This is a genomic window from Pseudomonas sp. MIS38, assembly GCF_019891575.1.
Classification (GTDB): Bacteria; Pseudomonadota; Gammaproteobacteria; order Pseudomonadales; family Pseudomonadaceae; genus Aquipseudomonas; species Aquipseudomonas putida_A.
The window spans coordinates 54,826-111,492 of record NZ_JAFLXF010000007.1; the positions used below are offsets into that span (position 1 = coordinate 54,826).

General features: G+C 60.8%; 52 protein-coding genes (2 of these 52 cut by a window edge). 31 read left to right on the plus strand and 21 right to left on the minus strand.

Annotated elements, in window-relative coordinates; genetic code table 11:
* Positions 1-1,242: the 5' portion of a hypothetical protein gene (locus J1G18_RS10385; protein ID WP_027614384.1), read on the minus strand. 957 nt of this gene lie to the left of the window's left edge; only the first 1,242 of its 2,199 coding nucleotides appear in the window; the start codon lies at positions 1,240-1,242; its stop codon lies off the left edge, out of view.
* Positions 1,243-1,437: 195 nt separating this feature from the next.
* Here J1G18_RS10385 and J1G18_RS10390 point away from each other — a divergent pair, with 195 nt between their 5' ends.
* Positions 1,438-2,334 (plus strand): NAD(P)-dependent oxidoreductase, encoded by an 897-nt coding sequence (locus J1G18_RS10390; RefSeq protein WP_223007612.1) that lies wholly within the window; start codon positions 1,438-1,440, stop codon positions 2,332-2,334.
* On the opposite strand, the gene J1G18_RS10395 is transcribed toward J1G18_RS10390, so the two are convergent.
* The gene (locus J1G18_RS10395; protein ID WP_223007613.1) at positions 2,225-4,507 is read right to left on the minus strand and encodes a putative bifunctional diguanylate cyclase/phosphodiesterase; all 2,283 of its coding nucleotides are present in this window, start codon (positions 4,505-4,507) and stop codon (positions 2,225-2,227) included. The two genes, J1G18_RS10390 and J1G18_RS10395, sit on opposite strands and share 110 nt — an antisense overlap.
* A 148-nt stretch (positions 4,508-4,655) precedes the next feature.
* Positions 4,656-5,024 (minus strand): YkgJ family cysteine cluster protein, encoded by a 369-nt coding sequence (locus tag J1G18_RS10400; protein ID WP_098967577.1) that lies wholly within the window; start codon positions 5,022-5,024, stop codon positions 4,656-4,658.
* Between the two features lie 301 nt (positions 5,025-5,325).
* On the opposite strand from J1G18_RS10400, the gene J1G18_RS10405 reads away from it, so the two are divergent.
* The gene (locus J1G18_RS10405; RefSeq protein WP_027614388.1) at positions 5,326-6,675 is read left to right on the plus strand and encodes a spinster family MFS transporter; all 1,350 of its coding nucleotides are present in this window, start codon (positions 5,326-5,328) and stop codon (positions 6,673-6,675) included.
* Positions 6,676-6,837: 162 nt separating this feature from the next.
* Here J1G18_RS10405 and rapA read toward each other — a convergent pair whose 3' ends face one another.
* Positions 6,838-9,684, minus strand: a complete 2,847-nt coding sequence (rapA, locus tag J1G18_RS10410; RefSeq protein WP_150370417.1) for an RNA polymerase-associated protein RapA — start codon at positions 9,682-9,684, stop codon at positions 6,838-6,840.
* Between the two features lie 252 nt (positions 9,685-9,936).
* On the opposite strand from rapA, the gene J1G18_RS10415 reads away from it, so the two are divergent.
* The 3 genes from J1G18_RS10415 to ccoM all read left to right on the plus strand — a co-directional run bounded on the left by J1G18_RS10415 (position 9,937) and on the right by ccoM (position 10,814).
* A complete protein-coding gene (locus J1G18_RS10415) occupies positions 9,937-10,278 on the plus strand; it encodes a hypothetical protein (RefSeq protein WP_003222394.1) in 342 nt (113 codons plus the stop codon).
* Positions 10,279-10,390: 112 nt separating this feature from the next.
* Complete coding sequence (locus J1G18_RS10420; protein ID WP_096797040.1) at positions 10,391-10,552, plus strand: hypothetical protein; 162 nt, start codon at positions 10,391-10,393, stop codon at positions 10,550-10,552.
* Positions 10,553-10,700: 148 nt separating this feature from the next.
* The gene (gene ccoM / locus J1G18_RS28225) at positions 10,701-10,814 is read left to right on the plus strand and encodes a cytochrome c oxidase subunit CcoM (RefSeq protein WP_003222396.1); all 114 of its coding nucleotides are present in this window, start codon (positions 10,701-10,703) and stop codon (positions 10,812-10,814) included.
* 1,029 nt (positions 10,815-11,843) lie between these two features.
* On the opposite strand, the gene J1G18_RS10425 is transcribed toward ccoM, so the two are convergent.
* Positions 11,844-13,319 carry an inorganic phosphate transporter gene (locus tag J1G18_RS10425; protein ID WP_003222397.1) on the minus strand — a complete coding sequence of 492 codons (1,476 nt, stop codon included), beginning with the start codon at positions 13,317-13,319 and terminating at the stop codon, positions 11,844-11,846.
* 376 nt (positions 13,320-13,695) lie between these two features.
* Positions 13,696-13,896: a hypothetical protein gene (locus J1G18_RS10430; RefSeq protein ID WP_003222398.1), complete on the minus strand. Its 201-nt coding sequence runs from the start codon at positions 13,894-13,896 to the stop codon at positions 13,696-13,698.
* A 653-nt stretch (positions 13,897-14,549) separates the two neighbouring features.
* On the opposite strand from J1G18_RS10430, the gene pcaR reads away from it, so the two are divergent.
* The 11 genes from pcaR to pcaC all read left to right on the plus strand — a co-directional run bounded on the left by pcaR (position 14,550) and on the right by pcaC (position 25,638).
* The gene (pcaR, locus tag J1G18_RS10435) at positions 14,550-15,392 is read left to right on the plus strand and encodes a pca regulon transcriptional regulator PcaR (RefSeq protein WP_098967581.1); all 843 of its coding nucleotides are present in this window, start codon (positions 14,550-14,552) and stop codon (positions 15,390-15,392) included.
* A gap of 294 nt (positions 15,393-15,686) precedes the next feature.
* Entirely contained in the window at positions 15,687-17,033 is a 1,347-nt protein-coding gene (locus J1G18_RS10440; RefSeq protein WP_027614391.1) for an MFS transporter, read from the plus strand.
* Positions 17,034-17,306: 273 nt separating this feature from the next.
* Positions 17,307-18,164: a CoA transferase subunit A gene (locus tag J1G18_RS10445; protein WP_003222404.1), complete on the plus strand. Its 858-nt coding sequence runs from the start codon at positions 17,307-17,309 to the stop codon at positions 18,162-18,164.
* The gene (locus tag J1G18_RS10450; RefSeq protein ID WP_027614392.1) at positions 18,164-18,943 is read left to right on the plus strand and encodes a CoA-transferase subunit beta; all 780 of its coding nucleotides are present in this window, start codon (positions 18,164-18,166) and stop codon (positions 18,941-18,943) included. Before J1G18_RS10445 ends, J1G18_RS10450 begins: the two co-directional genes overlap by 1 nt.
* Positions 18,940-20,145 carry a 3-oxoadipyl-CoA thiolase gene (gene pcaF / locus J1G18_RS10455; protein WP_177408942.1) on the plus strand — a complete coding sequence of 402 codons (1,206 nt, stop codon included), beginning with the start codon at positions 18,940-18,942 and terminating at the stop codon, positions 20,143-20,145. Before J1G18_RS10450 ends, pcaF begins: the two co-directional genes overlap by 4 nt.
* Positions 20,146-20,182: 37 nt before the next feature.
* Positions 20,183-20,887 carry a protocatechuate 3,4-dioxygenase subunit beta gene (gene pcaH, locus J1G18_RS10460; protein ID WP_027614394.1) on the plus strand — a complete coding sequence of 235 codons (705 nt, stop codon included), beginning with the start codon at positions 20,183-20,185 and terminating at the stop codon, positions 20,885-20,887.
* Between the two features lies 1 nt (position 20,888).
* Positions 20,889-21,455, plus strand: a complete 567-nt coding sequence (gene pcaG, locus J1G18_RS10465) for a protocatechuate 3,4-dioxygenase subunit alpha (RefSeq protein WP_003222412.1) — start codon at positions 20,889-20,891, stop codon at positions 21,453-21,455.
* A gap of 269 nt (positions 21,456-21,724) precedes the next feature.
* On the plus strand, positions 21,725-23,020 hold the full coding sequence (locus J1G18_RS10470; protein ID WP_223007614.1) for an MFS family transporter: 1,296 nt from the start codon (positions 21,725-21,727) through the stop codon (positions 23,018-23,020).
* A 46-nt stretch (positions 23,021-23,066) separates the two neighbouring features.
* A complete protein-coding gene (locus tag J1G18_RS10475; protein WP_223007615.1) occupies positions 23,067-24,431 on the plus strand; it encodes a 3-carboxy-cis,cis-muconate cycloisomerase in 1,365 nt (454 codons plus the stop codon).
* A gap of 12 nt (positions 24,432-24,443) precedes the next feature.
* Positions 24,444-25,235: a 3-oxoadipate enol-lactonase gene (pcaD, locus tag J1G18_RS10480; protein WP_223007616.1), complete on the plus strand. Its 792-nt coding sequence runs from the start codon at positions 24,444-24,446 to the stop codon at positions 25,233-25,235.
* A 10-nt stretch (positions 25,236-25,245) separates the two neighbouring features.
* Positions 25,246-25,638, plus strand: coding sequence for a 4-carboxymuconolactone decarboxylase (gene pcaC, locus J1G18_RS10485; protein WP_027614399.1), 393 nt, complete (start codon positions 25,246-25,248; stop codon positions 25,636-25,638).
* A 236-nt stretch (positions 25,639-25,874) separates the two neighbouring features.
* On the opposite strand, the gene J1G18_RS10490 is transcribed toward pcaC, so the two are convergent.
* The 7 genes from J1G18_RS10490 to emhA form a co-directional block, all read right to left on the minus strand.
* Entirely contained in the window at positions 25,875-26,693 is an 819-nt protein-coding gene (locus J1G18_RS10490) for a methyltransferase domain-containing protein (protein ID WP_223007617.1), read from the minus strand.
* A gap of 22 nt (positions 26,694-26,715) precedes the next feature.
* Positions 26,716-27,072 (minus strand): hypothetical protein, encoded by a 357-nt coding sequence (locus J1G18_RS10495; RefSeq protein WP_223007618.1) that lies wholly within the window; start codon positions 27,070-27,072, stop codon positions 26,716-26,718.
* A gap of 26 nt (positions 27,073-27,098) precedes the next feature.
* Positions 27,099-28,289, minus strand: a complete 1,191-nt coding sequence (locus J1G18_RS10500) for an FAD/NAD(P)-binding oxidoreductase (protein ID WP_223007619.1) — start codon at positions 28,287-28,289, stop codon at positions 27,099-27,101.
* A 188-nt stretch (positions 28,290-28,477) separates the two neighbouring features.
* Positions 28,478-29,737 (minus strand): OprD family porin, encoded by a 1,260-nt coding sequence (locus J1G18_RS10505; protein WP_223007620.1) that lies wholly within the window; start codon positions 29,735-29,737, stop codon positions 28,478-28,480.
* 417 nt (positions 29,738-30,154) lie between these two features.
* Complete coding sequence (gene emhC, locus J1G18_RS10510) at positions 30,155-31,615, minus strand: efflux RND transporter outer membrane subunit EmhC (protein ID WP_098967597.1); 1,461 nt, start codon at positions 31,613-31,615, stop codon at positions 30,155-30,157.
* On the minus strand, positions 31,612-34,761 hold the full coding sequence (gene emhB, locus J1G18_RS10515; RefSeq protein WP_098967599.1) for an efflux RND transporter permease subunit EmhB: 3,150 nt from the start codon (positions 34,759-34,761) through the stop codon (positions 31,612-31,614). Before emhB ends, emhC begins: the two co-directional genes overlap by 4 nt.
* A 3-nt stretch (positions 34,762-34,764) precedes the next feature.
* Positions 34,765-35,919, minus strand: coding sequence for an efflux RND transporter periplasmic adaptor subunit EmhA (gene emhA, locus J1G18_RS10520; RefSeq protein WP_115988058.1), 1,155 nt, complete (start codon positions 35,917-35,919; stop codon positions 34,765-34,767).
* Between the two features lie 267 nt (positions 35,920-36,186).
* On the opposite strand from emhA, the gene emhR reads away from it, so the two are divergent.
* Positions 36,187-36,819, plus strand: coding sequence for an efflux system transcriptional repressor EmhR (gene emhR / locus J1G18_RS10525; protein WP_027614407.1), 633 nt, complete (start codon positions 36,187-36,189; stop codon positions 36,817-36,819).
* Positions 36,820-37,184: 365 nt separating this feature from the next.
* On the opposite strand, the gene J1G18_RS10530 is transcribed toward emhR, so the two are convergent.
* The 4 genes from J1G18_RS10530 to J1G18_RS10545 all read right to left on the minus strand — a co-directional run bounded on the left by J1G18_RS10530 (position 37,185) and on the right by J1G18_RS10545 (position 40,366).
* The gene (locus J1G18_RS10530) at positions 37,185-37,634 is read right to left on the minus strand and encodes a hypothetical protein (RefSeq protein ID WP_134785604.1); all 450 of its coding nucleotides are present in this window, start codon (positions 37,632-37,634) and stop codon (positions 37,185-37,187) included.
* A gap of 159 nt (positions 37,635-37,793) precedes the next feature.
* Positions 37,794-38,843, minus strand: coding sequence for an alkene reductase (locus J1G18_RS10535; protein WP_096797051.1), 1,050 nt, complete (start codon positions 38,841-38,843; stop codon positions 37,794-37,796).
* A gap of 30 nt (positions 38,844-38,873) precedes the next feature.
* Entirely contained in the window at positions 38,874-40,040 is a 1,167-nt protein-coding gene (locus J1G18_RS10540; protein ID WP_003222434.1) for an MFS transporter, read from the minus strand.
* 5 nt (positions 40,041-40,045) lie between these two features.
* Positions 40,046-40,366 carry an ArsR/SmtB family transcription factor gene (locus tag J1G18_RS10545; RefSeq protein ID WP_003222436.1) on the minus strand — a complete coding sequence of 107 codons (321 nt, stop codon included), beginning with the start codon at positions 40,364-40,366 and terminating at the stop codon, positions 40,046-40,048.
* 169 nt (positions 40,367-40,535) lie between these two features.
* On the opposite strand from J1G18_RS10545, the gene J1G18_RS10550 reads away from it, so the two are divergent.
* Positions 40,536-41,114, plus strand: a complete 579-nt coding sequence (locus J1G18_RS10550) for an ACP phosphodiesterase (protein WP_223007621.1) — start codon at positions 40,536-40,538, stop codon at positions 41,112-41,114.
* A 110-nt stretch (positions 41,115-41,224) separates the two neighbouring features.
* On the opposite strand, the gene J1G18_RS10555 is transcribed toward J1G18_RS10550, so the two are convergent.
* Both J1G18_RS10555 and olsB read right to left on the minus strand, forming a co-directional pair.
* Positions 41,225-42,019 (minus strand): lysophospholipid acyltransferase family protein, encoded by a 795-nt coding sequence (locus J1G18_RS10555; protein WP_134785606.1) that lies wholly within the window; start codon positions 42,017-42,019, stop codon positions 41,225-41,227.
* Entirely contained in the window at positions 42,019-42,774 is a 756-nt protein-coding gene (olsB, locus tag J1G18_RS10560; protein WP_007963187.1) for an L-ornithine N(alpha)-acyltransferase, read from the minus strand. Before olsB ends, J1G18_RS10555 begins: the two co-directional genes overlap by 1 nt.
* A 153-nt stretch (positions 42,775-42,927) precedes the next feature.
* Here olsB and J1G18_RS10565 point away from each other — a divergent pair, with 153 nt between their 5' ends.
* The 5 genes from J1G18_RS10565 to J1G18_RS10585 all read left to right on the plus strand — a co-directional run bounded on the left by J1G18_RS10565 (position 42,928) and on the right by J1G18_RS10585 (position 47,289).
* Complete coding sequence (locus tag J1G18_RS10565) at positions 42,928-43,806, plus strand: acyl-CoA dehydrogenase family protein (RefSeq protein ID WP_098967604.1); 879 nt, start codon at positions 42,928-42,930, stop codon at positions 43,804-43,806.
* 149 nt (positions 43,807-43,955) lie between these two features.
* Entirely contained in the window at positions 43,956-45,035 is a 1,080-nt protein-coding gene (locus tag J1G18_RS10570; protein WP_223007622.1) for a serine hydrolase domain-containing protein, read from the plus strand.
* Entirely contained in the window at positions 45,032-45,349 is a 318-nt protein-coding gene (locus J1G18_RS10575; protein ID WP_098967607.1) for an amidase, read from the plus strand. Before J1G18_RS10570 ends, J1G18_RS10575 begins: the two co-directional genes overlap by 4 nt.
* Before the next feature lie 190 nt (positions 45,350-45,539).
* Positions 45,540-46,130: a YceI family protein gene (locus J1G18_RS10580; RefSeq protein WP_134785607.1), complete on the plus strand. Its 591-nt coding sequence runs from the start codon at positions 45,540-45,542 to the stop codon at positions 46,128-46,130.
* A gap of 1 nt (position 46,131) precedes the next feature.
* Positions 46,132-47,289, plus strand: coding sequence for a phospholipase D-like domain-containing protein (locus J1G18_RS10585; protein WP_098967611.1), 1,158 nt, complete (start codon positions 46,132-46,134; stop codon positions 47,287-47,289).
* Positions 47,290-47,442: 153 nt separating this feature from the next.
* Here the strand turns inward: J1G18_RS10585 and bglX are convergent, their stop codons facing one another.
* Entirely contained in the window at positions 47,443-49,734 is a 2,292-nt protein-coding gene (gene bglX, locus J1G18_RS10590) for a beta-glucosidase BglX (RefSeq protein ID WP_223007623.1), read from the minus strand.
* A gap of 258 nt (positions 49,735-49,992) precedes the next feature.
* Between bglX and J1G18_RS10595 the strand changes: the two genes are divergently transcribed.
* The 4 genes from J1G18_RS10595 to J1G18_RS10610 all read left to right on the plus strand — a co-directional run bounded on the left by J1G18_RS10595 (position 49,993) and on the right by J1G18_RS10610 (position 53,459).
* A complete protein-coding gene (locus J1G18_RS10595) occupies positions 49,993-50,601 on the plus strand; it encodes a LemA family protein (RefSeq protein ID WP_007963199.1) in 609 nt (202 codons plus the stop codon).
* A gap of 13 nt (positions 50,602-50,614) precedes the next feature.
* A complete protein-coding gene (locus J1G18_RS10600; RefSeq protein WP_223007624.1) occupies positions 50,615-51,304 on the plus strand; it encodes a TPM domain-containing protein in 690 nt (229 codons plus the stop codon).
* Between the two features lie 33 nt (positions 51,305-51,337).
* A complete protein-coding gene (locus J1G18_RS10605; RefSeq protein WP_095138499.1) occupies positions 51,338-51,955 on the plus strand; it encodes a TPM domain-containing protein in 618 nt (205 codons plus the stop codon).
* A 280-nt stretch (positions 51,956-52,235) separates the two neighbouring features.
* Positions 52,236-53,459: a class I SAM-dependent methyltransferase gene (locus J1G18_RS10610; protein WP_139055283.1), complete on the plus strand. Its 1,224-nt coding sequence runs from the start codon at positions 52,236-52,238 to the stop codon at positions 53,457-53,459.
* 59 nt (positions 53,460-53,518) lie between these two features.
* Here the strand turns inward: J1G18_RS10610 and J1G18_RS10615 are convergent, their stop codons facing one another.
* Positions 53,519-54,424 carry a DMT family transporter gene (locus tag J1G18_RS10615; protein ID WP_210557925.1) on the minus strand — a complete coding sequence of 302 codons (906 nt, stop codon included), beginning with the start codon at positions 54,422-54,424 and terminating at the stop codon, positions 53,519-53,521.
* Between the two features lie 326 nt (positions 54,425-54,750).
* On the opposite strand from J1G18_RS10615, the gene J1G18_RS10620 reads away from it, so the two are divergent.
* The 4 genes from J1G18_RS10620 to J1G18_RS10635 all read left to right on the plus strand — a co-directional run.
* The gene (locus J1G18_RS10620) at positions 54,751-55,332 is read left to right on the plus strand and encodes a DJ-1/PfpI family protein (protein ID WP_095138502.1); all 582 of its coding nucleotides are present in this window, start codon (positions 54,751-54,753) and stop codon (positions 55,330-55,332) included.
* Positions 55,333-55,345: 13 nt separating this feature from the next.
* Entirely contained in the window at positions 55,346-55,651 is a 306-nt protein-coding gene (locus J1G18_RS10625; protein WP_098967621.1) for a ribbon-helix-helix domain-containing protein, read from the plus strand.
* 192 nt (positions 55,652-55,843) lie between these two features.
* A complete protein-coding gene (locus tag J1G18_RS10630) occupies positions 55,844-56,188 on the plus strand; it encodes a YegP family protein (protein WP_098967622.1) in 345 nt (114 codons plus the stop codon).
* A gap of 153 nt (positions 56,189-56,341) precedes the next feature.
* A protein-coding gene (locus J1G18_RS10635; protein WP_098967624.1) for a hypothetical protein crosses the window boundary here: on the plus strand, positions 56,342-56,667 show its 5' portion. The gene runs 319 nt beyond the window's last position; 326 of the gene's 645 nt are visible here — the first part of the coding sequence; its start codon is at positions 56,342-56,344; its stop codon lies off the right edge, out of view.

The following is a 56,667-nucleotide window of genomic DNA, read 5'->3' on the forward strand; positions in this document are numbered from 1 at the left end:
CGCCTGCGCCGTCAGTATGTTGAAGATCTGCTGCGAGATGTACTGGTTGGCGTGCTTTTCCATCGCATTGACATCAATGTTCTGGATGTTGCCGTCATCGCTCTCTTCGGCGTAACGCATGATGTCGTTGGAGATCAGCATCATCGCGTTCCATGGGCGGATACGGCCCATGACGCTGGCTTCGCTGCTGTCTTCATTGGCGAAGTTGTAGGAGAAATCCCATTCCTCCGACAGGTATTTGCACAGCAGGCGGCCGGCGTTGATGTGCAGCGCCTCGGACATTTCACTGCGGTGGTCGGAAATGTTCGGCAGCACGCAGATGCCGCTGGTGAAGATCGGCTCGAACACGAACGAATGCCCGCTCTTGCCGTCGTGCTCGTCCATCGGCTTGGTGTCGAACGTCTTGTTCATGTACGAGTGCTGCTGGGCCAGGCCGAATTCCGAGGCCATGCCCGAACCGGTACCGCCGCCGGCACTGAAGATCGAGAAGTACAGGCGCGACTGGTTGGCCTTGATGCCGCAGCTGTCGATCAGGTACGAGTGGATCATTTTCCAGTCAGGGCTGGAGAAGCGCTGGGTGTCCTTGTTGAGGATGATTTTCGCCAGATACTGGCCGAGGATCGGCGCGTTACCGGCGCCACCGGCGTGGACTTCGGACAAGTCCATGATCTTCATTTTGCTGTAATCGCGCAGGAAGCCGCTTTTCTCGCCCTTGCGCGAGAAGCGGATGCGCCCGGCGATGTCCTTGTCGAGGTCGCCGAGCATCACCAGCGGTTCGACGAGGAACACCGGTTTGCTCGACTTGTTGGTGCCGATCCGCAGGTTGTTTTTGATCCACTGCGCCGGGCTGTAGCCCTTGTCGGCCAGACGGCGGTCAGCAGCGCGGTCTTCGTTGTTGAATTCGTTGAGGTAGAACTTGCGCGCGTTGTACACCAGCTCCGCGACGTCGAGTGCGATGTTCGAGCCGCAGCGACCGAGGCCGATCAGGCACACCGACGGAAACTCCTGATCGTTGTGCTGTTCGTTGTCGCCTTCCAGGTGCGGTGGACGCGGGAACACCAGATCACGCAGGCCATCGAGGTTGTCGAGGATGCGGTCGGTGTTGGTTTCGGTGTAGTACAGATATTGCTGAGTGCCCAGCGGGCGCGAGGGAGGCAATGGCTTCGATGATGACGGGCTGTTTGCGGCAGGGCTCAGGGTCAGATCGGATACCGCAGTGGCGGGATTGTTTTTAGAAGTCATTGTGCGCCATATACCTGGACTGGTTGGTCCGCTGACCAGTGTCAGCGAGCCTCACGGAATAAGATCTCGCGTCTTTTATTGCGCGAATTTGGCCCGGGCGTCAGGGGCTTGGCCTGATCGTCGCACGGGGGAATCCTTTCCTGATCGCTCATGAATCGGCCATTATTCAGTGATCTTTAATCAAAAAGAGGCGAAATGATGTCAACGCTCCCTTCGTTGGGTTTTGCCGGAATCGGCCTGATGGGCCTGCCGATGTGCCGCCGTTTGCTGGCTGCCGGCTACCCGTTGACCGTGTGGAATCGCAACCCGGTCAAGTGCGCGCCACTGGTCGAAGCCGGCGCCCGGCAGGTAGCAAGCCCCGCTGAACTGTGCGAACACGCGGACGTGGTGATGCTCTGTCTGGCCGACACGGCGGTGGTGCGCGAGGTGGTGTTTGGCGCCGGGGGTGTCGCTGAAGGTGCGAAAAGCGGCCAGTTGCTCGTGGACTTTTCCAGCCTCGAACCGACCGCTACCCGCGAAATGGCCACCGAGTTGGCCGACAAGACCGGGATGAGCTGGCTCGACTCACCGGTGTCCGGCGGCGTGGTGGGTGCCGAGGCCGGCAGTCTGGCGATCATGGTCGGCGGTGCGGCGGCGGATCTGGAGCGGGTGCGCCCGGTACTGCTCAGCCTCGGTCAGCGCGTCACGCACATGGGTGGCATCGGCGCCGGGCAGGTCACCAAGGCTTGCAACCAGATGATCGTCGCCTGTAATGCGCTGGTGATCGCCGAAGTAGTGGCGCTGGCCGAACAGGCCGGGGTCGATGCGAGCCTGATTGCCGAAGCGCTGGCCGGTGGTTTTGCCGATTCGAAACCGTTGCAGATCCTCGCCCCGCAAATGGCCGAGAGCCGTTTTGAACCGGTGAAATGGCACGTGCGCACGCTGCTCAAGGACCTCGATACCGCAGTGAAATTCTCCCGCGAACAAGGCTCGGCCACGCCGATCAGCGGATTGGCCGCACAATTGATGCGCCTGCATGGGGCGCAGGGCTTTTTGCAGAAGGATCCAGCGACACTGGTACAAATGTACCGCGCGCCAGACTCAACGGATTGACCGCGTGCGAGTGTTTGCGCTGATTGATTTCTTCCAGCACCGGGCGTAACTCGTCCAGCGGCACCGGGCGGCTGAGCAGGTAGCCCTGAATGAAATCGCAGCCTGAGCGCTCAAGAAATTCGTACTGTTCCAGGCTCTCCACGCCTTCGGTCACCACCTGCAAATGCAGGGTGTGGGCCATGACGATGATCGCCTGGACGATCTCCATGTCGGCGGTCGCCGTGGGAATGTCGAGGATGAACGAGCGGTCGATTTTCAGCGTATTGAGCGGCAGGCGCTTGAGGTAGGCCAGCGACGAATAGCCAGTGCCGAAGTCGTCGATCGACAGCGACACCCCGAGGGCGCGGATCTGCCGCAGCAGCACCAGGGTGTTGGCGATGTTGCCCATCAGCGCGTTTTCGGTGACTTCCAGTTCCAGCCGTTCCGGCGCAACGCCAGCGCTGCGCAGTGCGCTTTCGATCTCATCGGCCAGCTCTTCCCGGGCAAGGTTGAGCGGCGAGCAGTTCCAGGCGATTTTCAGGTCGTTGCAGCCATGCCGCGTCAGTTCGCCAAGGTCAGTGCAGGCCCGGCGCAACACCCAGTTATCCAGTTCGGCGATCAGGCCATTGGTTTCGGCAATCGCGATGAAGCGATCCGGGGCCAGCAAGCCATGCACCGGATGCTGCCAGCGGATCAGCGCTTCGAGTTTGGTCACTCGACCGGTTTTCAGTTCGAAGATCGGTTGGTAATACAGCGTCAGCCCGTTTTCTTCGCGCAGGGCCTGGCGCAGTTCTTCTTCCAATTGCAGTTCGAGGCTGGCGCGGGTCTTCATGTTGGCACTGAAAAAATGCAGGCCGTTACGCCCGGCGCCCTTGGATTGATACAGCGCCAGATCCGCGTGCTTGAGCAGTTCTTCGCAGGTGGTGCCGTCGTCCGGGAACAGGCTGATGCCGATGCTGGTGGTCATCACCATACGGCGGCCGGCCAGTTCGATCGGCTCCTTCATTTTCAGCATGATCCGTTGCGCCATGTTGCGCGCTTCCTCACGTTCACGCAGGCTGATCAGGATGCAGAACTCGTCACCGCCGAAGCGGGCGACCACGTCTTCATGGCTGCGCACCGAGCCTTTGATGTGATTGGCGATGACTTTGAGCAGGGCGTCGCCGGCGTCATGGCCGAGGCTGTCGTTGATTCGCTTGAAGTGGTCGATGTCGAGAAACATCACCGCGAGCATGCCGCCTTCGTTGGTTTTCTGGCTGAGTTTCTCGGCGAAAAGCTGGTTGAAACCGCGGCGGTTGATCAGGTTGGTCAGCGCGTCGTAATTGGCCACTTGTTGCAATGACATCCGCGCCTGATCGAGCTGGCCGAGCAGGGCGTTGACCCGGCGCAGATCCTGCTCCTTGTTCTGCAGTTTCTTGTCGGCGAGTGCCGCGCTGATCGCGCTGCCGAGAATCAGCAGGATGATCAATGCGACGGTCAGGCCCAGTTGCAGGTAATTGGTTTCGCCACTCAGGGGCGGCACTGCGCCCTCGGGCACCACCAGATGCAACGCGGCCATGCCGGTGAAGTGCATGCTGATGATGCCGGCACCGAGGATCACTGCGGCGGTGTATTTGAGCAACTGATGAAAACGGCCGCTGCCTTCACGCAGATAACCGGCGACCCACAGCGCGGCGAAGCTGGCGCCGATGGCAATCACGATCGACAGGCAGAACAGCAGCGGCTGGTAATACGCAGTGGCCACCGAGTGCATCGCCGCCATGCCGACGTAATGCATGCCGGCGATGCCCAGGCCAATAACGATCGCGGTTTTCAGGTACTGCATCAGCGAGGGATGAGGCACGCTCAGGGTGTGCATCGCCAGCCATGAGGCGAGCAGGGCGATCACCAGGGAAAACAGAGTGGTGGCCAGTTCGTAATGGATTTCCAGCGGCGCCTGGAATGCCAGCATGGCGATGAAGTGCATGGCCCAAATGCCGCCAGCCAGGCAGGTGGCGCCGATCCAGCGCCAGACCCGTTGCGAACCCGGATCTTCGGCGTGGCCAACCCGCTCGGCCATGTCGAGGGTGGCAAAACTCGCGGCGCAGGCGACCAGATAGGCCACCAGCACCAGCAAGGGATTGTGTGTGCAATCGAGAATGACCTGCCCGCTCTGCGGCAGCTCGGTAACAAACTGCAAACCAAGCCACTCCATAGCATCCCCGTCTGTGAAGTCGTCCCTGCTGCGTCAGCAACGCAGGCGAATGAGAGGAGTATAGAGGCGGTTTTTGCCATGCAAGCGGTAGTGGCACATTGGCGCCAACCATTTCGGCATGAGCCTTATAGCGATTGGCGCTAAACCATTAGGCGCTTTGGTCGTAAGGGATCTGATTCCATTCCGGTTCGAGCGGCGGCAAGCCGAAGCGGGCGCGCGCCTTGTCGCAATCGACATTCTGTTCGCCGTATTCCCAGGAAGCATCGAATTCGCGGCAGGGACTGGAGCGTTGCTCGTAAATCGAGCACTGCACGTTACTGCCCACTTCACCGATCAACGCCGTACACCGCGGCGATTTGCAGTCGGTGCCGTTCATCGCTACCCGACTGGGACTGATCTGCGTCACCAGTTCATCGGGCACTGTACCGCCGGAGGAGGCGCATTCACCCCAGAAAAAAGACACGCGAAAATGGGAACAGCAGGCACCGCAATTCAGACACGGACTGACTTCGGACATGGGGAGGGTATCAAAGGGGTTGATCGGCGAATCCGGACGGATCCGGCGGCTATTCTAGGCTTCGCCATGAACTTGGGAAGGGGGGCGCGAAAGTATTTTTTTGTAGCCGGGTTTTGCCGCGAAACCCCCGGTTTATGGGGGATTGCAGTGTTATCAAGGGCTTACGTTTCGTTACAGTGCCATGGCCCGTTATCAGGCTGACGAATGATCACAGACAGCCCCGGCAGGCCTGTCTAGATTGCAGGTTCCGGGCTCGGATGCGTCGGCAGTGAAGCCCACATAACAATAAAGAGACGGACCCATGCAGAACTCGACCCAAGCGGCGAATGCCTGGCGCATTCTGTTCCTGTTATTCCTTGCCAACCTGTTCAATTTCTTCGACCGCACCATTCCGGCGATCATCATCGAGCCGATCCGCATGGAATGGCACCTCAGCGATTTTCAACTGGGAATCGTCGGCACCGCGTTCACCCTGGTTTATGCGATCGCCGGCCTGCCGTTGGGACGCATGGCCGATACCGGTTCGCGCAGCAAATTGATGGGCTGGGGCCTGGCGACCTGGAGCGCGCTGACGGCGGTCAACGGGCTGGTCGGCAGTTTCTGGAGTTTTCTGCTGGTGCGCATGGGCATCGGCATTGGCGAGGCCAGTTACGCGCCGGCCGCCAACTCGTTGATCGGTGACCTGTTCCCGGCGCACCGTCGGGCGCGGGCCATGGGTATTTTCATGCTCGGCCTGCCGTTGGGCCTGTTGCTGGCATTCTTCACCATCGGCGCGATGGTCAAGGCCTTCGACAGCTGGCGCGCGCCGTTCTTTATCGCGGCGGTGCCGGGGCTGATCCTCGCGGTGTTCATGTTCTTCATCAAGGAACCCAAACGCGGCGCGGCGGAAACCGTGCAGGTGTCCCAAGAGAGAGTCGACAAGCCTATCCGCCGGGTGCTGGCGGTGCCGACATTCCTGTGGCTGGTGATGGCCGGTTTGTGCTTCAACTTCGCCACCTATGCCTGCAACTCGTTTCTGGTGCCGATGCTGCAGCGCTACTTCCTGATGCCGTTGCAGGAGGCGGCGGTGGCGACCGGCGTGATCGTCGGTGTCACCGGGTTGATCGGTCTGACCCTCGGCGGCTGGATCGCTGACAAGATTCATCAACGAGTCGCCAACGGCCGGCTGCTGTTTGCCGGCTTCAGCCTGATCATCTCGACCCTGTGCACCGCGTGGGCGCTGCACGCCGGACGGGTCGAGATCGGCGTGTTCGTCGCGGTGTTCAGCGTCGGCTGGCTGTTTGCCTATAACTTCTACACCTGCGTGTACACGGCGATTCAGGACGTGGTCGAACCGCGCCTGCGGGCCACGGCGATGGCGCTGTTCTTTGCCGGGCTGTACCTGCTCGGCGGCGGTTTGGGGCCAGTGGTGGTGGGGGCCTTGTCCGATCATTTCGCCAAATCGGCGATGCTCTCGGCGGGGGCCGAGCAGATGACTGAGGCGTTCAAGGCTGTGGGGCTGCATGACGCGATGTACCTGATTCCGGTGGCGCTGTTCTTCACCATGGTGTTTCTGTTTCTGGCGGCGCGGTGTTTTGTGCGCGATGCGCAGCGGATGAAGGAGGGGTTGGTTGCGGTGGTTGAGCCTGATGTTTCTGTGGCGACTGCATAACCGCCTTCGCGAGCAAGCCCGCTCCCACATGGGAACGCATTCCAAATTGTGGGAGCGGGCTTGCTCGCGAAGGGTCCATCAGCATCAGCCGATAAATACCAGACAAACAAAAAGGCCCGCATCGCTGCAGGCCTCTTCATTTATAGCGGCAGAGCAGGGGACTTAACCCGCCACCAACACCCGTATCGCTTCCAGACGCAATGCCGCTTTATCCAGCATCGCCAGACCCAGTTCACGCTGCTTGCGCAACGCATCCAGTTCGCTGTCGCGCACGGTCGGGTTGACTGCTTGCAACGCGGTCAGGCGCGCCAGTTCTTCGTCGGTGTCCGCCGCTAGACGACGACGGGCCTCGGCCACGCGCTCGGCGTGACGCGGGGTGATCTTGTCTTCACCGGCGTTGATCCGTGGCGTCAGCTGATCGCGCTGGGCCTGGATGAACTTGTTGGCGCTGGCGCGTGGCACGCTTTCCAGTTGATCGTTCAAGGTTTCGAACGAGACGCGGGCCGACAGATCGTTGCCGTTGGCGTCGAGCAGGCAGCGCAGGGCGGCCGGTGGCAGGTAGCGGCCCAGTTGCAGCGAGCGCGGTGCAACCACTTCGCTGACGTAGAGCAGTTCCAGCAGCACGGTGCCCGGTTTCAGCGCCTTGTTCTTGATCAGTGCGACGGCGGTGTTGCCCATCGAGCCGGACAGCACCAGATCCATGCCGCCCTGCACCATCGGGTGTTCCCAGGTGATGAACTGCATGTCTTCGCGCGACAGCGCCTGGTTGCGGTCGTAGGTGATGGTCACGCCTTCGTCATCGCCCAGCGGGAAGCTGGCGTCGAGCATCTTCTCGCTCGGCTTGAGGATCAGGGCGTTTTCCGAATGGTCTTCGCTGTCGATGCCGAACGCGTCGAACAGGGTTTCCATATAGATCGGCAGGGCGAACTGATCGTCTTGCTCAAGGATGTCCTCGACCAACTGATCGCCTTCGCCCGAACCGCCGGAGTTCAGCTCCAGCAGACGGTCGCGGCCGGTGTGCAGCTCGGCTTCCAGACGCTCGCGCTCGGTGCGCGCTTCGTCGATCAGCGCCTGCCACTCACCGTCGTCGGCTTCTTCAAGCAGCGGCAGCAGGCGCGGGCCGAACTGATGCTGCAAGGCGTTGCCGGTCGGGCAGGTGTTGAGGAACGCGTTCAGCGCTTCGTGGTACCACTGGAACAGGCGCTCTTGCGGGCTGGTTTCCAGGTACGGCACGTGCAGTTCGATGATGTGCTTCTGGCCGATCCGGTCGAGACGACCGATACGCTGCTCAAGCAGGTCCGGGTGCGACGGCAGATCGAACAGCACCAAGTGATGGGCGAACTGGAAGTTGCGACCTTCACTGCCGATTTCCGAGCAGATCAGCACCTGCGCGCCGAACTCTTCGTCGGCGAAGTAGGCGGCTGCGCGGTCACGCTCAAGGATGTTCATGCCTTCATGGAACACCGTGGCCGGGATGCCGGAACGCACGCGCAGGGCGTCTTCCAGGTCCATCGCGGTTTCGGCGTGGGCGCAGATCACCAGCACTTTGGTGCGCTTGAGCATTTTCAGCTGATCGATCAGCCACTCGACGCGCGGGTCGAATTTCCACCAGCGCTCTTCTTCGCTGGCGTCCGGCTGGGCCTGGAAGCTGACTTCCGGGTACAGCTCGGCGTGATCGCCCAGCGGCAGTTCGAGGTATTCGTCCGGGCATGGCAGCGGGTACGGGTGCAGTTTGCGCTCGGGGAAACCCTGCACCGCGGCGCGGGTGTTACGGAACAGCACGCGGCCGGTGCCGTGGCGGTCGAGCAGCTCGCGCACCAGACGGGCGCTGGCTTCGCTATCGCCATCGTTGACCGCGGTCAGCAAGGCTTCGCCTTCGTTGCCGAGGAAACCGTGGATGGTCTTGTGCGCTTCCGGCGACAGGCGCCCTTTGTCGAGCAGTTCCTGAACGGCTTCGGCCACCGGGCGATAGTTCTCGCTCTCGGCGCGGAACGCGGCCAGGTCATGGAAACGGTTCGGGTCGAGCAGGCGCAGACGGGCGAAGTGGCTGTCCTGACCGAGCTGTTCCGGGGTCGCGGTGAGCAGCAGCACGCCGGGAATCACTTCAGCCAATTGTTCGACCAGCGAGTACTCGGGGCTGGCCTTGTCTTCGTGCCACACCAGGTGGTGGGCTTCGTCGACCACCATCAGATCCCAGCCGGCGGCGAACAAGGCGTCCTGCGCCTTCTCGTCTTCGACCAGCCACTCCAGGGCAACCAATGCCAGCTGGGTGTCTTCGAACGGGTTGGTGGCATCGCTTTCGATAAAGCGTTCTTCGTCGAACAGCGCGACCTGCAGGTTGAAGCGGCGGCGCATTTCCACCAGCCACTGGTGCTGGAGGTTTTCCGGGACCAGGATCAGCACGCGATTGGCGCGGCCCGACAGCAGTTGGCGATGGATCACCAGACCGGCTTCGATGGTTTTACCCAGACCCACTTCGTCCGCCAGCAGAACCCGCGGCGCGATACGGTCGGCGACTTCACGGGCAATGTGCAGCTGGTGCGCGATCGGTTGCGCACGCACGCCGCCCAGGCCCCAGAGCGAAGACTGCAACTGGCGGCTGGTGTGTTCCAGGGTGTTGTAGCGCAGGGAGAACCACGACAGCGGGTCGATCTGCCCGGCGAACAGACGATCGCTGGCCAGACGGAACTGAATGAAGTTCGACAGCTGGGTTTCCGGCAGGGTGACGGCTTCGTTCTGCCCGTTGAGACCGTGATAGACCATCAGCCCGTCGACGTCGTCGACTTCGCGCACGGTCATCTTCCAACCTTCGAAGTGAGTAATGGTGTCACCCGGCGAGAACCGCACGCGGGTGAGGGGCGCATTCCGTAGCGCGTACTGGCGGGTTTCGCCAGTGGCCGGGTAAAGCACGGTCAACAAGCGGCCGTCCTGTGCCAGAACGGTGCCTAAACCAAGCTCTGCTTCGCTGTCACTGATCCAGCGTTGCCCCGGTTGATACTGCTGCGCCATGCTGCCTGACTCCCACCTTGAAAAAGCGGGCTATCTTAACGGAATGCAGGCTTCAGGGCCAAAGATTACTGGGCAGAAGCTGCCGCAGGCTTCGATCTTTTGATCTACGGAAACACCTGAGTTCTACGTTGTCCCATGAAAAGATCGCAGCCTTCGGCAGCTCCTACAGTGCCAACCCGGTCACAAGTTTGCGACCAGTGGCTCAAGGCGCCTTTGCCGCAGCCGATAGCCTGCTGACAGGAGACCCTTTATATGCTGCCACCGATGCTCCCCCTGAGCGCTGTGCCGATCACTTCCCAGCAGGATCCGATTCGCCAGCGGCCGGACATTCCTCCGGTGGTGCCGGTGCAGGAAAGCTCCAACGAAAGCACGATCGACCTGCAAAAACGCGACCCGGAAGAGGATCGACTGCTGGCGCGCGAGGAACAGCGCCGTCAGCAGGAACGTGATCGTCGCCGTCGCGAAGCCGACGAAGACCCGGAAGAGCATCTGGCCGTGCCGGGCACCGAGCTGAATGCCGACAACACCGTGCCCGTGGTGCCGCTGATGGAAGATCAGCCGCGTCAGGGCTTGTGGGTCGATATCGAGATCTGAGTCTGCTTATTTACATCAATTGTTGTCGAGCGCTGGCGTCAGGCTGCATGATTGGCGCAGTCCTGCCTCTGATGCGGCAGTTGTGTTTTCTTCAAGTGATGCGCTGAACGTCATGAGCCAAGATGAAAAACTGATCGACCTCGGCACCGAGCGCGCCAAGCGTGTGCATGATCTCAACGAAAAGCGGCTGAACGAAGTGCGCAAGGCCTTCGAGCAAGCCATGCCGTTGGGAAAAGCCCAGAAAAAACCGAAAAAGAAACCGAAAAAGCGTTGATCTTCCCCTGCATCCTTTGATGCAGGTCAGTTATTTTCCCGCCTTTGCCTTCTGTGTTGACCGGACTTGATCCTGGTCAATTTCTGCGCCTGCGCGATTGGTTAACTTAGCTCCATCGCAGCAAAGCAGGGGCCAGGAGGCCACAGTCATGTTTTTCGATAACGTGGTGTTTGCCGGGGTTCTGACCGTGGGGCTCATGGTTCTTTTTTTTGCAGGGTTTGGATTTTTTATCTGGAAGGATGCGAATAAGCGCAAGAAGTAGGTCTTTCCGGGTTTGATGAGCACGCAAGGCATTTTGGGCAACTTCGGTTGCCCTTTTTTTTTGTGTTTTTGGCGGCCGCTGGGCCGACCATGTTCTTGGGGTTTTGGGTGTATATCCGTTGCTGCGGGTGTTGCTTATTACGGTTCCGCCCTTACGGCGGGTCACCTTTTCCAAACGCCGAAAAGGTAACCCAAAAGGCTTTACCCTGACGTTCGGCCCTCGCTTAGGCTCGGGTTCCTTCGCTGCGGGATTCATCCGGGGGGCAGCGCCTACGGTTTGCTTCGCTGCACCTCCTCTCGCTGTGTTTGGCTGCGCCAAACGGTCGCTGCGCTCCCACCCCCGGACAAATCCCTCCACTCAGCCTGCCGACGGGCCCTCAGATCAAAAGCTTTACTCGAGCTAACGCTCATCGTGTTGAGTGGTGGAAAAGCGTGCGCTCGGCTTTTGCTTTTTTGTAGGAGCCAGCCTGCTGGCGATGGCGGCCTACGAGCCGACCGATCTCCAACTGAATACACCCACTCCAACTGTGGGAGCGGGCTTGCTCGCGAAGGCGTCCTGTCAGCCAACCAATCTCCAACTGAAAATACCCAATCTCAAGTAGGAGCTGCCGAAGGCTGCGATCTTTTGATCTGCTTTGGCTTTGGCTTTGGCTTTGGCTTTGGCTTTGGCTCTTGATGTGGCTTTTGATCTTCAGCCCCTTCGGCAGGCCGAGCGAAGGTGTCCATCAGGGGGTTAGGCGCGCAGCGCCATGCGGCGAAGCCGCATACATCGAGAGGAGGTGCAGCGAAGCAAACCGGAGGCGATGCCCCCTGATGGACACCGTAGCGAGGGAACACTGAGCCTAAGCGAAGTGCCGTACGCCGGGGGAAGCCTTTTTGGTTACTTTTTCGGCGTTTGGAAAAAGTGACCCGCCGTAAGGGCGGAACCATAGGAGGCCGTTACCGCAGCAACGGATATGCTCACAAAACCAAACCCAAAAAAAAAGGCGCGATCCTCAAGAATCGCGCCTTTCTCATGTGCTGCGGTCTATCAGCTACCCAACGCTTTGGACGCCAACCAGAACAACCCAGCCGACAACGCCACAGTCGCTGGCAAGGTCAGCACCCACGCCAGCAGGATAGTGCGAACAGTCCCACCCTGCAGGCCGCTCTTGTTGGCGACCATGGTACCGGCCACGCCCGAGGACAGAACGTGAGTGGTGGACACTGGCAGACTGAAAATGTTGGCCATACCGATCAAACTGGCGGTAGTGATCTGCGCCGACATGCCTTGAGAGTAGGTCATGCCCTGCTTGCCGATCTTCTCGCCGATGGTCAGTACCACGCGTTTCCAGCCGACCATGGTACCCAGGCCGAGGGCCAGGGCGACCGCGAGAATCACCCAGAACGGGGCGTATTCGGTGGTGGTGGTCAGGTCTTTGCGCAGTTTGTCCAGGTCAGCCTTCTCACGCGCTTCGAGGCCTGGCAGCTTGCCGACTTTCTTCGCGGTGTCGTCCAGGCACAGCAAGTAGCGACGGACTTCGATGCGGCTTTCCGAGGACAGCGAATGGTAATCCGCTACACCTTTAAGGGTGCCAAGCAGGGCGTTGATGGTCGGTTCGGTCTGCTGCGGGTTGCAGCGGAATTTCTCCGGCAGATCGCCTTCAACACTTTTGCCCAGGGCCAGGAATTCGCCCAGAGAATCGGCATTGCGCTTGTAGAACTGGCTCAGGTGCAGGGTCGCGTCGCGGGTGCGCTCGATCTGGTAGGTGGTGCTGCTCAGGTCGAGGACGAACTGCGCAGGCACGATACCGATCAATACCAGCATGATCAGGCCGATGCCTTTCTGGCCATCGTTGGAACCGTGCACGAAGCTCACGGCCATGGCCGAGATTACCAGGACCAGGCGGTTCCAGAACGGCGGGTGCTTTTTGTCGTCGATCTTGCGGCGCTGTTCCGGGGTCTTGTGCATCTTCGACAGCGGACGCCACCACTTCAGGCCGATCAGGATCAGCGCGGCGATCAGGAAGCCAGCCATTGGCGAAAACACCAGCGAGGCGCCGATGTCGATCGCTTTCTGCCAGTTCACGCCGTCGGCCAACGGGATGTTGTTGATCAGGGCGTTGGCCAGGCCGACACCGAGGATCGAGCCGATCAGGGTGTGGGAACTGGAGGCCGGGATACCGAAGTACCAGGTGCCCAGGTTCCAGGTGATCGCCGCGGCGAGCAACGAGAACACCATCGCCAGGCCATGGCCGGTATTCACATTGATCAGCAGTTCTACCGGCAGCAGGTGAACAATGGCATACGCCACGCCAACGCCGCCCAGCAACACGCCGAGGAAGTTGAACACACCGGAGAAGAACACCGCCAGGTGAGGCGGCATGGCTTTGGTGTAGATAACAGTGGCTACCGCGTTAGCGGTGTCATGAAATCCATTGATGAACTCGAAGGCGAGGACAAACGTCAGGGCGAGCAAGAGGCTCACAAGCACCCAAGCATCCAGTCCGCTGAATAAATCGATCATGAAGGTTTTCTGACCCGGTCATAAGGGGGCGCGATTATGCCAGAAAAGACTGGAAATCGATCCCCTACCTGCTCATCGGTAGCAATCAATGTCGAATTAAATTGTTGCAAGGTGCAATGCCCGAGCATGTTGCAGGGTTTTTCAAGTGTTTGATTAGCTTGAAAAAACCTTCGGGCAGCAGGCATTTCGTCGAGCGCGCGCGAGCCTCAAACGTTTGTGTGAAATATCTCTGAAACGAGTCAGACACGCTCCTTTCCCGTGCAGGCCGGGGGAGGTGGGCCGCTACCCGCGGATAGCGGGCGCGCAAGGCATGGTCGGGTCACCGTGCTTTTAGCCGGTGGCGACGCAGACCCTCGAAAATCTCAGGATCGCCCGTTCAGGGCTCTTCGGTTTTGAGTTCTTCTTCCATCTTTTTCAGTTCTTGCTGGAAAACCTGATCCTGAACGGTGGGGCGTTTACGCCATGCCTTGCGTTCCGGTTCGGGTTGGGCGGCGTAGGTGGTGACTTCCCCGCCGTAAACTTCCTTGTAACGTTGTTCCTGGCGCTCAAGTTCCGCGCGCAGTTCGTCTTTCGTCACAGTGCTACCTGTTTGAGTTGAGATAAATGTCTGGTGAAACGCACGGCAACGAGTCGATTGAACACGTCCACCAAAGGGCCATGCCGGTTCAGGCATTGGCGTTATCGGCAGGGCGATCAAGACTTCCATGTTGCAGGCGGCTACGGCACCAGATTAAAACTGACGCAGCATCAGTTTCCTGTTTCAGCAAGCGCGCTGGCGGTGCATGAATAATGAGCGTCAGGCGCTGGCCGGGCTGACGGCAATAGGCATCGGGTCAGCGGGCGGCACCCTCGGCCAGTGAAAACGTGGCGCCACTGAGGTGCATTATAGCGGTCGATTCGGGAATGACTATCTTTGCCAAGTTAAAAACGGTTCGGGATGTGTGATCGTTTTGTTACTGACAAGTTTTATCGCTAGTTGAAATTCGCCGAAACCTTTTAAGGACTCGCGTTCAGTTTCTGGCGCCATTAAGTCGATCAACTAATGAGGCATGCGAAGTTGGATGAACAGGCAGGTGAATGAATGAAGAAGCCAAGAAGGACAGAGGCTGATGGATTGCGATAATCGGTCGGCGGTTCGATAATCGCCCGATGTTGGCGACTCGACTCTTGTACATCCGTCGGCGAGCCGCTTGTATAGCCATTGATCCGTGCCGGAAACAAGGACAAGAAATGAACGATCAAATGCGCAACTCCTTCAGCTCCGTGGCGCCGCCGATCGTCGCTTCGCCGGCCAAACGCATCCAGGCGCTGACCGGCGATCCGGATTTCATGACCTCGCTGGCCCGTGGCCTGGCGGTGGTGCAGGCGTTTCAGGAGCGCAAGCGGCACCTGACCATCGCCCAGATCAGCCATCGCACAGAAATTCCCCGCGCTGCTGTGCGCCGTTGCCTGCACACTCTGATCAAACTGGGTTACGCCACCACCGATGGCCGCACGTACTCGTTGTTGCCCAAAGTGCTGACCCTCGGCCACGCGTATCTGTCGTCGACGCCGCTGGCGGTGTCGGCCCAGCCGTACCTCGACCGCATGAGCGAGCAACTGCACGAAGCCTGCAACATGGCCACGCTCGAAGGTGACGACATTTTGTACATCGCCCGCTCGGCGACCACGCAACGGCTGATCTCGGTGGACCTGTCGGTGGGCGGGCGTCTGCCGGCCTATTGCACATCGATGGGCCGTATCCTGCTGGCGGCGCTGGACGACACCTCGCTGCGCGAATACCTCGACCATGCCGAACTGGTGGCCAAGACCAGCCGCACGCTGCACACCCCCGAAAGTCTGCTCGAATGCCTGCAGGAAGTACGGCAGCAGGGATGGTGCATCGTCGATCAGGAACTCGAACAAGGCCTGCGTTCGATTGCCGTGCCGGTTTACGACGCGTCGGGCCAGGTGGTGGCGGCGCTTAATGTCAGCACCCACGCCGGCCGCGTCAGCCGTACCGAACTGGAACAACGCTTCCTGCCGGGCCTGCTCAGTGCCAGCCGCGACCTCAGCGCGCAGTTGTTCGCCTGATGAAGCTGTTCGATAAACGCACAGTGTTGCGTTTATCGAATTGACGCTAAAAGCCCCGGATCATTAATGTCGCGGCAGCGTCATCCGGCGCAGATTTGAATGAGCCTGCCGGATTGTCGACTCCCATAATAATGACAAGAGGCAACTCACCATGCGCATGCTCCCCGACTGTCTCAGCTCCATTCCCTGTTGCCGGATTCACCTCAACGCCTGATTTCGATCTTCTATTCTTGTGACCGTGCCGCTCTTCGGCCGGCCGCCGTTCGACTGCGTTTTTTGCGTGGAATAAAAATAATGAACCAGCCTCAGTCCGCTGTAGGTAACTGCCTCGACGTGCAGACCTTCATCAATGCCCAACCGATCTCGCGCTATCAGTGGCGGGTGGTGATCCTGTGTTTCCTGATTGTATTTCTCGATGGTCTCGACACCGCGGCGATGGGTTTTATCGCGCCTGCACTGTCCCAGGACTGGGGCATCGACCGCGCCAGCCTTGGCCCGGTAATGAGCGCCGCGTTGATCGGCATGGTCTTCGGCGCACTGGGTTCCGGCCCGCTGGCTGACCGCTTCGGACGCAAAGTGGTGCTGGTTGGCGCGGTGCTGCTGTTCGGCGCTTTCAGCCTGGCCTCGGCCTACAGCACCAACGTCGAGCAACTGCTGGTGTTGCGCTTCCTCACCGGCCTCGGTCTGGGCGCCGGCATGCCCAACGCCACCACGCTGCTCTCGGAATACACCCCGGAGCGCAAGAAATCCTTGCTGGTGACCAGCATGTTCTGCGGCTTCAACCTCGGCATGGCCGGTGGCGGATTCATTTCGGCGAAGCTGATCCCGGCGTTCGGCTGGCACAGCCTGCTGCTGATCGGCGGGATCCTGCCGCTGATCCTCGCGGTGGTGCTGCTGTTCTGGCTGCCGGAGTCGGCGCGTTTTCTGGTGGTGCGCAATCGCGGCACCGACAAAGTACGCAAGACCTTGTCGCCGATCGATCCGGTCACCGTCGCGCAGGCCTCGAGTTTCAGCGTGCCGGAACAGAAAACCGTCAAGGCGCGCAACGTGTTCGCGGTGATTTTCTCCGGCACCTACAGCGTCGGTACCTTGCTGCTGTGGCTGACCTACTTCATGGGCCTGGTCATCGTTTATCTGCTGACCAGTTGGCTGCCGACCCTGATGCGTGACAGCGGCGCGAGCATGGAGCAGGCGGCGTTCATTGGCGCGTTGTTCCAGTTTGGCGGGGTGTTGAGTGCGGTCGCTGTGGGTTGGGCGATGGACCGCTTCAATCCGCACAAGGTCATCGGCACGTTCTACCTGCTGGCCGGGGTGTTTGCCTACGCGGTGGGGCAGAGCCTGGGCAACATCACGCTGCTCGCGACCTTGGTGTTGGTGGCGGGTATGTGCGTCAACGGCGCGCAATCGGCGATGCCTTCATTGGCGGCACGGTTTTATCCGACCCAGGGGCGCGCGACCGGGGTCTCGTGGATGCTCGGGATTGGCCGCTTTGGCGCGATTCTCGGGGCGTGGATGGGCGCGACGTTGCTGGGGTTGGGCTGGAATTTCGAGCAGGTGCTGACGGCGCTGGTGATTCCGGCGGCGTTGGCGACGACGGCGGTGGTGATCAAAGGCATGGTCAGTCATGCGGATGCGACCTGAGTCGAGTCATTTTGATTTGCGTTGAATGTTCCGACGCCTTCGCGAGCAAGCCCGCTCCCACAGGGAAAACACATTTCAAATGTGGGAGCGGGCTTGCTCGCGAAGCTTTTGCTTGTGATTGATAGGGTGATAACAATCCGTTCGATAAACGAACACTCAGTCGATTATCGGATTGTTTGGCGATTTTCAGCGGCTTAATCTGCAGTGACTCCGGCGCTGAACCTCGCGCCTTTTTCTCACTGGCGATTCACTACAAAAACGGGAGCCTGCTCCATGGCTGAGATCCTTTCGCTGCACGACGCGGTGAAGCAATTCGTCAACGACGGCGACACCGTCGCGCTCGAAGGCTTCACTCACCTGATCCCTACGGCGGCAGGTCATGAAATCATTCGGCAGGGCAAGAAAGATCTGACCCTGGTGCGGATGACGCCTGACCTGATCTACGACCAACTGATCGGCGCCGGTTGTGCACGCAAGCTAATCTTTTCCTGGGGCGGCAATCCGGGTGTGGGTTCGCTGCACCGTCTGCGCGATGCGGTCGAGAAGCAGTGGCCGCATGCCCTGGAAATCGAAGAGCACAGCCACGCCGACCTGGCCAACGCCTACGTCGCCGGCGCTTCCGGCCTACCGTTCGCCGTGCTGCGGGCCTACGCCGGTTCCGACCTGCCGAAGGTCAACCCGCTGATCAAGTCCGTGACCTGCCCGTTCACCGGTGAAGTGCTGGCGGCCGTGCCGTCGGTGCGTCCAGACGTCACCGTGATCCACGCGCAGAAAGCCGACCGTCAGGGCAACGTGCTGCTGTGGGGCATTCTCGGGGTGCAGAAAGAAGCGGCACTGGCGGCCAAGCGCTGCATCGTCACCGTCGAGGAAATCGTCGACAACCTCAACGCCCCGATGAACGCTTGCGTGCTGCCGACCTGGGCCTTGAGCGCGGTTTGCCACGTACCCGGCGGCGCGCATCCGTCCTACGCCCACGGTTACACCGAGCGTGACAATCGCTTCTATCAGGCGTGGGATCCGATCGCCCGCGACCGTGAGACGTTTACCGCGTGGATCAACGAATACATCCATGGCTGCGCTGACTTCAGCGAGTTCCAGGCCAAGTTGGCCGCTGCTTCGGAGGCCAAGTAATGACTTACACCACCAATGAAATGATGACCGTCGCTGCGGCCCGTCGCCTGAAGAACGGCTCGGTGTGCTTCGTCGGCATCGGCCTGCCGTCGAAAGCCGCCAACCTTGCGCGCCTGACTTCGTCGCCGGACGTGGTGCTGATCTACGAATCGGGTCCGATTGGCGCCAAGCCGAGCGTGCTGCCGCTGTCGATCGGTGATGGTGAACTGGCGGAAACCGCCGACACCGTCGTGCCGACCGGTGAGATTTTTCGCTACTGGCTGCAAGGCGGGCGCATCGACGTCGGTTTTCTCGGCGCGGCGCAGGTCGACCGTTTCGGCAACATCAACACCACTGTGGTCGGCGACTATCACGCGCCGAAAGTGCGCCTGCCGGGTGCCGGTGGCGCGCCGGAAATCGCCGGTTCGGCGAAAAGCGTGTTGATCATCCTCAAACAGTCGGCGCGTTCGTTTGTCGACAAGCTCGACTTCATTACCTCGGTCGGTCACGGCGAGGGCGGCGATTCGCGCAAGCGTCTGGGCCTGCCGGGTGCCGGCCCGGTCGGGATCATTACCGACCTGTGCATCATGGAACCGGAGCAGGGCACCCACGAATTCGTGGTCACCGCCCTGCACCCAGGGGTGACCCGCGAGCAAGTGGTCGCCGCCACCGGTTGGGCCATTCGTTTTGCCGACAACGTTGAAACCACGGCGGCACCGACCGAAGTCGAACTCACTGCACTGCGCGATCTCGAAGCGCGCACCGCCGCCGCCCACGGCCAGGCACCGGGAGAAGCATGATGCGTGACGTATATATCTGCGACGCGATTCGTACCCCCATCGGCCGTTTTGGCGGCGGTTTGTCTGCCGTGCGTGCCGATGACCTGGCCGCTGTGCCGATCAAAGCGCTGATGGAACGCAATCCCTCGGTGGACTGGAACGCGATCGACGAAGTGTTCCTCGGCTGCGCCAACCAGGCTGGTGAAGACAACCGCAACGTGGCGCGCATGGCGCTGCTGCTGGCGGGTCTGCCGGACAGCGTGCCGGGCGTGACCCTCAACCGTCTCTGCGCTTCGGGCATGGACGCGATCGGCACTGCTTTCCGTGCGATTGCCAGCGGCGAGATGGAGCTGGCGATTGCCGGCGGCGTCGAGTCGATGTCCCGCGCGCCGTTCGTGATGGGCAAGGCGGACGCAGCGTTCTCGCGCAACATGAAACTGGAAGACACCACCATCGGCTGGCGTTTCATCAACCCGCTGATGAAAGCCCAGTACGGCGTCGACGCGATGCCGCAGACCGCCGACAACGTCGCTGACGACTATAAGGTTTCGCGTGCCGATCAGGACGCTTTCGCCCTGCGCAGTCAGCAACGCACGGCCGCTGCACAAGCGGCGGGCTACTTCGCCGAGGAAATCGTCGAAGTGCGGATCGCCCACAAGAAGGGCGAAACCGTGGTCAGCCAGGACGAGCATCCACGCGCCGACACCACGCTTGAAGCGCTGACCAAACTCAAACCGGTCAACGGCCCGGACAAGACTGTCACCGCCGGCAACGCGTCGGGGGTCAACGACGGCGCCGCCGCGCTGATTCTCGCGTCGGCGGAAGCGGTGAAAAAACACGGCCTGACAGCACGGGCCAAAGTGCTGGGTATGGCCAGCGCCGGTGTTGCACCTAGGGTGATGGGCATCGGCCCGGTGCCGGCGGTGCGCAAACTGATCGAGCGTCTCGGCGTGGCGGTCAGCGATTTCGATGTGATCGAACTCAACGAAGCCTTCGCCAGCCAAGGCCTGGCAGTGCTGCGTGAATTGGGTCTGGCCGACGATGCGCCGCAGGTCAACCCGAACGGTGGTGCGATTGCCTTGGGCCACCCGTTGGGCATGAGCGGGGCGCGACTGGTGCTGACGGCGCTGCATCAGCTGGAAAAGACCGGCGGCAAGAAAGGTCTGGCGACCATGTGCGTCGGCGTCGGGCAGGGTCTGGCCCTGGCCATCGAACGCGTCTGACGCAGCGCGTCGACTGATAAGAACTGAGGAAAGCGAAATGACTGACAAGCCTGGCTACCGTCGTCCGCAGGAAGGCACCCAGCCTGAGTACCTGCACCCGACGTATCAATCCACCAACCTGCGCTCGCCGTCCAAGCCGTTGGTGTTTCTGCCGCATTCGTTGTCGGAGATCACCGGCCCGACCATCGGTGCCGAACGCGTCGCCGAGAAAGACAACGACCTGACCGCCCAGCACGACGGCGAGCCGTTGGGCGAGCGCATCATCATTCACGGCCGTGTGCTCGACGAAAACGGTCTGCCGGTGCCGGGGATTCTGGTGGAGATCTGGCAGGCCAACGCCGCCGGTCGCTACAACCACAAGCGCGACCTGCACGACGCGCCGCTGGACCCGAACTTCACCGGCACCGGCCGCACCGTGACCGACGCCGATGGCTGGTATCAGTTCCAGACCATCAAGCCCGGCGCCTATCCGTGGGGCAACCACCACAACGCGTGGCGCCCGGCGCACATCCATTTCTCGCTGTTCGGGCCGAGCATCCTCACCCGTCTGGTGACGCAGATGTATTTCCCCGGCGACCCGCTGCTGGCCTACGACCCGATCTACAACTGCGTGCCGGACACCTCCGCCAAGGAACGTCTGATCGCCGCTTTCGATCTGGAAAAAACCATTCCGTCCTACGCCCTCGGCTATCGCTGGGACATCGTCTTGCGCGGCCGCGACGCCACGCCGATGGAGAAATAAGATGACGCTGACTGCCACCACGTCCCACACCGTCGGGCCGTACTACCACATCGGCCTGACCTGGCTGAATCGCGAAAACCTCGCGGTCGAACAAACCCTCGGCGAGCGCGTGGCGATCACCGGCCAAGTCGTTGACGGCAACGGCGATGTGGTCAACGACGCGATGCTCGAAGTCTGGCAGGCCAACGCCGCCGGCAAGTACGCGCACCCGGAAGACGAGCAGGACAAACCACTGGACCCGCACTTCGAAGGTTTCGGCCGGGTGCCGGTGGACGCCGAAGGGCGCTTCCGTTTCACCACGATCAAACCGGGCACGGTCGAAGGCCTGAAGGGCTCGACCCAGGCCCCGCATCTGGTGGTGCTGGTGTTTGCCCGTGGTCTGGTCAAGCACTTGCTGACACGCATCTACTTCGAAGGCGATCCGGCGAACGTCAATGATCCGCTGCTGGAATGTGTGCCGGCGGAGCGCCGCGGGACGTTGCTGGCCAAGCCGGATGCGGCGGGTGTGTATCAGTGGAATGTGATTTTGCAGGGCACTGAGGCGGAGACGGTGTTCTTCGATTATTGATCGCACCTCGTTCCATTGGAGTGAGTTTGTGGTGAGGGGATTTATCCCCGATGGGCTGCGAAGCAGCCCCAAGACCGGAGTTCACGGTGAAACTGACACACCGCGTCTGCCAGATTTGCGAGTGCTGCGCACTCGATCGGGGATGAATCCCCTCGCCACAAGCCCTCTTTCAGAGGAGGGGTTGTGTAATGCCTCGTGGATGTATCTGTGGAACGGGACTGTTGCGAAGTGTGTCTAGACTCTCACCTGTCCCTTCAGAGTAAAAAACAATGACCACTACCACCGCTCATTACACCGGCGAGGAGCGCAGCAAGCGCATCTTCGCCATTGTCGGTGCCTCGTCCGGCAACCTCGTCGAATGGTTCGACTTCTACGTCTACGCCTTCTGCGCGATCTATTTCGCCCCGGCGTTTTTCCCCTCCGACAACCCCACGGTGCAACTGGTCAACACGGCCGGGGTGTTCGCTGCCGGGTTTCTGATGCGCCCGATTGGCGGCTGGATTTTCGGGCGGCTGGCGGACAAGAAGGGCCGCAAGACCTCGATGATGATTTCGGTGCTGATGATGTGCTTCGGCTCCCTGCTCATCGCCTGTCTGCCGACTTACGCCAGCATCGGCGTCTGGGCTCCGCTGCTGTTGCTGTTCGCGCGGCTGCTGCAAGGCCTGTCGGTGGGTGGCGAATATGGCACCACCGCCACCTACATGAGTGAAGTCGCGCTCAAGGGCCAGCGCGGCTTTTTCGCCTCGTTCCAGTACGTGACGCTGATTGGCGGGCAACTGCTGGCGGTGTCGTTGGTGGTGATCCTGCAGCAGTTTCTCAATGAAGATGAACTGCGTGCTTACGGCTGGCGCATTCCGTTTGTGGTCGGTGCGGTGGCGGCGGTGATTTCGCTGTTCCTGCGTCGCTCCCTGAAAGAAACCACCAGCAAGGAAATGCGCGAGAACAAGGACGCCGGCAGCATCCGCGCGCTGTTCCGTGATCACAAAGCCGCGTTCATCACCGTGCTCGGTTACACCGCCGGTGGCTCGCTGATTTTCTACACCTTCACCACGTACATGCAGAAGTACCTGGTGAACACCGCCGGCATGCACGCCAAGACCGCCAGCTACATCATGACCGGCGCGCTGTTCCTGTATATGTGCATGCAGCCGCTGTTCGGCATGCTCGCCGACAAGATCGGCCGACGTAATTCGATGCTCTGGTTCGGCGCGCTCGGCACGCTGTTCACTGTGCCGATCCTGTTGAGCCTGAAAAGCATCAGCAGCCCGATTCTGGCCTTTGTGCTGATCACCGTGGCGCTGGCGATTGTCAGTTTCTACACCTCGATCAGCGGCCTGGTGAAAGCCGAAATGTTCCCGCCGGAAGTCCGCGCCCTTGGCGTCGGTCTGGCCTATGCGGTGGCCAACGCGATCTTCGGCGGTTCGGCCGAATACGTGGCCCTGAGCCTGAAGGCCGGGGGCATGGAAAACGCGTTCTACTGGTACGTCACGGTGATGATGGCGGTGGCGTTCCTGTTCAGCCTGCGCCTGCCGAAACAGGCGGCGTACTTGCACCACGATCTGTAAACCGATGTGCGCGGGCCGCATTGGCCCGCGCCGGCAAGGACTGTTTATGACTCAGCGACCGGGCAATCAATTGTTCGATGCCTACTTCACTGCCCGCGACATGCGCGAGGTGTTCTGCGATCAGGGCCGGGTGCAGGCCATGCTCGATTTCGAAGCGGCGCTGGCCCGTGCCGAGGCGCGGGTCGGGGTGATTCCGGCGTCTGCCGTGGCGCCGATTGCCGCCGCTTGCAATGCCGGTCTGTATGACTTCGCGGCGCTGGGCGAGGCGATTGCCACGGCCGGCAACTCGGCGATTCCACTGGTCAAGGCATTGGGCAAGCAGATCGCCGCGAGCAGTGCCGAGGCCGAGCGCTATGTGCATTTGGGCGCTACCAGTCAGGACGTGATGGATTCCGGGCTGGTCCTGCAATTGCGGCAGGCGCTGGAGCTGATTGAAAGCGATCTGGCAGCGCTGGCCGATTCGCTCGCCACCCAAGCCCAACGGCATGCGGCGACGCCACTGGCCGGGCGCACTTGGCTGCAGCACGCCACGCCCGTGACCCTCGGGATGAAGATTGCCGGTTGGCTCGGCGCGGTAACCCGCAGCCGTCAGCGACTGCGCGAACTCAAACCACGGCTGCTGGTGCTGCAATTCGGCGGCGCTTCCGGCACCCTCGCGGCACTCGGCGAGCAAGCATTGCCGATCGCCCAGGCGCTGGCCGAAGAGCTGCAACTGAGCTTGCCGGAACAACCGTGGCACACCCAGCGTGATCGCATCGTCGAGTTCGGCGCGGTACTCGGTTTGATCGCCGGCAGCCTCGGCAAGCTCGGGCGCGACGTCAGTCTGTTGATGCAGACCGAAGCGGCGGAAGTGTTCGAGCCGTCGGTGCCGGGCAAGGGCGGTTCGTCGACCATGCCGCACAAGCGCAATCCGGTCGGCGCAGCGGTGTTGATCGGCGCGGCGACCCGGGTACCGGGGCTGGTCTCGACGCTGTTCAGCGCCATGCCGCAGGAGCACGAACGCAGCCTCGGGCTGTGGCATGCCGAATGGGAAACCCTGCCGGAGATCTGCTGCCTGGTGTCCGGTGCGCTGCAACAGGCGCGCCTGCTGGCCGATGGTCTGGAGGTCGATGCCGAACGCATGGCGCGCAATCTGCAATTGACCCAAGGGCTGGTGCTGGCCGAAGCGGTGAGCATCGTCCTCGCGCAACGGGTCGGTCGCGACACCGCGCATCACCTGCTTGAACAATGCTGCAAACGTGCGGTGGCCGAACAGCGCCACCTGCGTGCGGTACTCGGCGACGAGCCGCAAGTGACCGCCGAACTGAGCAGCACCGAACTCGATCATCTGCTCGACCCCGCGCATTACCTCGGCCAGGCGCAAGCCTGGGTCGAGCGCGCAGTGGCCGAACACAACGCATTGTCTGTCTGAAAGGAGAGGGCTGTGGCTTTCGTTCAACTCGCCGATGGCGAACTGCATTACGTTATTGAAGGCCCGGTCGACGCACCGGTGCTGGTGCTGTCCAACTCGCTGGGCACCGACCTGCACATGTGGGACGCGCAGATGCCGGCATTCACCGAGCATTTCCGGGTGCTGCGTTTCGACACCCGTGGTCACGGCCAGTCGCTGGTGACGCCGGGGCCTTACAGCATCGAGCAACTGGGCCGCGACGTGCTCGGCTTGCTGGATGCGCTGCACATCGAACGCGCGCATTTCTGCGGATTGTCGATGGGCGGGTTGATCGGCCAGTGGCTGGGGATCAATGCCGGTCATCGTCTGCACAAATTGATCGTGTGCAACACCGCCGCGAAGATCGGCGACCCGTCGGTGTGGAGTCCGCGCATCGAAACCGTGTTGCGTGATGGCCCGGCAGCGATGGTCGCATTGCGTGATGCGTCGATTGCCCGTTGGTTCACGCCTGATTTTTCCGCTGCCAATCCGGCCGCGGCGAAGAAGATCACCGACATGCTCGCGGCGACTTCGCCTGAAGGTTATGCGGCCAATTGCGCGGCGGTGCGCGATGCCGATTTCCGTGAGCAACTGGCCTCGATCAACCTGCCGCTTCTGGTGATCGCGGGTACCGAAGATGCGGTGACGCCACCGTCCGGCGGGCATTTCATTCAGGAGCATGTGCGCGGCGCCGAGTACGCCGAGTTCTATGCTGCGCACCTGTCCAACGTGCAGGCCGGTGCCGCTTTCAGTGATCGTGTGTTGGCGTTTCTGAACGCTCAGTGAGGGGAAGTTTGTGGACGAGAAACAACGTTACGACGAAGGCCTGCAAGTACGCCGCGCGGTATTGGGCGATGCCCACGTTGATCGCAGCCTGAATGCGCTGACCGAGTTCAACTCGGAATTCCAGGAGATGATCACGCGTCACGCCTGGGGCGACATCTGGACCCGCCCGGGCCTGCCACGGCACACGCGCAGCCTGATCACCATCGCCATGCTGATCGGGATGAATCGCGAGGCCGAGCTGAAATTGCATCTGCGTGCGGCGGCCAACAACGGTGTGAGCCGGAGCGAGATCAAGGAAGTGATCATGCAGAGCGCGATTTATTGCGGGATCCCGGCGGCGAATGCGACGTTCCATCTGGCGGAGTCGGTGTGGGATGAACTGGGAGTCGAATCCCGGGAGTGATGGTGCCTGAACTGACGCCTTCGCGAGCAAGCCCGCTCCCACATTTAGAATGCATTTCCCTGTGGGAGCGGGCTTGCTCGCGAAAGCGGCAGGCGCCGTGATGCATCAATCAGCACAGGTACTCAAACGCTGGCGACAATGAAAATTCACTCCCACATTTGGAATGCATTTCCCTGTGGGAGCGGGCTTGCTCGCGAAAGCGGCAGACGCCGTGATGCATCAATCAGCACAGACACTCAGACCTTGGCGACAATGAAAATCCGCTTGAACGGAAACAGAGTCTGCCCGTTTTTCTCGGGCGGGTAATGCTTATGCACCCGCATCAGGTAGTGGTAGATAAACCGCGCCTGTTCCTGTGACGTCAGCGTCTGCATCACCGGCCGCAGCGCCGAGACCTTCACCCAGTCGTACACCGGCGATTTGCCGCCAACCACCTGCAATTGCTCGGTTTCCCAGATCTCCAGCGACGTGGTCAGCGGCGCGAGCAAGCGATAGTAGTCCTCCAGTGTCAACAACGGCCGCGCCGCCATGCATCGGCGCAGTTGCGGTGTGCCGATGGGGGTGTGTCCCGGTCCGGCATGGTCGAGGGTGTCGAGCATCAGTCGATACCACAAGGCATCGCGCCAGTCCGGCATGTGCACCGCCAGACAGCCACCGGGGCGCAGATACCCCAGCAGGCGCGGCAGCAGGTGTTGATGATCGCCAATGAAATGCAGCACCGCCGCCGCGAGCAGCAGATCGGCCGGTTGTTCGGGTTGCCAGTCGAGCAGGTCGCACTCTTGCCATTGAGCGTTGATCGGCAGGCACCGGGCCTGATCAAGCATCTGCCGCGAGCTGTCGACACCCAGCAACTGCGCACGCGGCCAGCGCTCGGCCAGCAGTTGAGTGGCGATGCCGGTGCCGCAGCCCAGGTCACAAATTCTTCTGGGGTCGGGCAGATCGATACGGTCGAGCAATTCGTTGACCGGGCGTTGCCTGAGACGGGAAAACTGCTGGTACGCCTTGGCGTCCCAGTGGGTGCTGGCGTTCCCTGCCGTTTCGAGTTTGGCGCTCATGAGGAGGTCCTCTCTGGCGGATTTACAGTTGTCGTCCAATGACGTTGAGGGTTTTCAGGACAACGGCCACGCCTTTGCGTGTGTCCTCTTCATTCAGCAGTTTGAGCAACGCCAGAGTGCCCGGCGCCGCTGACTGTGCCGATACTTCGGCTTTGGCCACGCGCACTGCATTACTGACTGTCCAGGTGGCGGCTGTGCCGCTCTCGAACAATTGCGCGAGTTTTTCCACCATGGCCGCGTCGAGCAGATCGGCGATATCGGAAACCAGGGAAAGCAGGTCGACAATATTCTCCAGGCGTCCGCCATCGATTAACGGTTGCAGTTTTGCCATCAAGGCAGTGAACCCGGGCGTGGCTGACATTTCCTTGGGCATGTTCATGAGCAATCACTCCTCCCTGTGCAGGGTCAAAGCATTCCCCGGGCCACCGCCCAGTAAAGACCGCGATTGAAACCGTTTCTGAGCAGACCGCCCAATTTGGTCGGGGGTGTCGGCAACACATCGTGGGCGTAGTCGTACCACAGTGGCATCCCGGCATTCAGGCCCATTTGGGCTACCGCCTGTACCCGACCGTCGTATACCGAGTTGGGTGCGCCAAGACGGATCTGGGCGGTGATGTTGTTGGCGATCACCGGCGCCTGGTTATGACAGGCGCCGCCGGCCTTGCTGACCGGCAGGTCGACGGTGTCGCCGATCACGTAGACATTCTCCAGACCGTAGACCTGCAGCGTTTCGTGATTGGTCGGCAGCCATCCTTCATCATTGGCGGCGTGTGAGATGCCGCACTCACGCACCACCTCGACGGCCTGGATGGGCGGAGTAGCCATCAAAATAGTGAAGGGTTGCTCATCGCCCTCGGCTGAGTAGGCGATTTTTGCATCAGGATCCACATGGCTCAGGGTGAAGCCGCGCTGAAATTGAATGTTTTTCCGGGCAAAAATGCTCGGCAGGATTTCACCCGTGGGGCGCTGCAAGAACAGACAATTGCGCAATAGCTGGGCAACCGTCGGGTAGGTGTAGATGATTTCCACTTGCTCGCGAACGCCCCGGCGACGCAACAAATCATCCAGCATCAATGTCGTTTCCACGGGCGCGATTCCGCATTGGTGCGGTACGTTCGGTGTCTGCGGGAAGGACACGGTAATGAAAATCCGGCCTTTTTCGATGGTGTTCAGGCGTTGCGCCAGCTGCCGGGCAGGAAGGTATTGATAAAAGTGGTCGCCGGCTTCTTGCAGACCCTCGATGCGTTCCGGCGCCGGCACGCAGCCGGTGGCGATCACCAGAAAATCATAGTCGAAGCGCTTGCCGGTGCGGGTGCGCAATTGCTGCCCGGAAAAGTCGAAACGGGTGACGTCTTCAACGTGGAAACTGATTTCCGGGCGCAACAATGAGCGTTCCGGACGTTTGAGTTCCTCTTCGAAGAACTGACTGAACGCCACGTACATGAACGCAGGTTTGTAGTAATGATCGGGAGAACTGGACAGCAGTGTAATCGAGACGTCGCCGCGTAGAACTTCGGGATACAGCTTGCCGACCAGTTGATTGGCCAGCATGGTTCCACCTACACCGCCACCGACGATAACTATTCGCTTGCTCATACCTGACCTCCGTGGCCAAGGCAGCTTCGCGTACAGCATCCGGAGATAACGGAAGAAAACTAAGGGCTCCTACAGCAGGCTGGAGAATTTACACACTCTGTTGACTGTATCTGCGCCTCGACAAATCGCCAGTCCGGGCTGACCAGTGGTTGATGCCGGCGCCGCTTGTGCAGCGCCGGCGTGCGGGTTCAGAGCAGGCTGATCGGATAGCTGATGATCAGACGGTTTTCGTCGAACTCGTTGTTGCTGAAATCGCGGCGCATGGTCGAGTTGCGCCAGCGCACGTTGAGGTCGCGCAGGGCGCCGCTCTGCACGGTGTAGCCCAGTTCCGATTCGCGGCCCCATTCCTTGCCGTCGGTGATGGTTCCGGTGTGCACGTTGTCGCCGCTGATGTAGCGGTTCATCAGGGTCAGGCCGGGGATGCCCAGGGCGGCGAAGTTGTAGTCGTGGCGCACCTGCCAGGAGCGTTCCTGAGCGTTGTCGTAGCTGGCGTTGTAACTGTCGTTGGCGAGGGTGCCGCCGCTGGTGCCGTTGACGCGCATCCAGGCGCTGTCGCCGGTGAGTTTTTGCAGGCCGACGTAGAAGGTGCTGCCGCCGTAGCGGGCCGAGAACATCCCCGACCAGGTCTTGTTGTCGAGTTCGCCGGCGCGGGCGCTGCCGTCGTCCTTGCCGTAGAAGAAGCCCAGGTTGGCGCCCAGCGTCCAGTCGCCGAGTGGCTGGCTGTGAATCAGGTTGACGTATTGCTGGCTGTAGATGTCCTTGAGTTCGGCGTTCCACAGGCCGATCTGCGTGCGTTTTTCGTTGAAAACGTACTCGCCGCCCTGAAAGTTGAAGCGATCGGAGGTGAACGCCGCTTTGCCGAACATCGACATGTCGCTCATGCTGCTGTCATCGCGCGGACTGTTGGCGCGGAACTGCCCGCCATACAGGGTCAGGCCGTTGATTTCCTTTGAGGTGATCTGCCCGCCACGGAAGGTTTGCGGCAGCGAACGGCCGTCGTCCGAACGCAGGATCGGCAGCACCGGCATCCATTCGCCGACCTTGATTTCGGTCTGCGACAGTTTGGCCTTGAACGCGACGTTGGTGCGGCCGAAGTTGTCCGCCGGTCGCCCGTCGTGATCCAGCGGCAGCAGTTGCGTGCCACCGGTGCCTTTGCCACCATCGAGCTTCACCGAGTACAGGCCGAGCACGTCCATGCCGAAGCCAACGGTGCCTTGGGTGAAGCCGGATTTGGCGTCGAGGATGAAGTTCTGCGTCCACTCTTCAGCCTTGCCCTGAGCCTTGGTCGGGTTGGTGAAGTTGCGGTTGATGTAGAAGTTGCGCAGGTTGAGGTTGACCTTGGCACCTTCGACGAAACCGGCTTCTTCGGCTGCGGCGGGGAGGGCGACGCCGGTCAGGGCCAGGGCGATTAGGCCGGGGAGTGCGTACGGCGCAGTTGGATGAGTCATCGCAGGGTCTCTTGTTATTTTTTTTAGGTCGAACAGAGCCGTTGCCGCCATTTTCGGGGCGGGCACGAGCTTGCAGAATCAGGGATGAAGCGGCGGCGATCAGCCGGACGGGACAGGGCGCGGGAGCATGGTGTCGAACCTGTTGTTATTGGTTTTGTGGAGCGAATGGTGCGGGGGGCGATGGGCGGGATTCAATCGGGCAAAGCGGGTTTTGGGCGATTATCGAACGCAAGATTGAGCCGGGTTTTTTCTCGCGTCTATCAGGGCCTCTTCGCGAGCAAGCCCGCTCCCACAGGAAAATGCATTCCAAAAGTGGGAGCGGGCTTGCTCGCGAAGAGGCCGGCTCAGACGCCACAATATTTCTGACAGGCAACAAAAAGCCCGCCAAGTGGCGGGCTCCTTGTGTTCACCGGAGGATCAGAACAGCTTCATCTTCGGTGCTTCTTCTTTCAGCGGTTCGTTCTGCGCGGTCTGCGCATTCCAGCCACCACCCAGGGCCTTGTACAGGTTGACCGCACTGGTCAGCTGCGCGAGGCGGTCGGTGATCAGTGCCTGTTGCGCACTGAACAACTGACGCTGGGCGTCGAGGAAGGTCAGGTTGCTGTCGACACCGATGCGGTAACGACGCTCGGCCAGGCGGTAGTAATCCTGGTTGGCCGCGACGAAGTCACGCTGCGCCTGCAACTGCTCGGTGTAGGTCTGGCGGGCAGCCAGGCCGTCGGCGACTTCCTGGAAGGCGGTTTGAATCGACTTCTCGTAGTTCGCCACGCCAATGTCCTTCTGGATCTTGGCATAGTCGAGGCTGGCACGCAGGCTGCCGGCGTTGAAGATCGGCAGGTTGATCTGCGGCTGGAACAGCCAGGTCCCCGAACCGCCCTTGAACAGACCGGACAGGTCCGGGCTCAGGCTGCCCGCGTTGGCGGTCAGGCTGATGCTCGGGAAGAACGCTGCACGGGCGGCGCCGATGTTGGCGTTGGCCGCTTTCAGGTTGTACTCGGCCTGGAGGATGTCCGGACGACGCTGCAGCAGGTCCGAAGGCAGACCGGCCGGTACGTCGCTGAGCAGATCATCCGACAGCGGTTTGGCCGCTTGCAGATTGGCCGGGATGCCGGTGCCGAGCAGCAGCGTCAGGCTGTTTTCGTCCTGAGCCACCTGACGGGTGTACTTGGCCAGTTGCGCCCGGGCGTTTTCCACCGAGGTGCGCGACTGCGCCAGGTCCAGCGCCGAAGCCACACCGACTTCGTTGCTGCGGCTGGTCAGCTTGTAGCTTTCTTCAAAGGCACCGAGGGTGTCTTGCGTCAGCTTGAGCAGTTCCTTGTCGGCCTGCCAGGTCATGTACGCGTTGGCGACACTGGCCACCAGACTGATCTGCGTGCTGCGGCGCGCTTCTTCGGTGGCGAAATATTGTTGCAGCGCTTGTTCGCTCAGGCTGCGCACCCGACCGAACAGGTCGAGTTCGTAGGCGCTGATGCCGACGGTCGCGGTGTAGGAACTGCTGATGTTCGCTTCACCGGTCTGCGAGGCACGGGCCGGAACCCGCTGACGGCTGCCGCTGGCATTGGCCGAAACCGCCGGGAACAGGTCAGCACGCTGGATGCGGTACTGCGCAGCGTAGGCATCGATGTTCAGCGCCGCGACACGCAGGTCGCGGTTGTTTTCCAGGGATGTCTGGATCAACTGCTGCAGGGCCGGGTCATGGAAAAACTGCTTCCAGCCCTGCTCGGCAGCGGCTTGCGCCGGAGCCTGGGCCGGCGAGTACGCCGGGCCCTGCGGGTACTGGCCCGCGACCGGTGCTTCAGGCTGCTGATAATCGGGGATCAGCGAGCAACCGCTCAGCACGAAGGCGGCGACTGCGATGGAGAGTAGCGACTTGCTCATTGGCCAGCCTCTTTAGGAGTTTCAGTCGTCTCGTCCGGGTCGGCGATTTTACGCTGGCCGATGGACGAAACCGTGACGAAGAACAGTGGGACCCAGAAGATCGCCAGGATCGTGGCCGTGAGCATACCGCCAATCACGCCAGTACCGATCGCGTGCTGGCTACCCGAACCGGCACCGGTGGAGATCGCCAACGGTACTACACCGAGGACGAACGCCAGCGAGGTCATGATGATCGGTCGCAGACGCATGCGGCACGCTTCGATCGCCGCATCGCGCAGACTGCGCCCTTGTTCATGCAGCTCCTTGGCGAACTCGACGATCAGAATGGCGTTTTTAGCCGCAAGACCGATGGTCGTCAACAGGCCCACCTGGAAGTACACGTCGTTGGACAGCCCGCGCAGGCTGGTGGCCATCAGCGCACCGATGATCCCCAGCGGTACCACGAGCATGACCGCGATCGGAATCGACCAGCTTTCATACAACGCCGCCAGACACAGGAACACCATCAGCAGCGACAGGGCGTACAGCGCTGGCGCTTGCGAGCCCGACAGACGTTCCTCGTAGGACAGACCGGTCCAGGAGATACCGACACCGGCCGGCAGCTTCTTGGCAATCGCTTCGACTTCGGCCATCGCTTCACCGGTGGAGTAACCCGGCGCCGGAGAACCGAGCACTTCCATCGCTTCGACGCCGTTGTAACGGGCCAGTTTCGGCGAACCGTAGATCCACTCGCCCTTGGCGAACGCGGAGAACGGCACCATGGTCCCGGCGCTGTTGCGCACGTACCACTTTTTCAGGTCTTCAGGGCTCATGCGCGCACCGGCCTGACCTTGCACATACACCTTCTTCACCCGACCACGGTCGATGAAGTCGTTGACGTAGCTACTACCGAAGGAGATCGACAGGGTGCTGTTGATGTCGGAGAGACTCAGACCCAGGGCCTGGGCTTTCTCATCGTCAATTTCCAGGTGGTATTGCGGCTCGTCGTTCAGACCGTTCGGACGCACCTGGTAGAGCACCTTGCTCTGCGCGGCCATGCCGAGGAACTGGTTGCGGGCTTCCATCAGTTTTTCGTGACCGATACCGGCGCGGTCCTGCAGGAACACGTCGAAACCGGTGGCGTTACCCAATTCCAGTACCGCAGGCGGGGCGAACGCAAACACCATCGCATCGCGGAAACTGAAGAAGTGTTGCTGCGCACGCTGTGCCAAGGCAAACACGCTGTTGCTCGAATCACGCTCGTGCCACGGCTTGAGCATGATGAACGCCAGACCCGAGCTCTGACCACGACCGGCAAAGTTGAAGCCGTTCACGGTAAATACCGAGGACACCGCACCCGCTTCTTTATCCAGCAGGTAGGTACGCATCTCATCGATCACGACTTGAGTACGTTCCGCACTGGAGCCGGCCGGGGTTTGTACCTGGGCGAACAGTACGCCTTGGTCTTCTTCCGGCAGGAACGCGGTTGGAATGCGGGTGAACAGCCAGATCATGCCGACGACGATCAGCAGGTACGCAAGCAGGTACGGGGCTTTGCGCGACAACATGTTGCCGACACCGCGCTCGTAACTCCTGACACCGCGATCGAAATTGCGGTTGAACCAGCCGAAGAAACCTTTTTTCGGCGTGCCGTGGTCACCCTTGGCGATCGGCTTGAGCATGGTTGCGCAGAGCGCCGGGGTGAAGATCAGTGCAACCATTACCGACAGGGCCATGGCCGAGACGATGGTGATCGAGAACTGCTTGTAGATCACACCGGTGGAGCCGCTGAAGAACGCCATCGGCAACAGTACCGCCGACAGCACCAGGGCGATACCGACCAGGGCACCCTGGATCTGGCCCATGGATTTCTTGGTCGCTTCCTTCGGTGACAGGCCTTCTTCGGCCATCACCCGCTCGACGTTTTCCACCACGACGATGGCGTCGTCCACCAGCAAGCCGATGGCCAGCACCATACCGAACATGGTCAGGGTGTTGATGCTGAAACCGGCGGCGGCGAGGATGCCGAACGTACCGAGCAATACCACCGGTACGGTCATCGTAGTGATGACGGTGGCGCGGAAGTTCTGCAGGAACAGGAACATCACCAGGAACACCAGCACGATCGCTTCGACCAGGGTTTCAACCACACCCTTGATCGACTCGGTCACGACCGGAGTGGTGTCATACGGGAACACCACTTCCATGCCTTGCGGGAAGAACGGCTTGAGGTCGTCAATCGTCTTGCGCAGCGCTTTGGCTGTGTCGAGGGCGTTGGCACCGTTGGCCAGTTTTACCGCCAGACCGGACGCCGGGCTGCCGTTGAACTGCGCAGAAATACTCGAGTTCTCACCACCCAGACCGACGTCGGCCACGTCGCCGACACGGACCTGGGAGCCATCCTGATTGACCTTCAGCAGGATCGCCTTGAACTGCTCGGCAGTCTGCAGACGGGTCTTGCCGATGATCGTGGCGTTCAGTTGCTGACCTGGCAGCGCCGGCAAACCGCCGAGCTGACCGGAAGACACCTGGACGTTCTGCGCCGAGATCGCGGCGCTGACATCAGCTGGCGTCAGGTTGTACTTGTTCAGCTTGGCCGGATCGAGCCAGATGCGCATCGCGTACTGGGCACCGAAGACCTGGAAGTCACCGACACCGGCGGTCCGCGAGATCGGGTCCTGCATGTTCGACACGATGTAGTTGGACAGGTCGTCCTTGGTCATGCTGCCGTCACGCGACACCACGCCGATCACCAGCAGGAAGTTCTTCACTGCCTTGGTGACGCGGATACCCTGTTGCTGCACTTCCTGCGGCAGCAGCGGGGTGGCCAGGTTCAGCTTGTTCTGAACCTGAACCTGCGCGGTGTCGGAGTTGGTGCCTTGCTCGAAGGTCGCGGTGATGGTCATGCTGCCGTCGGAGTTACTTTCCGAGGACACATAACGCAGGTTGTCGATACCGTTGAGCTGCTGCTCGATCACCTGGACCACAGTGTCCTGCACGGTTTGCGCCGAAGCGCCCGGGTAGGTCACGGAGATCGCGATGGCCGGCGGTGCAATGCTCGGGTACTGGTTGATTGGCAATTTCAGGATCGATAATGCCCCGACCAACATGATCACCAGGGCAATTACCCAGGCGAAAATCGGACGGTCGATAAAAAATTTCGACATGAGTTACTCCCCTTTGCCGCCAGCGGCTTTGTCAGCTGCTTGAGCGGGGGCCGGGTTCTTGGCTACGTTGGTCGCTTCGGTCGGGTTGACCTGAGCACCTGGGCGAACATATTGCAGGCCTTCGGTGATCAGACGATCGCCGGCTTTCAGGCCATCTTCGATCAGCCACTGGCTGCCAACGGTACGGCTGGCCTTGAGCTGACGCAGTTCAACCTTGTTGTCCGGGCCGACGACCAGTGCGGTCGGAGTGCCCTTGAGGTCACGGGTCACGCCTTGTTGCGGCGCCAGAATGGCCGCGGCGTTGACCCCGGCCTGCAACTGGGCGCGGACGAACATGCCTGGCAACAGGGTGTGATCCGGGTTCGGGAACACCGCACGCAAGGTCACGGAACCGGTAGTCGGATCAACCGATACTTCGGAGAATTCCAGCTTACCGTCGAGCTTGTACTGGCTGCCGTCCTCAAGGGTCAGCTTGACCGCTGCCGAGTTGTCGCCGGCCTTCTGCAGACGACCGCTTTCCAGCTCGCGGCGCAGTTCCAGCAGCTCAACCGAGGACTGGGTAACGTCGACGTAGATCGGGTCCAGTTGCTGGATCGTCGCCATCGCGTCGGCCTGACCATTGCTGACCAGTGCGCCTTCGGTCACCGAAGAACGGCCGATACGGCCGGAGATCGGCGCGTAGACCTTGGTGTATTTCACGTTGATCTGCGCACTCTGCAACGACGCTTCCGATTCCATGCGATTGGCCACGGCGGTGTCGTATTCCTGGCGGCTCACGGCCTGCTCGTCGACCAGTTGCTTGTAGCGGTCGGAGATCGACTTGGTCGAGCGCAGGCTGGCTTCGGCGCTTTTCAGGGTCGCTTCATAGACTGCCGGATCGATCTGATACAGCTGCTGGCCGGCTTTGACGTCGCCGCCTTCCTTGAACAGACGTTTGAGAATGATGCCGTTGACCTGTGGTCGAACTTCAGCGATGCGGTACGCACTGGTGCGCCCCGGCAGTTCCGACGTGAGGGTGAACGCTTGTGGTTGCAGGGTGACGACGCCGACCTGAGGAGGCGGAGCGGCTGGGGCCGCTTCTTCCTTTTTACATCCGCTGAGCAGCGATGCCAGGGCGACGGCAGTGACCAGAGCGGTAACAGCTGGCTTGAATTGCATGAAGATCCTCGGGTCAGGCGCGCACATTGCGCACAAGAAGTGTGAAAGGGTAAAAAAATCGGGTCGAGTGGATAAGTAGCTTGCTAAGGAATATACTTACGTTCATGGTTGTTTGTAAATAGCTTGGCGTCGTACCCACCCTGTTACAAAATGCGTCGCAAGGTTTGAAATTGTAGGCCGGGGAGCCGATTCGTGAGAGATCAGCCCCCTCTTTATTCAGCGGATATTCAGCCATCCCTGAAACATCCTGTTTGAGGTTTTACTGCCATGGTCCGTCGTACCAAAGAGGAAGCTCAGGAAACGCGCAGCCAGATTCTCGAAGCGGCCGAGAAAGCGTTTTATGAAAGGGGTGTGGCCCGCACGACCCTGGCGGATATCGCGACGATGGCCGGCGTGACGCGCGGTGCCATCTATTGGCATTTCAGCAACAAGGCCGATCTGGTGCAGGCGATGCTCGACAGCCTGCATGAACCGCTGGATGAATTGGCCAAGGCCAGCGAGAGCGAGGACGAACTCGACCCGTTGGGGTGCATGCGCAAGCTGTTGATCCATCTGTTTCATCAGGTAGCCCTGGATCCGAAGACCCGTCGCATCAACGAGATTCTGTTTCATAAGTGCGAATTCACCGATGAAATGTGCGATCTGCGCCAGCAGCGCCGCACGGCCAGTCTCGATTGCAACCTGCGCATCGGTCTGACCCTGCGTAATGCGGTCAATCGCGGCCAGTTGCCGGAAGATCTCGACACTGCCCGGGCGGCCATCAGCATTCATGCGTATATCGATGGCCTCCTGTATGGATGGCTGTTGGCGCCAGACAGCTTTCAATTGCATGCCGAAGCCGAGCGCTGGGTCGATACAGGGCTTGATATGCTGCGCCTGAGCCCTAGCCTGCGCAAATGAAACAAAATGCGTAATTAAATCTGTCCGTGTCAAGACTTGAAGCGGGGAAATGTCCCTGCTTCAAGTCTTTTTGTAATGGAGTGCTTTTATATACGTACGATGGCCAGGTTGATAGGTAGCGAGCTACGTATTTTGTAGGGGTTTTGTGTCGACTGTGTGAATGAATGTTAACGACTCGGGCTAAAAGGGCGCCGAGCAGCCGATACGCACCAACCGATCCGTTTCGTTTTTGAGTTCCCTTTGCCCGATCCTCACCACCAGGCTGCGTTACTTCCGATGGGCTCGAGCCACGGCCTTTAGTTTGCTCGCGCCTCTATAATGTCAGCGTAGTCCGTACCGTTACTGCATGAGCAGGTAACTCTCTATCAGGCCGATGGCGTCATGAATGCGATCATCTTATAGCTGTAAGGGTAAACCGGGTTTTCATTTTCCAATGCTGCGCCGCAGGTGATGGGTTCGGCGCCAACAGAGAACGCGTTGGTATCCCAGAAAAGTTCGACTTTTGGAGCCCTGTGCCCCGCCATTTGTCGGTAGCAATAACTGAGCGTAGTGTCGAACCGTACTTTCTGCTTGTAGTTGGTGTAGCAGATGTAAGTGTTGAATACCTCTTTTTTGATATCGTAATCAATAACGATGTCCTGTTTCAGATGAGGATCTCCTTCAAACAGCATAAAGACGGTCTGGTAAGGGAGGATCTTGTCGATACGCGTCAAGGGTGGGTGCTTTGGAGAGGCATCGTCAAGCCAGAAAGTAGAGTCCGTGGCATTGGTGATTTGCAGAAGGAATGTAAGTTTGTTTGGATCTGTATCATTCATTTTTATATAACCTTGCTTGATTAAGTTGGTGGGTTGTAATTGATGAGTTGCTGGGCGGAGCTTAGGTTTATATTGTTCTGATGGCGAATCTTTAAATGTATGAAAATAAAAAAAGCCCCGCCTCTTTCGAGGCGGGGCTTACTTGTTAGTTGTTGTTGTTTACAGCGTTGGATAATCGATATAACCGACCGGGCCTTTCGCGTAGAACAACTCGGGACGTGCGTCGTTCAGCGGTGCGTCGGCCTTCAGGCGTGCCGGCAGATCCGGGTTGGCAATGAACGGTACGCCGAACGCTACCGCGTCAGCCTTGCCTTCAGCCAGCCACGCATTGGCGCTGTCCTTGGTGAAGCGTTCGTTGGCGATGTACGCGCCGCCGAAAGCTTCTTTCAGCTGTGGGCCGAGGCTGTCGGCGCCTTCTTTCTCGCGGGAGCAGATGAAGGCGATGCCGCGCTTGCCCAGCTCGCGAGCCACATAAGTGAAAGTCTCGGCCAGATTGTCGTCGCCCATGTCATGGGAATCGGCGCGGGGTGCCAAGTGCACGCCGACACGGCCGGCGCCCCAGACGTCGATCGCTGCGTCAGTCACTTCCAGCAGGAGACGCGCACGGTTTTCCAGGGAGCCACCGTAGTTATCGGTGCGCTGGTTGGTGCTGCTTTGCAGGAACTGGTCGAGCAGGTAGCCGTTGGCGCCGTGGATTTCCACGCCGTCGAAACCGGCGGCTTTGGCGTTTTCGGCACCGGTGCGGTAGGCCTCGACGATCTCGGCGATTTCAGCGGTTTCCAGAGCTCGCGGGGTCGGATAGTCGGCCAATGGACGCACCAGGCTGACGTGACCTTTAGGCTGGATGGCGCTCGGCGCGACCGGGGTTTCGCCGTTGAGGTACGACGGATGCGAGATGCGGCCGACGTGCCACAGTTGCAGGACGATCTTGCCGCCGGCAGCGTGCACGGCTTTGGTCACGTTGGTCCAGCCGCGCACCTGGTCGTTGGACCAGATGCCCGGGGTGTCCGGGTAGCCGACGCCCATCGGCGTCACCGAAGTGGCTTCGGACAGGATCAGACCAGCCGACGCGCGCTGTACGTAGTATTCAGCCATCAGCGCGTTCGGCACGCGGCCTTCGTCGGCGCGGCAGCGGGTCAGCGGAGCCATGATGATGCGGTTGGACAGCTCGAGGTCGCCCAGTTTGATCGGATCGAAAATAGTTGCCATGTGTACAACCCTCGTCAGTTAAGTGGTTAATCAGTGGGTAGCGGGGGCCAGACCGGCGTCGCCGTTCTGACGGAAAGTGATCAGGGTCACCAGCAGCGCGAGCACGGCCAGCGCGGCGGCGGCCAGGGGCACGCTGGTCAGGCCGAAACCGTGGGCGATGACGCTGCCACCGACCCAGGCGCCCAGGGCGTTGCCGATGTTGAAAGCGCCGATGTTCAGGGTCGACACCAGGTTCGGTGCGGCCTTGCCGAAGGTCACCACGTTGACTTGCAGCGCCGGGACGGCGGCAAACGAAGCGGTGGCCCAGAGGAACAGGGTGATCTCCGTCGGGATCAGCGCAACGCTGGTCCAGCTCAGCACGGTGGAAACCACCGCCATCGCCACGAACACGCCGATCAGGGTCGCGCCGAGACGCTTGTCCGCCAGTTTGCCGCCGATGATGTTGCCCACCGTCAGACCGAGGCCGATCAGCAGCAGGGTCCAGGTCACGCCTTTTGGCGAGACACCGGTGACATCACCGAGCAGCGGCGCGACATAGGTGAAGAGGGTGAACATCGACGCGGCGAACAGCGCGGTCATGCTCAGCGACAGCCAGATGCCGGCGCCTTTGAGGGCGGCGAGTTCGGCGCGCATGTCGAGTTTTTCCTCGTCACGCTTGGCCGGCAGGAAGCGGATCAGACCGATCAGCGCCACTACACCAATCACGGTCACCGCCCAGAAGGTCGAGCGCCAGCCGGCTTCCTGACCCAGCGCCGTGCCCAGCGGTACACCGAGGACGTTGGCCAGGGTCAGGCCGGTGAACATCAGCGCTACGGCGGATGCGCGCTTGTTCGGCGCCACCAGCCCGGCAGCTACCACAGAACCGATACCGAAGAACGCACCGTGGCACAGCGCCGTGACGACACGGGCAAACATCAGCACGTTGTAGTCACTGGCGATGGCACACAGCAGGTTACCGACGATAAAAATGCCCATCAGCGCTACCAGTGCGGCCTTGCGCGGCAGTCTGGCGGTGGCCAGTGCCATGAACGGCGCACCGATGGCCACGCCCAGGGCGTAACCGGTCACTAGCCAGCCAGCGCCGGGAATCGACACACCGAGGTCGGCCGCCACATCGGGCAGCAGGCCCATGATGACGAACTCGGTGGTGCCGATGGCGAAGGCGCTCAAGGCCAGAATGAGTAGCGAGAGGGGCATTTGAATCAATTCCTTGTGGGAGCGCTGAGCTCTTTGACGATGGCGTCGAGGAACGCCTGGATCACGTCCTCGTTGCGTTTGAAGAAGTGCCACTGGCCGGCTTTCTGGCTGCTGATCAGACCTGCGCGTTGCAGGGTCGCCAGGTGGGCGGAGACGGTCGACTGCGACAGGCCGCAGCGTTGATCGATCTGCCCGGCGCAGATGCCGTACTCGTGGTTGTGTATCTGCTCAGGAAACTGGGCTTTGGGGTCTTTCAGCCAGATGAGAATGTCTCGCCGTACTGGGTGTGCCAGGGCTTTTATTATTTCGTCGAGGTCGAGGTTCATGGCTTTATGCTCGTGATGTGTAGCGCTATATCGCGATGAGGCGAACTTTAAATCGGTATTTCGCGATATACCAATATGAATTTGATCTGACGACCGCATAAATCGGTATATCGGGTTATAACGATACGTGTGCTGTAACGATGAAAGCGCGCAGTGCTAAGCTGCGCCCATGAACTATCTCGCACATTTACACCTCGGAGGCCAGCACCCCGAGCAATTACTCGGCAGTCTGTATGGCGATTTCGTCAAAGGACGCCTGCAAGGGCAATTTGCACCGCAGATTGAAGCGGCGATTCAGTTGCATCGGCGCATTGATGTATTCACCGATCGCCACCCGTTGGTGGACATCGCCCTCGGGCGTTTCACCGAGACCCGGCGGCGTTACGCGGGGATTGTCCTCGATGTGTTTTTCGACCATTGCCTGGCCCGCGACTGGACGCTGTACGCCGATCAGCCGCTGGAACATTTCACCCGCGATGTTTACCGGGTGCTGTCGAATGAACGGCAATTGCCAGAACGCCTGGCGAAAATCGCGCCGCACATGGTTGCCAATGATTGGCTGGGTTCGTATCAAGAGTTTGAAGTGTTGGAGCAGGTGCTGCGTGGGATCTCGCGGCGTCTGACTCGGCCTGAGGAGCTGGCGGGGGCTATGCAGGAATTGCGGCGGTTGTACGAGCCGCTGAGTGAGGATTTCCGTTTGTTCTATCCGCAGCTTCAAGAATTTGCACAAACGTCGACAACGCAGTAACCCCCTGTGGGAGCGGGCTTGCTCGCGAATGCGGTAGGTCATTCAACATGTGCATTGGCTGAACCACCGCTTTCGCGAGCAAGCCCGCTCCCACAGGGGGGATCTGTGTTTCAGGCGGCGATCAATTCGCCGGCGCGACGCGGTTCGGCAGGTTTGGCCACCTCACCAAACAACGCCTTCTGCACCGCCTGCTGTGCTTCGAACGCCAGTGCTGCACGCTCGCGACCGACGCAGGCAATCGGCTTGAGCACGTGAATCTCGACATCGCCGCAGTCGTTGCTGAACAGACGCATCAGGTGCGACAGCAAGTCATCGTCACCAATGAACGGCGCCAACGCGTCGATTTCGCCATTGCGCAGATAACGGATCGCCACCGGTTGCAGCATCACCTCCGAATCGATTGCCGCCGACAGCAGGCGACCATGAAAGGTGCGCAGCGAGCGGCCATCGGTGGTGGTACCTTCCGGGAACATCAGCAACGGATGTTGCGTTTGCAGGTGACGGGTCATCTGTTTGCGGATCAACTGGCTGTCACCCGAACCGCGACGGATGAACAGACTGCCGGCCTTCGCCGCCAGCCAGCCGGCCACCGGCCAGGTGCGTACTTCGGCCTTGGACAGAAACGACAGCGGCGTGAGCATGCCCAGCAGCGGAATGTCAGTCCATGACACGTGGTTGCTGACCCACAGCATCGGTTGCTGCGGCAGCTCGCCGTGCACGGTCACGCGAAAGGGCAGGGCATTGCTCAAACGCGCCATGAAAAACCGCGACCAGCGCTGCCGACGTTGCATCGAGTGCGCCAGGCCCAGACGTTCGAACACGCCGAAGACGCTGGCCATGGTCAAGCCCAGCGCCACCACCAGCAGCACCCGCGTGATCCGCGCGTACACGCGCAACCGGCTCATCACACGGCCGCCTTGAAGTGCTTGGCGTAGCGCGGGCAGAGTTCGTCGCGCTTGAGCAGGATAAACACGTCGGCGACCTGGAAGTCTTCGTCCCAGCACGGCTCGCCGCAGATCTTCGCACCCAGACGCATGTAGGCCTTGAGCAGCGGTGGCATTTCGGCGATCACGTTCGATGGAATGTCCAGCGACGGCAGGGGATTCTTCGGCTCGGCGCGCAGGTGTTCGGTGCACAGATAACGCTCGCGCAGACGCTGCATGATCGCGTGGGCCTGCACGCCGCCGTCCTGCATCGGGATGCTCGCGCAACCCATCAGGTAGCTGTAGCCGCCCTGATTCAACACTTCGGCCAGTTCACCCCAGAGCACGGCGATGGTGCCGCCGTTGCGGTAGGCCGGGTCGACGCAGGTGCGGCCGATTTCGAGGATCGGGCCTTGCAGATGGGCGAGGCCGTGCAGGCTGAATTCTTCTTCGCTGTAGAACTTGCCCAGGCTGCTGGCGGCGGTGTGATCGAGCAAACGGGTGGTGGCGACCAGACGCCCGGTGTTCAGGTCACGCACGCCGATGTGGCTGCAGTGAACATCATAGTCATCCATGTCCAGACCCAGTTCCGCGCCTTTCAGCTTGGCGTTGAACTCGCCGCTGAATACGCTGAAGCGCAAGGCCTGGGCTTGCTGCAAGGCCTCGGCGCCGATCAGGCGTTCGGCTTGCAGGCGGCGTTCATTGCCGGTGTCGCTGATGCGGGCGATCTGAGTCATTTGAATCTCCGTACGGGCCTTGAACCCGTCGTGGGTTGCAGCCGATCGACTTTCTTTATGCAGCCATGTTGTGCAAAGTCAGGCTATGTAGCCCCGGTGTCATCACCGTGAACGTTTGGTGATGCTTGTATGACAGCCCTCAAGGAGCCTCTTATGCCCTGGCCCAGCCTGCTCGAAAGTCATGAACGTCTGCCCGCCGTCGCTGATCTGGCGGAAGGTTTCGCCACCTTGTTGCAGCAAGTGGGCAACGTGACACCGTTCGAACTGGCGGTGGCCGGAGGGCGTCGGATGGCGACGCCGGGGCTGGCATTTCTGGTGGGGTATCAGGCGGCGTTGCGCATGCTCTGGCCGAGCGCGCCGCCGAGTCTTGGCGCGTTGTGTGCGACCGAACAGCGCAGCCTGCGCCCGGCGGACATGCAGACGCGCCTGACGGATTTGCGCCTCAACGGGCGAAAGGATTTCGTCACCGCCGGGGACGCGGCGGACTGGCTGCTCGTCGCCGCGCGCAGTGAAGAACCCGGCGAAACGCCGCGCCTGAGTCTGGCGGTGGTCTATCCCGGCGAGCCCGGCGTGCGCGTGGAAAAACTCCCGGCGCTGCCGCTGATGCCGGACATCAGTCACGGTCGGCTGCATCTGGACGGCGCGTTGTGCGAATTGCTCGCGGGCGATGGCTGGGATGCTTATGTGAAGCCGTTTCGCAGCCTGGAAGATGTCTACGTGCTGAGCGCGATGACCGCGTGGCTGTACGGTGTCGGTCAGGACAGCGGCTGGTCGCAGCCGCTGCAACTGCGCTTGCTGGCGCTGTTGGCCGGGTGCGCGGAAGCGAGTCGCCAACCACCGAACAACCCGGCCGGGCATGTGCTGTTGGGCGGGTTGTTTGCGCAGTTTGATGCGCTGAAGGGCGAGATCGATCAGGCGTTGCGCGCGGGTAATCCGGAGTGGGCGCAGATGTGGCAGCGTGATCAGGGGGTGATGCAGTTGGCAGCGGGGGCGCGGGCCAAACGCTTGGCCAAGGCTTTGGCGGTGGGCTGACTGGCCTCTTCGCGAGCAAGCCCGCTCCCACCCTTGGAAAGCGTTTCAAATGTGGGAGCGGGCTTGCTCGCGAAGGCGGTGGCAAAAACACCACACATCTGTCATGTGGCAAGACTACCCTCAGCAGGTTCTCCCCAAGAGCCCTCACCATGTGCAAAAGCCTGTCCCTGTTTCTGCTGCTGATCAGCTTCACGGTCCAGGCCGAGCAATGGCCCGGTGAGCAATGGCCGACTGGCGCAAAAATCAGCGGCGCAGCGGTCGAGGCATTAGAGACCTACGCCTTCCCACCCCGCGACGACACTACCCGCCAGGGCATCCGCACGGACGCGCTGCTGATCATCCGCGACGGCCAGTTGATCTACGAACGCTACGCCGGCCCGACCCGTGCCGAGACCCCGCACCTGACCTGGTCGATCAGCAAAAGCCTGATGGCCACGGTACTCGGCGTGGCGTATGGCGAAGGCCTGTTCAAACTGGATGATCCGGTTTCGAAGTTTTATCCGGCGCTGGAAAAACATCCGGCGATCACCGTGGCGGATCTGCTGCACTGGGCTTCCGGGCTGGACTGGCAGGAAGACTACGAATACGCGCCGCTGAAATCCTCGGTGGTGGCGATGCTCTACACCCGTGGGCACCGCGACATGCCAGCGTTCACTGCCGATCACGATGCTTATGCGCCACCGGGGCAGACGTTCCGTTACTCCAGTGGCGACAGCAATCTGCTGGCGGCGGCGCTCAAGAACATGGTTGGCCCACAGCGTTATCCTGACTATCCATGGACCGCGTTGTTCGAGCCGCTGGGCATCCGCCACGCCGTGTGGGAAACCGATGCCGGCGATACGTTTGTCGCGTCCTCTTATGCCTATCTCACGGCGCGGGATCTGGCGCGGGTCGGTTTGCTGATGGCCCGCGACGGACGTTGGCACGACCGGCAATTGCTGCCCAAGGATTGGGTCGCTTTCAACCGCACTGCCTTTGCCGGCTACAAGGCGCATCAGGACGAAGCGGTGCCCGGTGGTCAGTGGTGGCTCAATCGCCCGGCGGATGGCGCCGCCGCGCCGTGGCCCGACGCGCCGCCCGACACCTTCGCCGCCCTCGGCCACTGGGGCCAGGCGCTGTATGTGATCCCCAGCGAGAAACTGGTGATCGTGCGTTACGCCGATGACCGCGACGGCAGCTATCGCCACAACGAGCTGCTCAAACGCGTGCTCAAGGCGGTGCAGCCATGAAACTGTTGAAGCGGGTGTTGCTGTTGGCGCTGATCGTGCTGCTCGGCTGGATCTGGCTCGAACGGGCAAACCTCTGGGCGTTCCCCGACATCATCAGCGCCTACACGGCCAAGGAATATTGTTCGTGTCGTTACGTGATGAACAACGATGCCGAATATTGCCGGGGTTATGTGAAACAGTGGCTGCCAACCAGCGAATTCAGCGATGACAGCGCGAGCAAAACCATCACCGTCAGCGGCATGGGCCGCAGCAACCGCGCGCAGTGGCTGAGCGAACGGCAGGGCTGCCGCCTCAATCCTCAAGTCAATAGATAACCCTGTGGGAGCGGGCTTGCTCGCGAATGCGGTGTGCCATTCAGCATTTGTGTTGACTGATTCACCGCCTTCGCGAGCAAGCCCGCTCCCACAGGAGGTTTCACCAATCGATAGATTTGCGGCGATCAGTTTGCAATAACGGCGTGGGCGGTTAAGGTTCGTGCAGGTTTATCGCCCCCACGAGTATTCAATGTTCAACCGCTCCCTCTATACAGCCTTCGCCAGTCTGCTGCTGACTGCCGCCGCGCTGCCGGCGCAGGCCAACTGGTATCTGGATGGCGAGTCGTCGCGGCTGTCGTTCGTCAGCACGAAAAACGCCCACATTTCTGAAGTGCAGCGCTTTCTGGTGCTGCACGGCAAGGTCGATCCGGATGGCCGCGCTGAAGTCGAAGTCGAGCTGGACTCGATCAACAGCGGCATCCCGCTGCGCGACGAGCGCATGCGCAAGGAGCTGTTCCAGATCGAGCAATTCCCCGAAGCGACCATCAGCACCCGGATCGACCTGCGCCCGATCAACGATCTGGCCCCCGGTGCGCAGCTGGAATTGCGTCTGCCGCTGACCGTCAACCTGCACGGCAAGCAACATGAATACCCGGCAGAGTTGCTGGCCACCCGTCTCGACGACCGGCGTTTTCAAGTGGTGACCCTGGAGCCGGTGGTGATCAACGCCGAGGATTTCGATCTGGCGCCGGGGCTGGAAACCCTGCGCAACCTGGCCGGCCTGTCGGCCATCAGTCTGTCGGTACCGGTGGGTGCGGTGCTGATTTTCACGGCGCGCTGACATGCGCGGCGCGGTGTTCCCTTGGCGTGACGGCAACCGGTTCGAACTGTTGATTGACGGCCCGCAATTCTTCCCGCGCATGCTGGTGGAAATTGCCCGCGCCGAGGAGCAGGTCGAACTGGAGTTGTATCTGGTGGAGGCGGGCGCTTGTGCCGAGGCCGTGGTTCAGGCGCTGGTGCAGGCCGCCGAGCGCGGCGTGCGGGTACGCTGCCTGTTCGATGACTACGGCAGCCTCGCGTTTACCCTGCACCTGCGTCAGCGCCTGACCAAAGCCGGGGTCGAACTGCGTTTCTACAATCGCCTGAACTGGCGGCGCTGGGTCGGCAACTTCTATCGCGATCACCGCAAACTGTTGCTGGTCGATCAGCGTCTGGCGGTGGTCGGTGGCACCGGTGTCACCGATGAGTTCTGGACGCCGGGGCAGGACAGCAGCGAGTGGCACGAAGTGATGGTGGAAATCAACGGCCCGCTGGTGCTCGACTGGCAAGTGCTGTTCGACCGCCAATGGATCGCCAACCGCCATCGCCGGGCGTGGAAACCGTCGGCGCATGTCGGCCTGCCACGCTTGCCCAAGGTTCCGGACATGGGCGAGGGCATGGGCCGTGTGGCCTATGCCGATGCGCGTCAGCATCGCGACATTCTGCAGTCGCTGTTTCGTGCACTGAACAGCGGGCAGAAGCGCATCTGGATGGCCACCCCGTATTTCCTGCCGACCTGGAAAATCCGCCGCTCGCTGCGCAAGGCCGCTGCTCGCGGTGTCGACGTCCGGTTACTGCTGACCGGGCCGCGCACCGATCACCCGTCGGTGCGTTACGCCGGCCATCGCTACTACCCGCGCCTGCTCAAGGCCGGGGTGCAGATCTTCGAATACCAGCCGTGCTTCCTGCATCTGAAAATGGTGTTGGTGGACGAGTGGGTGAGTATCGGATCGTGCAACTTCGATCACTGGAACCTGCGCTTCAATCTGGAGGCGAATCTGGAGGCACTGGACCCGTCGTTGACGGCAGCGGTGGTGCAGAGTTTCGAGAAGGATTTCGGTCTGAGCCAGCAGGTCAGTCTGGAGGAGTGGCAGCGCCGGCCGTTGTGGCGGCGAGTGAAGCAGCGGATCTGGGGTTGGGTGGATCGGCTGGTGGTCAACATTCTCGATAGACGCGGTTAACGCCAATTCCGAACCCAGTGGATTCCAATGTGGGAGGGGGCTTGCTCCCGAAGGCGGCATGTCATTCAGCATTAATTTAGCTGATACACCGCATTCGGGAGCAAGCCCCCTCCCACAAAGGCCCCTTTCACACGGGCATTGGTTACTGAATAATTACAGCAACTCAAAGCTCTGCTGCGTCACATCCTGCGAATCCAGGCCGATCTGCACGTTGAACTTGCCAGGCTCGGCCGCGTACTTGAGCTGGGCGTTGTAGAACTTCAGGTCATCCTCGGTGATGGTGAAGTGCACGACTTTCTGTTCGCCGGCCTTGAGCATGACTTTCTGGAAGTTCTTCAGTTCTTTCACCGGGCGAATCATCGAACCGGCGACGTCCTGGATGTACAGCTGCACCACGGTTTCGCCGTCACGTTTGCCGGTGTTTTTCAGGGTGACACTGGCATCGAGCTTGCCGGTCTTGTTCAGCGTGGTTGACGACAGCGCCATGTCGCTCAGCGTGAACTGGGTGTAGCTCAGGCCGTAACCGAACGGGAACAGGGGACCGGTGGTGTCATCGAAATACTGCGAGGTGTAGTTGCCCGGTTTGCCCGGCGTGAACGGCCGGCCAATGCTCAGGTGGTTGTAGTAGGTCGGGATCTGGCCCACCGAACGCGGGAAGGTCACCGGCAGTTTGCCCGACGGGTTGTAGTCGCCGAACAGCACGTCGGCGATGGCGTTACCGCCCTCGGTGCCGCTGAACCAGGTTTCCAGAATCGCATCAGCCGACTGGTTCTCTTCGAGGATGGTCAGCGGACGGCCGTTCATCAGCACCAGTACCAGCGGTTTGCCGGTGGCTTTCAGGGCACGGATCAGCTCGCGCTGATTTTCCGGGATGTTCAGGTCGGTGCGGCTGGAGGATTCGTGGGACATGCCACGGGACTCGCCAACGGCGGCGACGATCACGTCAGCGTCCTTGGCTGCTTTCACCGCCTCGTCGATCAGCACGTTGGCCGGGCGCGGATCATCGACCACTTCCGGGGCGTCGAAGTTGAGGAAGTTCAGGTAATCCAGGACCTTCTTGTCGCTGGTGATATTCGCGCCGCGGGCGTAGATCAGATTCGCCTTGTCGCCGATCACCGAGCTCATGCCGTCGAACAGCGTCACCGATTGCGCCGGCTTACCGGCGGCGGCCCAACTGCCCATCATGTCGATCGGCGCCTTGGCCAATGGACCGACCAGCATGACTTTCGCGTCTTTCTTCAGCGGCAGGGTGTCGTTCTGGTTCTTCAGCAACACCAGGCTGCGGCGTGCCACGTCACGGGCCTCGGCGCGGTGCAGACGGCTTTCGGCGTAGGTGTCGGCCGGATCATCCTCGGCCTTGCCGATGCGCAGGTACGGGTCCTTGAACAGGCCCATGTCGTACTTGGCGGCGAGCACTTCGCGCACGGCGTTGTCGATGTCTTTCTGCTCGATCTCGCCGGACTTGAGCAGCCCCGGCAGCTCTTTGCCGTACAGGGTGTCGTTCATGCTCATGTCGATGCCGGCCTTGATCGCCAGCTTCGCCGCTTCACGACCGTCGGCGGCCACGCCGTGCTTGATCAGCTCGAAGATCGCCCCGTGGTCGCTGACGGCCAGGCCCTTGAAGCCCCAGTCCTTGCGCAGCAGGTCGTTCATCAGCCAGGTATTGGCGGTGGCCGGGATGCCGTTGATCGAGTTCAACGCCACCATCACCCCGCCGGCACCGGCGTCGATCGCCGCGCGGTACGGTGGCAGGTAGTCCTGGTACATCTTCACCGGGCTCATGTCGACGACGTTGTAGTCGCGCCCGCCCTCGACCGCGCCATACAGGGCGAAGTGCTTGACGCTGGCCATGATGCTGTCAGCCGCGCTCGGCGTGTCGCCCTGATAGGCCTTGACCATCACTTTGGCAATGCGCGAGGTCAGGTAGGTGTCTTCACCGAACCCTTCGGAACTGCGGCCCCAGCGCGGATCGCGGGAGATGTCGACCATCGGCGCGAAGGTGATGTCGAGGCTGTCGGCCGCGGCTTCCTTGGCGGCAACGCGCCCGGACTGACCGATGACGTCCATGTCCCAGCTCGATGCCAGGGCCAGCGGAATCGGGAAAATCGTACGGTGACCGTGGATCACGTCGTACGCAAAAAACATCGGAATCTTCAGGCGACTGCGCATCGCCGCGTCCTGCATCGGACGGTTTTCCGGGCGGGTGATCGAGTTGAACGTACCGCCGATGTTGCCGGCGGCGATCTCTTTGCGGATCAACTCGCGGGGCATTTCCGGGCCGATGCTGATCAGGCGCAACTGGCCGATCTTTTCATCGAGGGTCATTTGTTTCATCAGATTGCTGATGAACGCGTCCTTGTTTTCCAGGGGTACCGGGGTCGTGGCGGCCAATACTTGATGACTGGCCAGGCTGACGAACAGGCCCAGCAAACACAGCTTCTTCATGAATATTTTTCTCAAGGGCCCAAGCGGCAATGCAATGCCGGCCAGCCAAAAGTTAGGGAGCGACTATTGTTGTTCGGGTGCAGGCTCAAAATGACCGAGCCAAAAACGCCCGCCGACACTCGGCTGCGTTTGCGCAGGGCCTCTTTTTAGCCCATCGGCCCGTTGCAATCCAGTGGCGCGGCCGATTATGCCCCAACCGCTGATGCAGAAGGTTTCACGGTCGGTTTTTTATGAAATATGCCAGGGAGCATCACTTTGATGAATGTCAGTCCAACCTACCGCTCGCGTCTGCAGGTCGCCACGCTGCTGGTGCTTGCCACGTTGTTGACCGCGTGCGGCATCAACAATATCCCGACCCTCGATGAACAGGCCAAGGCGGCCTGGGGTCAGGTCCAGAACCAGTACCAGCGTCGTGCCGACCTGATTCCCAATCTGGTGGAAACCGTCAGAGGCTATGCCAAGCATGAAGAAGCAACCCTGACTGCAGTGGTCGAGGCGCGGGCCAAGGCGACGTCGATCCAGGTCGATGCCAGCACCCTCGACAATCCGGAAAAACTCAAGCAGTTCCAGCAGGCTCAGGATCAGTTGAGTGGCGCGCTCAGCCGTTTGATGGTGGTCTCCGAGCGTTATCCGGACCTGAAGGCCAACCAGAACTTCCTTGCCCTGCAATCGCAGCTCGAAGGCACGGAAAACCGGATTGCCGTGGCGCGGCGCGATTTCATTCTGGCGGTGCAGAAGTACAACACCGAGATCCGCACGTTTCCCGGGCGCCTCTGGCACAGCGTGATGTACAGCGACCTGCCGATTCGCGAAACCTTCGAGGCCACCACCCCCGGTGCGGAAAAGGCCCCGGAAGTGAAGTTCTGATTCGAGGTTGCCCATGCGTGTGTTGAAGATAGGCCTGGTGCTGATGCTCTGGCTGTTCGCCGTCAGCGCCCGGGCCGAGTTGACGTTCCCGGCGCTGAGCGGGCGGGTGGTGGACGAGGCGCAGATGCTCGAGCCGTCGGTGCGCGCCCAGTTGAGCCAGCAATTGCAGGCTCACGAGCAAGCTACCGGCGAGCAACTGGTGGTGGTCACGGTGCCTGATCTGCAGGGCACCACCATCGAGGATTACGGCGTACAACTGGGCCGGCACTGGGGCATCGGCCAGAAAGACAAGAACAACGGCGCGCTGCTGATCGTCGCCCGGGACGAGCGCAAACTGCGCATCGAAGTCGGTTACGGTCTGGAGGATCGGCTGACCGATGCGCAGAGTTCGGTGATCATTCATCAAGTGATCACCCCGGCGTTCAAGGCCGGCAATTTCAGCAAGGGCATCAGCGACGGCGTGGCGGCGATGCTGGTGGTGCTCGGCGGCAATCCTCTGGACGAACCATCGACGGTGTACGAGTCGAGCGGCGATCCGCAGAGCGATTTTGTCTCGCGCCATCCGCTGTTGTTCGTTTTTCTGGTGGTGTTGTTCATCCTGACCGTGTTTGTCTGCCAGATGCTCGGTATCCTTCCCGCCGGCCGTGGCGGCTCCGGCGGCGGGGGCAGTTTCGGCGGCGGCGGTTCGTCCGGCGGCTGGTGAACACACAACAATAATGATCAGGCACTTTTCGACATGGCATTACTGACTGAACACGAACAACGCAAAGTCGCCGAGGCGATTGCCCGGGTCGAGCGCGACACCGACGCCGAACTGGTCACCGTGCTGGCGGCCCGCGCCGATGACTACGCGTACATCCCGTTGCTGTGGGCCAGCCTGCTGGCGCTGCTGGTGCCGGGCATCGTCCATTACCTGACTGGCTGGCTGACCATGCACAGCCTGTTGCTGGTGCAATGGGGGCTGTTCATCGTCCTGTGCCTGCTGTTTCGCCTGCCGAAGATCACCACCCATCTGATCCCGCGCCGCGTGCGCCACTGGCGCGCATCGAACCTGGCGCGGCGGCAGTTCCTCGAACAGAACCTGCACCACACCGTCGGCAGCACCGGGATGCTGATCTTTGTCTGCGAGGCCGAGCGCTACGTGGAGATTCTGGTGGACGAGGGGATTTCCCGGCGGCTGGACAACAAAAGCTGGGACGCGATTGTCGCCGCGTTCACCGAGCAGGTGCGGCAGGGGCGCACGCTCGAGGGCTTTGTCACCTGCATCGAGGCCTGTGGGGAACTGCTCAAGGTGCACGTGCCGGTGACGCAGGTGAGGAATGAATTACCCAATCGGTTGGTGGTGCTGGCCTAGAAGCCCCTCACCCCAGCCCTCTCCCGGAGGGAGAGGGCGCCGACCTAGATGTCTTGCGCTCGACATCGGCCTGAGAAACCGAGTCGATTATGGATTCAAAGGCACTCTTTCAAGTCGGTGAACCTCTTCAATATCCCCCAATCAGTCCCATCTCCCTCCGGGAGAGGGTTAGGGTGAGGGCGCTTTTAAAGCCGTTGGGTAAATAAGAACGTGTCCCCAACCCCCATCCCCCCTAAAATACTCGCCATTCCCGTTTCGCCCCGCCCGAGGCCGCTTGTTCATGTCCGTTACCGCCCCATCCGCGCCGTCTGCCAAACCCGCGCCCGATCATCACGCCCAGTTCATCGAGCTGCTGCAAACCAGCCTCGAACACAACGGCTTCATCAAACTGGTGCTGGCCAAGTACGTGGGTGAAGAGGCGGATCTGCAGCGGATCATCATCAAAGCGGTGACGGTCAAGGCGCAGCCACACCTGTCGTTTGTCTATCGCTACAAGACCCGCGACATCACCAAGAATCTGCCGCTGAGCGAAGGCGTGGCGGTGATTGCCGAGCTGTTGCCGGCCGCGTTCAAGAATGCGCATCTGCTGACCGTGACCGACGAAGCCCAGCTCGAATACAGCAAAAAGGGCAAGAGTTCACTGTTCAAGAGCAAACCTCAGCAATTGCGTGAAGCGCCGTCCGCCGAGCACAACCGTGAGAAAAACCGTTTTCTGGACTTGAGCCGACCGTTCCTCAAGGATCTGGGCGTGACCAACGCGCAGCATGAGCTGATCCCGGCGATGTCGCGCAAGTGGAAGCAGATCAACAAGTTCATCGAAGTCTTCAGCCACGCGCTGACCTCGTCACCGCTGGCGCTGGACAAACCGGTGCGGGTGGCGGACTTCGGCTCGGGCAAGGGTTACCTGACGTTCGCCATCCACGATTACCTGCGCAACACGCTCAAGGCCGAAGGCGAAGTCACCGGCGTCGAGCTGCGCGAAGAGATGGTTAACCTGTGCAACGCCGCCGCGGCCAAGTTGGAACACCCGGGCCTGGTGTTCAAGTGCGGTGACGTGCGCAGCGTGGCGCCGAGCGAACTGGACGTGATGATCGCCCTGCATGCCTGCGACATCGCCACCGACTACGCGATCCACACCGGCATCCGCTCGGGCGCGTCGATCATCATGTGCTCGCCGTGCTGCCACAAACAGATCCGCCTGCAGATCCAGAGCCCGGCGCTGCTCAAGCCGATGCTGCAATACGGTCTGCACCTGGGCCAACAGGCGGAAATGGTCACCGACAGCCTGCGTGCATTGTTCCTCGAAGCCTGCGGTTACGAGACCAAAGTGTTCGAATTCATCTCGCTGGAACACACCAACAAGAACAAGATGATTCTCGCGGTGAAACGCGCCGAGCCGGTCGACCCGGCTCAGTTGCTGGTGAAGATTCAGGAGCTCAAGGATTTCTACAACATCAGCGAGCACTGTCTGGAAACGCTGCTGCGTTCGGATGGCTACCTCTGATCCTGTGGGAGCGGGCTTGCTCGCGAAAGCGGACTGACAGTCAACGATGATGTCGACTGTTACGGCCCCTTCGCGAGCAAGCTCGCTCCCACATTTGATTTTACTGCGGTCTTGCGCCCGAGCATCACCGTCGCGATCACCCCGCAGGCAAACACCCAGGTAATCGGCTCGACATGTTCACCAAAGAACAGCGCCGAAAACGCGATGGTGAAAAAGATCTGCAGCAACTGGATCTGACTGACCCGCGCGATCCCGCCCATCGCCAGCCCGGCGTACCAGGCGAAGAAGCCGAGAAACTGTGAGAACAGTGCCACGTAGCCGAAGGCCCACCAGGCCTTGGCTGACACTGCACCGTGATGCTGCAGCGCCAGATACAAGACTGGCCCGATCAGCAGCGGCGTCGACAGCACCAGCGCCCAGCAGATTACCTGCCAGCCGCCCATTTCCTTGGCCAACCGGCCACCTTCGGCATAGCCCAGACCGCCGACGGCAATCGCGCCGAGCATCAACAAGTCACCGGCCTGAATGCTCCCGGCTCCGGTGTACAGCGCGTAGCCGAGCACCAGCGCACTGCCCAGTGCGGCGCAGGCCCAGAAGGCTTTCGATGGGCGTTCATGGGACAGCCACGCCGCATACAGCGCCACGCACAGCGGCTGCAAACCGTTGACCAGCGCGCCGTGGGACGCCGGCAAGGTCTGCATGGCCCACGCCGACAGCACCGGGAAGCCGAGAATCACCCCGGCGATCACCAGGCTCAGGCCTTTGATCTGCTGCCAGCTCGGCCACTTCTCGCGTCGCCATAACAACAACGCTGCCGCGGGAATCGCCGCGAACAGCGCGCGGCCGAGGCCGTTGAGCAGCGGATGCAGTTCCTGCACCACGATCCGGGTGAAGGGCAGGGTCAGGCTGAAAATCACAACCCCGAGCAGGCCGAGGGCCATGCCGGTGTTTTCGCGCGAGGACATGATGGGGAACCAGAATAGAAGGTGGCAGGGGATTGCCTTAATCAAGCCATAAACCGGGGCGCTCGGGCTGGTACAGCCAGGCACAGAGTTATCCATACAGTTGGATCCCCTGTGGCGAGGGAGCTTGCTCCCGCTGGGCTGCGAAGCGGCCCCCGCTTTTTTCATGAAAACTGTGCAAACAGGTTTTGCGCCTGCTGCGCAGTCGAGCGGGAGCAAGCTCCCTCGCCACAAAGGCGGGGAGGCGTAGTAGCCGGTTGTTACCCGCCCCAACGGATAAGGTCTACTTTGAATACTCCTGCAAGCCCATTCCCAGAGGAGTCCTCCCCATGGCCGCGAAAAAAATCCTGATGCTGGTCGGCGATTACGTCGAAGACTACGAAGTGATGGTGCCGTTCCAGGCCCTGCAGATGGTCGGTCACACCGTGCACGCCGTGTGCCCGGACAAGGCTGCGGGCAAGACCGTGCGCACTGCGATCCATGACTTCGAAGGCGACCAGACTTACAGCGAGAAACCGGGTCACCTGTTTGCCCTCAACTTTGATTTCGCCAAGGTCGCCGAGGCCGATTACGACGCGCTGCTGATCCCCGGCGGACGAGCGCCGGAATATCTGCGCCTGAACGAAAAAGTTCTGGAGCTGGTGCGCGCCTTCGACAAGGCTGGCAAACCGATTGCCGCTGTGTGCCACGGCGCGCAGTTGCTCGCGGCGGCGGGTGTTCTGGAAGGTCGCGAATGCAGCGCCTATCCGGCCTGTGCGCCGGAAGTACGCCTGGCCGGTGGCACGTTCATCGATATCCCGGTGACCGACGGCCACGTTCAAGGCAATCTGGCGACTGCGCCAGCGTGGCCTGCGCATCCGAACTGGCTGGCCGGTTTCCTCGGCCTGCTCGGCACCAAGATCACCCTGTAACGAGGATCCGCCGATGTGCGAGCTCTACGTCAAGGCCGACCCGATTCTCTACGAATCCCGCTCGCGTTCGTTGCGCATCTGCGGCGTGGTGACGACGCTGCGCCTGGAAAACCAGTTCTGGGACATCCTCAGCGAAATCGCCGAAGTCGATGGCATGACCACCAATCAACTGATCGCCAAGCTGTATGAAGAAGTGATGGATTATCGTGGGGAGGTGGTGAATTTTGCTTCGTTCCTGCGGGTGAGTTGTACGCGCTATCTGAGTCAGCGGCGGGTGACGGAGCCGCAGTTGTCGGTGGTGCGGGCGGGGGTGAAATAGCTGATTGCGAGTCGCCCCCTTCGCGAGCAAGCCCGCTCCCACAGGTTTCTCTGGTGCTCACAAATTTTGTGGTCGCTGACGAACCCTGTGGGAGCGAGCTTGCTCGCGAAGAGGCCATTACAGGCGACAGAAATCTTGGGCTGGTCTTAACTCACTGGCGCGAAACCTCTCAAACGCCAAGGAGAAACGAGCATGTCCGGATGGTACGAAGTGAGCAAAAGCAGCAACGGCCAGTTCAGGTTTGTGCTGAAGGCCGCCAACGCTGAAACCATTCTCACCAGCGAGCTCTACACCACCCGCGCGGCTGCCGACAGCGGCATTGCTTCGGTGCAGACCAATAGCCCGCTGGATGAACGCTACGAGAAGAAATCGACGAAGGATGGCCACCCATACTTCAACCTCAAGGCCGCCAACCATCAGATCATCGGCAGCAGCGAGTCGTACTCCACGGACGCCGCGTGCGCCAAAGGCATCGCCAGCGTCAAGGCCAACGGGCCGAGCAAAGTGATCAAGGACAAGACGTTGCCGGTGCTTTGAAATAACTCCACGACTCAGTCGCCAAAACAATGGCGACTGAATTCTGGCTATGTGCCACTACATCGCTTATCCTTCGCGACCAATCCATGGAAGGGGCGGCGTTCAATACTCTTTCGTGTGTTTTTCAATGTTTACGCGAGAGTTTTTCCTTTGATGATTCGCTTTTTCGCTGTTCTGACGGCGCTGCTCGGCCTGAGCGGTTGCTACAGCATGTCACCCACCCACATTGACGATGAACTCAAGCCAACCGCCGATTCCGGCGTGGCTTATGTGGTAGGTGTGGTCGGCATCTGGCCCAAGACGAGGTTTTCAGCCAAGGAACAAATGCTGATGATCCGTAAGCGTGGAAGCGATGATTTCGCCACTGCACGCCTGCACAACGAGTTTTACGCCCGAACCGAGCGAGATGTACGCGAGACCGATCACGGCATCGGCACGTTGTTTGTGATGCCGCTCAAACCCGGTCGTTACGAGATCTA

Bases quoted from the DNA above. Each gene is read 5' to 3' on its own strand.
- J1G18_RS10390 (WP_223007612.1), top strand. From the start codon at position 1,438: ATGATGTCAACGCTCCCTTCGTTGGGTTTTGCCGGAATCGGCCTGATG.
- J1G18_RS10395 (WP_223007613.1), bottom strand. From the start codon at position 4,507: ATGGAGTGGCTTGGTTTGCAGTTTGTTACCGAGCTGCCGCAGAGCGGG.
- J1G18_RS10400 (WP_098967577.1), bottom strand. From the start codon at position 5,024: ATGTCCGAAGTCAGTCCGTGTCTGAATTGCGGTGCCTGCTGTTCCCAT.
- J1G18_RS10405 (WP_027614388.1), top strand. From the start codon at position 5,326: ATGCAGAACTCGACCCAAGCGGCGAATGCCTGGCGCATTCTGTTCCTG.
- rapA (WP_150370417.1), bottom strand. From the start codon at position 9,684: ATGGCGCAGCAGTATCAACCGGGGCAACGCTGGATCAGTGACAGCGAA.
- J1G18_RS10415 (WP_003222394.1), top strand. From the start codon at position 9,937: ATGCTGCCACCGATGCTCCCCCTGAGCGCTGTGCCGATCACTTCCCAG.
- J1G18_RS10420 (WP_096797040.1), top strand. From the start codon at position 10,391: ATGAGCCAAGATGAAAAACTGATCGACCTCGGCACCGAGCGCGCCAAG.
- ccoM (WP_003222396.1), top strand. From the start codon at position 10,701: ATGTTTTTCGATAACGTGGTGTTTGCCGGGGTTCTGACCGTGGGGCTC.
- J1G18_RS10425 (WP_003222397.1), bottom strand. From the start codon at position 13,319: ATGATCGATTTATTCAGCGGACTGGATGCTTGGGTGCTTGTGAGCCTC.
- pcaR (WP_098967581.1), top strand. From the start codon at position 14,550: ATGAACGATCAAATGCGCAACTCCTTCAGCTCCGTGGCGCCGCCGATC.
- J1G18_RS10440 (WP_027614391.1), top strand. From the start codon at position 15,687: ATGAACCAGCCTCAGTCCGCTGTAGGTAACTGCCTCGACGTGCAGACC.
- J1G18_RS10445 (WP_003222404.1), top strand. From the start codon at position 17,307: ATGGCTGAGATCCTTTCGCTGCACGACGCGGTGAAGCAATTCGTCAAC.
- J1G18_RS10450 (WP_027614392.1), top strand. From the start codon at position 18,164: ATGACTTACACCACCAATGAAATGATGACCGTCGCTGCGGCCCGTCGC.
- pcaF (WP_177408942.1), top strand. From the start codon at position 18,940: ATGATGCGTGACGTATATATCTGCGACGCGATTCGTACCCCCATCGGC.
- pcaH (WP_027614394.1), top strand. From the start codon at position 20,183: ATGACTGACAAGCCTGGCTACCGTCGTCCGCAGGAAGGCACCCAGCCT.
- pcaG (WP_003222412.1), top strand. From the start codon at position 20,889: ATGACGCTGACTGCCACCACGTCCCACACCGTCGGGCCGTACTACCAC.
- J1G18_RS10470 (WP_223007614.1), top strand. From the start codon at position 21,725: ATGACCACTACCACCGCTCATTACACCGGCGAGGAGCGCAGCAAGCGC.
- J1G18_RS10475 (WP_223007615.1), top strand. From the start codon at position 23,067: ATGACTCAGCGACCGGGCAATCAATTGTTCGATGCCTACTTCACTGCC.
- J1G18_RS10490 (WP_223007617.1), bottom strand. From the start codon at position 26,693: ATGAGCGCCAAACTCGAAACGGCAGGGAACGCCAGCACCCACTGGGAC.
- J1G18_RS10495 (WP_223007618.1), bottom strand. From the start codon at position 27,072: ATGAACATGCCCAAGGAAATGTCAGCCACGCCCGGGTTCACTGCCTTG.
- J1G18_RS10500 (WP_223007619.1), bottom strand. From the start codon at position 28,289: ATGAGCAAGCGAATAGTTATCGTCGGTGGCGGTGTAGGTGGAACCATG.
- J1G18_RS10505 (WP_223007620.1), bottom strand. From the start codon at position 29,737: ATGACTCATCCAACTGCGCCGTACGCACTCCCCGGCCTAATCGCCCTG.
- emhC (WP_098967597.1), bottom strand. From the start codon at position 31,615: ATGAGCAAGTCGCTACTCTCCATCGCAGTCGCCGCCTTCGTGCTGAGC.
- emhB (WP_098967599.1), bottom strand. From the start codon at position 34,761: ATGTCGAAATTTTTTATCGACCGTCCGATTTTCGCCTGGGTAATTGCC.
- emhA (WP_115988058.1), bottom strand. From the start codon at position 35,919: ATGCAATTCAAGCCAGCTGTTACCGCTCTGGTCACTGCCGTCGCCCTG.
- emhR (WP_027614407.1), top strand. From the start codon at position 36,187: ATGGTCCGTCGTACCAAAGAGGAAGCTCAGGAAACGCGCAGCCAGATT.
- J1G18_RS10530 (WP_134785604.1), bottom strand. From the start codon at position 37,634: ATGAATGATACAGATCCAAACAAACTTACATTCCTTCTGCAAATCACC.
- J1G18_RS10535 (WP_096797051.1), bottom strand. From the start codon at position 38,843: ATGGCAACTATTTTCGATCCGATCAAACTGGGCGACCTCGAGCTGTCC.
- J1G18_RS10540 (WP_003222434.1), bottom strand. From the start codon at position 40,040: ATGCCCCTCTCGCTACTCATTCTGGCCTTGAGCGCCTTCGCCATCGGC.
- J1G18_RS10545 (WP_003222436.1), bottom strand. From the start codon at position 40,366: ATGAACCTCGACCTCGACGAAATAATAAAAGCCCTGGCACACCCAGTA.
- J1G18_RS10550 (WP_223007621.1), top strand. From the start codon at position 40,536: ATGAACTATCTCGCACATTTACACCTCGGAGGCCAGCACCCCGAGCAA.
- J1G18_RS10555 (WP_134785606.1), bottom strand. From the start codon at position 42,019: ATGAGCCGGTTGCGCGTGTACGCGCGGATCACGCGGGTGCTGCTGGTG.
- olsB (WP_007963187.1), bottom strand. From the start codon at position 42,774: ATGACTCAGATCGCCCGCATCAGCGACACCGGCAATGAACGCCGCCTG.
- J1G18_RS10565 (WP_098967604.1), top strand. From the start codon at position 42,928: ATGCCCTGGCCCAGCCTGCTCGAAAGTCATGAACGTCTGCCCGCCGTC.
- J1G18_RS10570 (WP_223007622.1), top strand. From the start codon at position 43,956: ATGTGCAAAAGCCTGTCCCTGTTTCTGCTGCTGATCAGCTTCACGGTC.
- J1G18_RS10575 (WP_098967607.1), top strand. From the start codon at position 45,032: ATGAAACTGTTGAAGCGGGTGTTGCTGTTGGCGCTGATCGTGCTGCTC.
- J1G18_RS10580 (WP_134785607.1), top strand. From the start codon at position 45,540: ATGTTCAACCGCTCCCTCTATACAGCCTTCGCCAGTCTGCTGCTGACT.
- J1G18_RS10585 (WP_098967611.1), top strand. From the start codon at position 46,132: ATGCGCGGCGCGGTGTTCCCTTGGCGTGACGGCAACCGGTTCGAACTG.
- bglX (WP_223007623.1), bottom strand. From the start codon at position 49,734: ATGAAGAAGCTGTGTTTGCTGGGCCTGTTCGTCAGCCTGGCCAGTCAT.
- J1G18_RS10595 (WP_007963199.1), top strand. From the start codon at position 49,993: ATGAATGTCAGTCCAACCTACCGCTCGCGTCTGCAGGTCGCCACGCTG.
- J1G18_RS10600 (WP_223007624.1), top strand. From the start codon at position 50,615: ATGCGTGTGTTGAAGATAGGCCTGGTGCTGATGCTCTGGCTGTTCGCC.
- J1G18_RS10605 (WP_095138499.1), top strand. From the start codon at position 51,338: ATGGCATTACTGACTGAACACGAACAACGCAAAGTCGCCGAGGCGATT.
- J1G18_RS10610 (WP_139055283.1), top strand. From the start codon at position 52,236: ATGTCCGTTACCGCCCCATCCGCGCCGTCTGCCAAACCCGCGCCCGAT.
- J1G18_RS10615 (WP_210557925.1), bottom strand. From the start codon at position 54,424: ATGTCCTCGCGCGAAAACACCGGCATGGCCCTCGGCCTGCTCGGGGTT.
- J1G18_RS10620 (WP_095138502.1), top strand. From the start codon at position 54,751: ATGGCCGCGAAAAAAATCCTGATGCTGGTCGGCGATTACGTCGAAGAC.
- J1G18_RS10625 (WP_098967621.1), top strand. From the start codon at position 55,346: ATGTGCGAGCTCTACGTCAAGGCCGACCCGATTCTCTACGAATCCCGC.
- J1G18_RS10630 (WP_098967622.1), top strand. From the start codon at position 55,844: ATGTCCGGATGGTACGAAGTGAGCAAAAGCAGCAACGGCCAGTTCAGG.